Annotated in this window: 54 protein-coding genes and 1 pseudogene (2 of these 55 cut by a window edge); 14 read left to right on the plus strand and 41 right to left on the minus strand. The window is 59.0% G+C overall.

Annotation, left to right across the window (positions count from 1 at the left end):
- On the minus strand, window positions 1-549 hold the 5' portion of the coding sequence (locus GA0061101_RS21395) for an ABC transporter substrate-binding protein (protein WP_004129668.1). 540 nt of this gene lie to the left of the window's left edge; only the first 549 of its 1089 coding nucleotides appear in the window; the start codon lies at window positions 547-549; its stop codon lies beyond the left edge, outside the window.
- Window positions 550-1210: 661 nt separating this feature from the next.
- Between GA0061101_RS21395 and GA0061101_RS21400 the strand changes: the two genes are divergently transcribed.
- Complete coding sequence (locus tag GA0061101_RS21400) at window positions 1211-2317, plus strand: NAD(P)-dependent alcohol dehydrogenase (protein WP_004129670.1); 1107 nt, start codon at window positions 1211-1213, stop codon at window positions 2315-2317.
- Window positions 2318-3083: 766 nt separating this feature from the next.
- Here GA0061101_RS21400 and GA0061101_RS21410 read toward each other — a convergent pair.
- The 22 genes from GA0061101_RS21410 to GA0061101_RS21515 all read right to left on the minus strand — a co-directional run bounded on the left by GA0061101_RS21410 (window position 3084) and on the right by GA0061101_RS21515 (window position 25893).
- Entirely contained in the window at window positions 3084-4571 is a 1488-nt protein-coding gene (locus GA0061101_RS21410; protein WP_015341893.1) for an NAD-dependent succinate-semialdehyde dehydrogenase, read from the minus strand.
- Window positions 4572-4594: 23 nt separating this feature from the next.
- Window positions 4595-5614, minus strand: coding sequence for an ABC transporter permease (locus tag GA0061101_RS21415; RefSeq protein ID WP_004129685.1), 1020 nt, complete (start codon window positions 5612-5614; stop codon window positions 4595-4597).
- A gap of 12 nt (window positions 5615-5626) precedes the next feature.
- Window positions 5627-6601, minus strand: coding sequence for an ABC transporter permease (locus GA0061101_RS21420; protein WP_015341892.1), 975 nt, complete (start codon window positions 6599-6601; stop codon window positions 5627-5629).
- The gene (locus GA0061101_RS21425) at window positions 6598-8151 is read right to left on the minus strand and encodes a sugar ABC transporter ATP-binding protein (RefSeq protein ID WP_028753490.1); all 1554 of its coding nucleotides are present in this window, start codon (window positions 8149-8151) and stop codon (window positions 6598-6600) included. Before GA0061101_RS21425 ends, GA0061101_RS21420 begins: the two co-directional genes overlap by 4 nt.
- Window positions 8152-8241: 90 nt before the next feature.
- Window positions 8242-9408 (minus strand): ABC transporter substrate-binding protein, encoded by a 1167-nt coding sequence (locus GA0061101_RS21430; RefSeq protein ID WP_028753491.1) that lies wholly within the window; start codon window positions 9406-9408, stop codon window positions 8242-8244.
- A 25-nt stretch (window positions 9409-9433) separates the two neighbouring features.
- Window positions 9434-10330 (minus strand): alpha/beta fold hydrolase, encoded by an 897-nt coding sequence (locus GA0061101_RS21435; protein ID WP_004129697.1) that lies wholly within the window; start codon window positions 10328-10330, stop codon window positions 9434-9436.
- Window positions 10327-10710, minus strand: coding sequence for a hypothetical protein (locus GA0061101_RS21440; RefSeq protein WP_028753492.1), 384 nt, complete (start codon window positions 10708-10710; stop codon window positions 10327-10329). The genes GA0061101_RS21435 and GA0061101_RS21440 overlap by 4 nt, the downstream gene beginning before the upstream one ends.
- Before the next feature lie 79 nt (window positions 10711-10789).
- Window positions 10790-11218, minus strand: coding sequence for a carboxymuconolactone decarboxylase family protein (locus tag GA0061101_RS21445; protein ID WP_004129705.1), 429 nt, complete (start codon window positions 11216-11218; stop codon window positions 10790-10792).
- 91 nt (window positions 11219-11309) lie between these two features.
- Window positions 11310-12197, minus strand: coding sequence for an NAD(P)-dependent oxidoreductase (locus GA0061101_RS21450; protein WP_028753493.1), 888 nt, complete (start codon window positions 12195-12197; stop codon window positions 11310-11312).
- A gap of 88 nt (window positions 12198-12285) precedes the next feature.
- The gene (locus tag GA0061101_RS21455; RefSeq protein ID WP_015341888.1) at window positions 12286-12969 is read right to left on the minus strand and encodes a GntR family transcriptional regulator; all 684 of its coding nucleotides are present in this window, start codon (window positions 12967-12969) and stop codon (window positions 12286-12288) included.
- A gap of 423 nt (window positions 12970-13392) precedes the next feature.
- A complete protein-coding gene (locus GA0061101_RS21460) occupies window positions 13393-14310 on the minus strand; it encodes a LysR substrate-binding domain-containing protein (RefSeq protein WP_013984691.1) in 918 nt (305 codons plus the stop codon).
- 43 nt (window positions 14311-14353) lie between these two features.
- Window positions 14354-15970, minus strand: a complete 1617-nt coding sequence (locus GA0061101_RS21465; RefSeq protein ID WP_028753494.1) for a ribulokinase — start codon at window positions 15968-15970, stop codon at window positions 14354-14356.
- 7 nt (window positions 15971-15977) lie between these two features.
- Window positions 15978-16682 carry an L-ribulose-5-phosphate 4-epimerase AraD gene (gene araD / locus GA0061101_RS21470; protein ID WP_028753495.1) on the minus strand — a complete coding sequence of 235 codons (705 nt, stop codon included), beginning with the start codon at window positions 16680-16682 and terminating at the stop codon, window positions 15978-15980.
- Between the two features lie 10 nt (window positions 16683-16692).
- The gene (locus GA0061101_RS21475) at window positions 16693-17667 is read right to left on the minus strand and encodes an ABC transporter permease (RefSeq protein WP_028753496.1); all 975 of its coding nucleotides are present in this window, start codon (window positions 17665-17667) and stop codon (window positions 16693-16695) included.
- Window positions 17660-19195, minus strand: coding sequence for a sugar ABC transporter ATP-binding protein (locus GA0061101_RS21480; protein WP_092574852.1), 1536 nt, complete (start codon window positions 19193-19195; stop codon window positions 17660-17662). Before GA0061101_RS21480 ends, GA0061101_RS21475 begins: the two co-directional genes overlap by 8 nt.
- A gap of 59 nt (window positions 19196-19254) precedes the next feature.
- Window positions 19255-20325, minus strand: a complete 1071-nt coding sequence (locus tag GA0061101_RS21485) for a sugar ABC transporter substrate-binding protein (RefSeq protein ID WP_028753498.1) — start codon at window positions 20323-20325, stop codon at window positions 19255-19257.
- Between the two features lie 92 nt (window positions 20326-20417).
- Window positions 20418-20822, minus strand: coding sequence for a cupin domain-containing protein (locus GA0061101_RS21490; protein WP_028753499.1), 405 nt, complete (start codon window positions 20820-20822; stop codon window positions 20418-20420).
- Window positions 20822-21289, minus strand: a complete 468-nt coding sequence (locus GA0061101_RS21495) for a cupin domain-containing protein (RefSeq protein ID WP_028753500.1) — start codon at window positions 21287-21289, stop codon at window positions 20822-20824. Before GA0061101_RS21495 ends, GA0061101_RS21490 begins: the two co-directional genes overlap by 1 nt.
- Window positions 21290-21298: 9 nt before the next feature.
- On the minus strand, window positions 21299-22855 hold the full coding sequence (locus tag GA0061101_RS21500; protein WP_245276591.1) for an aminoacyl-histidine dipeptidase: 1557 nt from the start codon (window positions 22853-22855) through the stop codon (window positions 21299-21301).
- 245 nt (window positions 22856-23100) lie between these two features.
- Window positions 23101-24006: a LysR family transcriptional regulator gene (locus GA0061101_RS21505; RefSeq protein ID WP_028753502.1), complete on the minus strand. Its 906-nt coding sequence runs from the start codon at window positions 24004-24006 to the stop codon at window positions 23101-23103.
- Between the two features lie 349 nt (window positions 24007-24355).
- Window positions 24356-25099, minus strand: a complete 744-nt coding sequence (locus GA0061101_RS21510; RefSeq protein WP_028753503.1) for an SDR family oxidoreductase — start codon at window positions 25097-25099, stop codon at window positions 24356-24358.
- A gap of 11 nt (window positions 25100-25110) precedes the next feature.
- On the minus strand, window positions 25111-25893 hold the full coding sequence (locus tag GA0061101_RS21515) for an SDR family NAD(P)-dependent oxidoreductase (RefSeq protein ID WP_028753504.1): 783 nt from the start codon (window positions 25891-25893) through the stop codon (window positions 25111-25113).
- Window positions 25894-26342: 449 nt separating this feature from the next.
- Between GA0061101_RS21515 and GA0061101_RS21520 the strand changes: the two genes are divergently transcribed.
- Both GA0061101_RS21520 and GA0061101_RS21525 read left to right on the plus strand, forming a co-directional pair.
- Window positions 26343-27194 (plus strand): SDR family NAD(P)-dependent oxidoreductase, encoded by an 852-nt coding sequence (locus GA0061101_RS21520; protein ID WP_028003123.1) that lies wholly within the window; start codon window positions 26343-26345, stop codon window positions 27192-27194.
- A gap of 31 nt (window positions 27195-27225) precedes the next feature.
- On the plus strand, window positions 27226-27927 hold the full coding sequence (locus GA0061101_RS21525; protein WP_028003124.1) for a RibD family protein: 702 nt from the start codon (window positions 27226-27228) through the stop codon (window positions 27925-27927).
- Window positions 27928-28039: 112 nt separating this feature from the next.
- On the opposite strand, the gene GA0061101_RS21530 is transcribed toward GA0061101_RS21525, so the two are convergent.
- Complete coding sequence (locus GA0061101_RS21530) at window positions 28040-28813, minus strand: DeoR/GlpR family DNA-binding transcription regulator (protein WP_013984680.1); 774 nt, start codon at window positions 28811-28813, stop codon at window positions 28040-28042.
- 223 nt (window positions 28814-29036) lie between these two features.
- On the opposite strand from GA0061101_RS21530, the pseudogene GA0061101_RS38790 reads away from it, so the two are divergent.
- Window positions 29037-29201, plus strand: a pseudogene (locus GA0061101_RS38790) (Re/Si-specific NAD(P)(+) transhydrogenase subunit alpha); the annotation flags it as partial.
- A 105-nt stretch (window positions 29202-29306) separates the two neighbouring features.
- On the opposite strand, the gene GA0061101_RS21540 reads toward GA0061101_RS38790, so the two are convergent.
- The 12 genes from GA0061101_RS21540 to GA0061101_RS21595 all read right to left on the minus strand — a co-directional run bounded on the left by GA0061101_RS21540 (window position 29307) and on the right by GA0061101_RS21595 (window position 42346).
- Window positions 29307-30173, minus strand: a complete 867-nt coding sequence (locus GA0061101_RS21540) for an N-acyl homoserine lactonase family protein (RefSeq protein WP_028003125.1) — start codon at window positions 30171-30173, stop codon at window positions 29307-29309.
- Complete coding sequence (locus tag GA0061101_RS21545; RefSeq protein ID WP_234705240.1) at window positions 30145-30651, minus strand: hypothetical protein; 507 nt, start codon at window positions 30649-30651, stop codon at window positions 30145-30147. The genes GA0061101_RS21540 and GA0061101_RS21545 overlap by 29 nt, the downstream gene beginning before the upstream one ends.
- A complete protein-coding gene (locus GA0061101_RS21550; protein ID WP_013984678.1) occupies window positions 30648-31691 on the minus strand; it encodes an aldo/keto reductase in 1044 nt (347 codons plus the stop codon). The genes GA0061101_RS21545 and GA0061101_RS21550 overlap by 4 nt, the downstream gene beginning before the upstream one ends.
- A gap of 257 nt (window positions 31692-31948) precedes the next feature.
- The gene (locus GA0061101_RS21555) at window positions 31949-32905 is read right to left on the minus strand and encodes an L-threonylcarbamoyladenylate synthase (protein WP_013984677.1); all 957 of its coding nucleotides are present in this window, start codon (window positions 32903-32905) and stop codon (window positions 31949-31951) included.
- Window positions 32906-33026: 121 nt separating this feature from the next.
- A complete protein-coding gene (locus tag GA0061101_RS21560; RefSeq protein ID WP_013984676.1) occupies window positions 33027-34007 on the minus strand; it encodes an aldo/keto reductase in 981 nt (326 codons plus the stop codon).
- Window positions 34008-34010: 3 nt separating this feature from the next.
- Window positions 34011-35294 carry a 3-oxo-isoapionate-4-phosphate decarboxylase OiaX gene (oiaX, locus tag GA0061101_RS21565; protein ID WP_028753506.1) on the minus strand — a complete coding sequence of 428 codons (1284 nt, stop codon included), beginning with the start codon at window positions 35292-35294 and terminating at the stop codon, window positions 34011-34013.
- Between the two features lie 5 nt (window positions 35295-35299).
- Complete coding sequence (locus GA0061101_RS21570; RefSeq protein WP_013984674.1) at window positions 35300-36334, minus strand: aldo/keto reductase; 1035 nt, start codon at window positions 36332-36334, stop codon at window positions 35300-35302.
- A gap of 64 nt (window positions 36335-36398) precedes the next feature.
- Complete coding sequence (locus tag GA0061101_RS21575; RefSeq protein ID WP_051264136.1) at window positions 36399-37397, minus strand: substrate-binding domain-containing protein; 999 nt, start codon at window positions 37395-37397, stop codon at window positions 36399-36401.
- Window positions 37398-37492: 95 nt separating this feature from the next.
- A complete protein-coding gene (locus GA0061101_RS21580) occupies window positions 37493-38455 on the minus strand; it encodes an ABC transporter permease (protein ID WP_004129777.1) in 963 nt (320 codons plus the stop codon).
- Window positions 38456-38493: 38 nt separating this feature from the next.
- Complete coding sequence (locus tag GA0061101_RS21585; protein WP_037135825.1) at window positions 38494-40026, minus strand: sugar ABC transporter ATP-binding protein; 1533 nt, start codon at window positions 40024-40026, stop codon at window positions 38494-38496.
- Between the two features lie 69 nt (window positions 40027-40095).
- On the minus strand, window positions 40096-40983 hold the full coding sequence (locus GA0061101_RS21590) for a beta-keto acid cleavage family enzyme (protein ID WP_028753509.1): 888 nt from the start codon (window positions 40981-40983) through the stop codon (window positions 40096-40098).
- Window positions 40984-40993: 10 nt separating this feature from the next.
- Window positions 40994-42346: a four-carbon acid sugar kinase family protein gene (locus GA0061101_RS21595; protein ID WP_028753510.1), complete on the minus strand. Its 1353-nt coding sequence runs from the start codon at window positions 42344-42346 to the stop codon at window positions 40994-40996.
- Window positions 42347-42497: 151 nt separating this feature from the next.
- On the opposite strand from GA0061101_RS21595, the gene GA0061101_RS21600 reads away from it, so the two are divergent.
- Both GA0061101_RS21600 and GA0061101_RS21605 read left to right on the plus strand, forming a co-directional pair.
- Window positions 42498-43292 (plus strand): SDR family NAD(P)-dependent oxidoreductase, encoded by a 795-nt coding sequence (locus GA0061101_RS21600; RefSeq protein ID WP_004129782.1) that lies wholly within the window; start codon window positions 42498-42500, stop codon window positions 43290-43292.
- 100 nt (window positions 43293-43392) lie between these two features.
- Window positions 43393-44094 (plus strand): FadR/GntR family transcriptional regulator, encoded by a 702-nt coding sequence (locus GA0061101_RS21605; RefSeq protein WP_004129783.1) that lies wholly within the window; start codon window positions 43393-43395, stop codon window positions 44092-44094.
- A gap of 216 nt (window positions 44095-44310) precedes the next feature.
- On the opposite strand, the gene derI is transcribed toward GA0061101_RS21605, so the two are convergent.
- The 5 genes from derI to tkt are packed head-to-tail and all read right to left on the minus strand — an operon-like array spanning window position 44311 to window position 49676.
- A complete protein-coding gene (gene derI / locus GA0061101_RS21610; RefSeq protein ID WP_013984669.1) occupies window positions 44311-44766 on the minus strand; it encodes a D-erythrulose-4-phosphate isomerase in 456 nt (151 codons plus the stop codon).
- Between the two features lie 12 nt (window positions 44767-44778).
- Window positions 44779-45549 (minus strand): triose-phosphate isomerase, encoded by a 771-nt coding sequence (locus GA0061101_RS21615; protein ID WP_028753511.1) that lies wholly within the window; start codon window positions 45547-45549, stop codon window positions 44779-44781.
- Between the two features lie 42 nt (window positions 45550-45591).
- Window positions 45592-46641: a class II fructose-bisphosphate aldolase gene (gene fba, locus GA0061101_RS21620; protein WP_004129785.1), complete on the minus strand. Its 1050-nt coding sequence runs from the start codon at window positions 46639-46641 to the stop codon at window positions 45592-45594.
- Between the two features lie 6 nt (window positions 46642-46647).
- A complete protein-coding gene (locus tag GA0061101_RS21625) occupies window positions 46648-47670 on the minus strand; it encodes a class 1 fructose-bisphosphatase (RefSeq protein ID WP_028753512.1) in 1023 nt (340 codons plus the stop codon).
- Window positions 47667-49676, minus strand: a complete 2010-nt coding sequence (gene tkt, locus GA0061101_RS21630) for a transketolase (protein ID WP_051264138.1) — start codon at window positions 49674-49676, stop codon at window positions 47667-47669. Before tkt ends, GA0061101_RS21625 begins: the two co-directional genes overlap by 4 nt.
- 444 nt (window positions 49677-50120) lie before the next feature.
- On the opposite strand from tkt, the gene GA0061101_RS21635 reads away from it, so the two are divergent.
- The 8 genes from GA0061101_RS21635 to GA0061101_RS21670 all read left to right on the plus strand — a co-directional run.
- Entirely contained in the window at window positions 50121-51251 is a 1131-nt protein-coding gene (locus GA0061101_RS21635) for a substrate-binding domain-containing protein (protein WP_028753514.1), read from the plus strand.
- A 54-nt stretch (window positions 51252-51305) separates the two neighbouring features.
- Window positions 51306-52889 carry a sugar ABC transporter ATP-binding protein gene (locus GA0061101_RS21640; RefSeq protein ID WP_013984663.1) on the plus strand — a complete coding sequence of 528 codons (1584 nt, stop codon included), beginning with the start codon at window positions 51306-51308 and terminating at the stop codon, window positions 52887-52889.
- The gene (locus GA0061101_RS21645) at window positions 52879-53856 is read left to right on the plus strand and encodes an ABC transporter permease (protein ID WP_004129795.1); all 978 of its coding nucleotides are present in this window, start codon (window positions 52879-52881) and stop codon (window positions 53854-53856) included. Before GA0061101_RS21640 ends, GA0061101_RS21645 begins: the two co-directional genes overlap by 11 nt.
- Window positions 53857-53885: 29 nt before the next feature.
- Window positions 53886-54746 (plus strand): NAD-dependent epimerase/dehydratase family protein, encoded by an 861-nt coding sequence (locus GA0061101_RS21650; protein WP_004129798.1) that lies wholly within the window; start codon window positions 53886-53888, stop codon window positions 54744-54746.
- A 115-nt stretch (window positions 54747-54861) separates the two neighbouring features.
- Window positions 54862-55485, plus strand: coding sequence for a GntR family transcriptional regulator (locus GA0061101_RS21655; protein ID WP_245297534.1), 624 nt, complete (start codon window positions 54862-54864; stop codon window positions 55483-55485).
- A 12-nt stretch (window positions 55486-55497) separates the two neighbouring features.
- Window positions 55498-56613 carry an isocitrate/isopropylmalate dehydrogenase family protein gene (locus GA0061101_RS21660; protein ID WP_028753515.1) on the plus strand — a complete coding sequence of 372 codons (1116 nt, stop codon included), beginning with the start codon at window positions 55498-55500 and terminating at the stop codon, window positions 56611-56613.
- The gene (locus GA0061101_RS21665) at window positions 56610-56939 is read left to right on the plus strand and encodes a putative quinol monooxygenase (RefSeq protein WP_028753516.1); all 330 of its coding nucleotides are present in this window, start codon (window positions 56610-56612) and stop codon (window positions 56937-56939) included. The genes GA0061101_RS21660 and GA0061101_RS21665 overlap by 4 nt, the downstream gene beginning before the upstream one ends.
- Window positions 56936-57362: the 5' portion of a haloacid dehalogenase type II gene (locus GA0061101_RS21670; protein ID WP_004129810.1), read on the plus strand. 284 nt of this gene lie beyond the right edge of the window; the window shows 427 of its 711 coding nt (coding positions 1-427); its start codon is at window positions 56936-56938; its stop codon lies beyond the right edge, outside the window. The genes GA0061101_RS21665 and GA0061101_RS21670 overlap by 4 nt, the downstream gene beginning before the upstream one ends.

Below are 57362 nucleotides of genomic sequence, written 5' to 3' on the forward strand. Positions count from 1 at the left end.
CTTGTTGCCTAGTTTGTCGACCAGGAACTGAGCCATCACCCGACCGAAGTAGAAGTCGTCGCCCTGGACCTGCACCGTGAAATCCTCGGTGTCGACGCGACCGAGATAGACGACCGTCGGAATGCCGGCGGCCTTTGCCTTCCTGATGCCTTCCACGGCCGAGCCTGTTGTAAGCGGCGCAATGATGATTGCATCGACTTTTTGTGCGATCAGATCTTCGATGTCGGCGACCTGTTTTGAGGCGTTGAGGTCGGCGCTTCGGAATTGATAGTCTGCGACACGGGCCTTGTTCCTGCTAATCTCGTATTCGGCTTCGAACGCGGTCTGATAGGTGTGCGTTGAACCGGCCAGGCCATAGTGGCTGTGACCGATCTTCCAGGGACCTGCCTTGGCGAACTTACCAGCTTCGACGACGGGGTTTTCCCCTTCGGACGGCCAAGTGTCGGGCAGCAGGGCGATAGTATCGTCTGCCCGCAGGATGCCCGGTATTCCGAACGCGCCCGCTGCAATCAAGGCACTGCCCGTCTGCAGGAATGTACGTCTTTTCATCAGAATTCTCCTCCTCTTGCCACCCAACGCGGCCATTTTGTCTGCGACCTGGAGCGCCGTTATCTTCCAGCCATCGCCGAATTCTCCCCAAACGGCAGATCGCATCATTATGAATAAGCAGACAATCTGTCAATAAAGTATCTTGAATTTCGGATTTTCGACGTGTCGTCTGTGTTATCACGCTGATTTAGTTGTTCTTTTATTGCGGCTCGGTTCGATATAGCAATAAGACAAAGCAACCGTCCGTCACCTCACCCCACGAGCGCGCAACAGGGAACACAGCAGACCGCGCCTCGCCGGCGAGGTTCATGAAAAGGAAGTTTGGCGCCATTATCGCTACCATTGCCCGGAAAATGAGGCTGCGAGGCGCAGGAAATACGGGCGCTACCGTCAGCCGGAGCGTTCGATGAACGTCACGTCAGACTCAGTCAATCTGTCAAGCAAATTCCAGTTCAGCCAACAATTCGGGCCAAGATCTAGATCGGCCGCATACCCTGAGGAAGCAATTGATATTACATCGCTTTGTTTCTTTACATGTCCGTGTAGCGCGTTGGCATTGGCCTCAGCGAGCATTTTCGTTCACTGAAGATAATTGACTGATTGTCTGCTAACGCCTACAAGTGTCACCCACCGGCCGAGCGCGCACTTAAGGAGTCATTTTATGAAAGAAGCATACGCTGCAATTTCGCGCGAAAAGGCAAAGCCTCTTGTTCTGGAGTGCATCGGGATCGATCAACCTCGCCCCGACGAAATCCTCGTCCGGATCGTGGCGAGCGGTGTCTGCCACACCGACATGGTTGTTCGCGACCAAGGATATGACGTACCGCAGCCCGTGGTTCTCGGCCATGAAGGCTCCGGCGTCGTGGAAGTGGTCGGGGCCGATGTAAAAGGGCTTTCGCCCGGTGACCACGTGGCTCTAAGCTACGCATATTGCGGGAAATGCGAAAAGTGCCGGGGAGGCACGCCTTATTATTGTGAAGACTTTTTCGGCAGAAATTTCCGTGGCACCCGGCCGGATGGCAGTTGCCCGCTACATGATTCACACGGTACCCAGATCAGCGGGTGCTTCTTCGAGCAGTCTTCTTTCGCCACCTACGCCATCGCCAGCGAGCGCAATGCGGTCAAGGTTTCCAAAGATGTTCCGCTCGAACTCATGGGACCGCTGGGCTGCGGGCTGCAAACGGGCGCCGGAGCGGTTCTCAACTGCCTCAAGCCCCAACCGGGATCTTCCATTGCAGTGTTCGGCGCGGGTGCGGTCGGCATGGCAGCCGTAATGGCGGCGAAGATCGCCGGATGCTCGACCATCATCGTGATCGACCTTAACGATGAACGTCTCGAACTGGCGATTGAACTGGGTGCAACCCACATCATAAACGCCCGCAATGGGGATAGCGTCAAGGCAATCAGGGAAATCATTCCCGAAGGCGCAGACTTCAGTCTCGAATGCACGAGCTCGCCGAAGGTGTTTCGCCAAGCGGTCGATTGCCTCGGCACCCCAGGAACCTGTGGACTGGTCGGATCGTCCGCGCTCGGAACGGAAGGGATCGTCGATATCGGCAACTTTCTGTTCGGCCGTACGCTCGTCGGTGTGGTCGAAGGCCAGAGCATTCCCTCCAAATTCATACCCGAGCTCATCGAATACTGGCAGCAGGGACGGTTCCCGTTCGACAAGCTCGTCCAGTTCTACGATCTCAACCAGATCAACGAGGCAATGGCCGATTCCGAGAGCGGCAAGGTCATCAAGCCGATCCTGCGCATGAAGCACTAAGCTCCCGTCACGAACATTGTCCAGAAGTCAGCCTCCCAAGGCAACGTCCGGCGGGGCCGTGGTCGTCACGGTCTCGCCCGGACACTCTGGAACGCAGGTGTGAGGCGCAACACCGTTTCATCATTGCAACGCGACCAAGTCGCGGTAACGATAGTGAGCTCTTCCAGGTCAAAATATTAGTCTGCGACGGCGCAGTTTCTCGGCGATCTGTGACCGCCGCATCAGGGCCTTGCGGCAGTTGACGGCCGCAAGCCATTGCAGAATCTGCAAATGTGAAGTGAGGTTCAACTGATGCTGCCCTTGAGTCATAAGAGCACTGGGGCGGGCAGGCACGAGCGTCCCGACACGTGCGCCTTGCGTCAACGTGCCACCAGGAAAATGCCAGACAACCGGTGATGATCTTGCCAGCGAGTGGCCGGTGGCGCGCTGTCCTCGTCCCGTCGAAAAATACCTACGAAACTATCGAGATGGGTCATCAGACGTTGCGTCAACGCGAGCCTTAAGCAGACAGACCCAGCACAAAGGTGAGTCTAGCGCCTGCCTCTCTCCGCACGTTCCGACGTTCCATTGCCGTTCTGCCCTCGACGTTCGCCTGGGCAGCGTGATCGGCCGGGTCCTGCTCGCGGTCGACCGCCTCTTTTTGAAGGCTGTCGGCGCGGTCTTGACCAAGAGTTTCCCCGCCTACTGCAGAATGTGTCATCGGGCCTCCGTGACCAGCTAAAACATTGCGGGTGGCGAGCCTTAAGACGCGCCACCAACCGTTGGACTACGACTGTATGCCGCCCATGCAGACGTATTTCATCGAAAGGAAGTCATCCATGCCGTATTTCGAGCCCTCGCGGCCGAACCCCGACTGCTTGACGCCGCCGAACGGTGCGACCTCCGTCGAGATCAGGCCGGTGTTGACGCCGACCATCCCGTACTCCAGGGCCTCCGTAACCTTCCAGACATTTCGAAGGTCGTTGGCGTAGAAGTAGGCAGCGAGACCGAACTCGGTGTCGTTGGCCAGTTCAATGACCTCGTCTGTCGTTTCGAACCTGAAGACCGGGGCGAGCGGCGCAAAGGTCTCCTCTCGTGCGACCTTCATTTCCTTTGTGGCTTCCGAGAGAAGCGTCGGCTGGACGAAGGTGCCACCACGCTCGTCCCTTGCGCCGCCGACAACGACCTTCGCACCCTTACCGACAGCGTCATCGATGTGGCTGTAGAGCTTCGCTACTGCATCCTCGTTGATCAGCGGACCGATGGTGGCTCCATCCTCGAACCCGTCAAGGACCTTGAGCGCGGAAACCCGCGCCGCCAGTTTTTCTATGAAGCGGTCGTAAACCCCGCTCTGGACGTAGAGACGGTTGGCGCAAACGCAGGTCTGGCCGGCATTGCGGAACTTGGACAGCATCGCTCCTTCCACGGCCTCGTCGAGGTCGGCATCGTCGAAGACGATGAAGGGAGCGTTGCCGCCGAGTTCGAGGCTGAGCTTCATGATCTTTTGTGCGCCCTGCGCCATCAGGATGCGCCCGACCTCGGTAGACCCTGTGAAGGTCAGCTTCTTGACGACGGGGTTCGAGCAGACTTCTTCACCGAACATCCGGGCGTTGTCTGTCGGCAGGACGCTGAACAGGCCGCCGGGTATTCCCGCACGCTCAGCGAGGATGGCAAGAGCAAGGGCCGACAATGGGGTTTCGGCGGCCGGCTTGAAGATGATGGCGCAGCCGGATGCCAGCGCCGGGGCGATCTTGCGGCAGACCATGGCGGAAGGAAAGTTCCAGGGCGCGATGGCCGCCACCACGCCGACGGGCTGTTTGATGACTATTAGGCGCTTGTCGGCCTGATGCCCCGGAATGGTGTCCCCGTAAACACGCTTGGCTTCTTCCCCGAACCATTCAATGTAGGAAGCGCCGTAGGCGATCTCGCCGCGTGCCTCGGCCAGAGGCTTGCCCATCTCGGACGTCAGGATGATCGCGAGGTCCTCGGTGTTGGCCGTGACGAGGTCGAAGAACTTCCGCATGACGCCGGCACGTTCCTTGCCCGATCGTGCGGCCCACTTTTTCTGGGCGAGTTTGGCGACGTCGATGGCTTCGCGGACGTCCTGGAGTCCTGCGCTCGGGAGACTCGCAATCACGTCCCCAGTCGAGGGATTGTGGACCTGGATCGTCTTGCCGCTCGCGCCCTCTTTTCGCCAGTCGCCTCCTACCAGCATTTCCTCGCGTACCAGGGAGGGGTCTTTCAGGCGATCCAGTAGAGCGGTGGAGATAGCCATTGATATTCCTTTCGATGCAACGTTCAAATCTGATTACGGATGTGTGGTGAGCGGGCGTAGATCGCGACCATGGGGACGATCAGCAGCCCTACGACGGCCTGTTGTGCCGGGAAACTGAGCCCCAGGCCGACGAGAAGCGAGGTCAGGACAGTAAGCACGAGGACGCCGAGGACGGTCGCTCCATACCCGCCGGCACCACCTAGAAGAGATGTTCCGCCGATAACGACCGCCGCCACGGTGGTGAACAGATAGGGATCACCGACCCCGACGAAACCGCCGCCGGAGAAACCGAGGAGCAGCATTCCGGTGAGTGCCGACATCGCCCCGCTGACGCTGTGGATCACTGTCCAGATCTTGAATTCCGAGATTCCGAGGCGGGCGGCGGCCGTGCGGCTCCCGCCAACAGCATAGAGGCTCCGGCCAAACCAGGTGTTGTGCATTATCCAGCCCAGGGCGACGGCGATGAAAGCCCATATGACGATAACCGGTGGAAACGGCAGACCGAAGAACTTGCCGTTGAACGCCGAAAGGTTGCGAAGCCATCCGGGGACGGGCGCAAAGACGGTACCGCCGAACTGCGATCCGAGCGAGGTGTAGATCTGGACCGCCCCGACGGCCGCGAAACCCAGGCCGAGCGACATGATCAGCGCCTGACCCTGCAGCCGGAAGCTGAGGGCGCCGTTGCAAGCCCCGACCAAAGTGCCAAGGACGAGCACGACGATCATGGCGACGGGCGCCGGAAGACCCGCCACCATGAGGCTTGGAAGCAGGATATTGGCGCCACCGATGATGTATGGGATGGAAAGATCCAGCGCTCCAACGAGCGCGCAGAGCGTCTGCCCGACAGACGCCAGCCCCAGGAAGGCGGCGAGCAGGAGGATCGATCGCGCGTTCTGCGGCGACACGAAGCCCGGCACGAGCAGCGCTCCAAGAATGAGCAGACATGCAAGGAGACAAAAGCCGATCGAAATACTCTTGTGCTTGCGCAAAGGGCTGGCGCCACGGGCCGCGCCGATTTCTGTGTTCAAGACAGTGGAGATCATTTCCTTACTCCCTCACGCGACAGTGCGGCGGCTGATGACGAAGACGTTCACGAGAAGTGATCCAACGAGGATCAGGCCAAAGGCCATTTGCGTAACGAAGCCCGAAACCGTACCGAAGTTGAAAGTGGACAGAAGATACGAGATGAGGAACATGTTGATCGCGCCGAGCGTCGAGCCGAGCGCACCGCCGCGCCCCCCGGAGAGACTGGCGCCGCCAAGGACCAGCGCCGTGACCGCTTGCAGCGTGTAGGTGCTGCCCTGGGTCGGGTCGCCGGATGAGATCAGCGCGGTGTAGCTCAATGCGGCGAGCCCGGCAAAAACGCCGCCGACCATATGGGCGATGATGCGCACGACGTCGACCTGCACACCACTGGTATAGGCCATCCGCTCGTCAGCGCCTGTCATCCGCAGGTTGCGGTAAAACATCGTGCCCCTCAGGACGCCCCAGATTGCGAAAGCGCCGAGCAGAAGCAACAGGACAGGCGAAAATACGCTCGTTCCCGCGCCCCAGCTTAGCATCCAGTCTGGAGCGACACCGCCGGGACGCGACATGACCATCAGGTTGACGCCCGACAGAACGAGGAAACCGGAGAGCGTGACGATGATGGGCGCGACGCGCACGTAGATGATCACGAGCGCTTGCACCAACTGGAACGCCGCTCCCAATCCCACCGCCCAGGCAATGATGGCCACAGGGTGCGTGATGCCGTTGCCGACCAGCCACGTAATGAGCGTGACGTTGACGAAGCCCATCAGCGGTCCGACGGAAAGGTCCACGGCTCCGCGGCCCGCCATGACGATCGGTGTTATCGCGAGCGCGGTGAGGATCAGCGGCGTTGCAACCAGAATGGCTCCGGCCAGACCATTGTTCGTGAACAGACCTTGGCCACGGAAGGCGACGGCGCAAAGGAGGACAAGGAAAAGCCCGGCCGGAACGTACAGCGAGCGGTCCTGCGTGACTTGACGGAAAGCGGTTGCAGACATCATGCGGTCCTTTCCAGATCGAAATCAACGGAAGCGTCCCGGGCTTTCCCGAACATAGCGGCGAGGATTGGTGCCTCGGCGATTTCCTCGCCGGTCAGGGATCGAAACAACGTTCCCCCGAAGAACACGTCGACGCGATCGGCAAACCCGATGAACTCCTCGATCTCAGTCGACAGGTAGATGACACTGCCGCCTTTTTCAGCAAACAGGCGGAGTTCGCGGTAGAGGTCGCGCTTGGTGCCGAGATCGACGCCGCGGGCGGGGTCATTCAGGAGGATGACTTGGGGATCGTTTGCGAAGGCGCGCCCGATGAGCACCTTCTGTTGGTTGCCACCCGACAGTGAGGTGATCCTGTTCGACGGGCTGCCGATCTTGATGCGCAGACGATCCACTTCGCGCTTGAACATCGGTTTCAGCGTGGGCTTGCGGATCACACCCAGGGGGCCGAGCTTCTTCCTGTAGACACCGATGGCGAGATTTTCGAAGATGCTTTGTTGCGGGAAAATACCCTCGCGCTTGCGGTCCCCGGAGACGTAGGAAACACCGAGGTTTGCAGCATCGTCGAGCGATCGCAGCGGGACCATCTTGTCCGTATCCACCGAGCGGACCTTCACCTCGCCACCGAACGGCTGGATGATGCCCGCCAAGGCGCGGATAAAAGCGTCCTGCCCCTGCCCATCAAGCCCGGCCACGCCGACGATGCTCCCCTTGGGAAGGTCGAAATCGAACAGGCGCGCCGACCGGTGCGCGGCGAGACCAGTCGCAGTTAGTATTAGAGGGGCCGAGAGCGGCTTCTTTCGGGAGGCGTATTCTGTCGCATCGCTGGCGCGCCGATCTGCCGGCGTCATCATGGACAGCAGGTTTTCCTCGGTGATCTCGTCCTTTCCGAGCGTACCGACAGTTATCCCATCACGCAGGATCGTCGCACGGTCGGCGATACGCACGAGTTCGGCGATCCGGTGGGTGACGATGAGGATCGTCGCGCCCTCGGCACGAAGGCGGTCGATTTCCGCATGGAGCCGGAGGGTCGAGTCGAGGTCGAGCGCGGCCGAAGATTCGTCGAGAATCAGCACCTGCGGCTTGCGAAGGATAGCCCGGGCGATGACGATCCACTGTTTGATGCTGAGTGGGAGGCTGCCTGCCAGCTGATCGAGGTCTACGGATTTTCCGACGAGCCGCGCCACGATTTCAGCCGCTTCTGTCCGCCGATCGCCGGTCGACTGCGAACGAAAGACACCGTCACGACCGACATAGAGGTTCTCGAACACGCTGGCCTCGTCGGCAACCAGTACTTCCTGGAAGATGGTGGTCAGGCCGACCCGCTTGGCGTCGACGGGCGAGGCAACCTTTTCACCCAGGATCGTGACCTTGCCTGCGTCCGGGTGCAAAACGCCCGACATGATCTTGGCCATCGTGCTCTTGCCGCTGCCGTTCTCGCCGACGATGGCGTGCACCTCTCCGGCGCGGGCCTCGAAGTCGCACTTCTTGAGTGCCCTCGTCTCCCCGAACGCCTTGGCGACATCTATCATTCTGACTGTTATCTCGCTGTCCATCGCAGACCTCCCACCCGCAACGTCCGCCAAGGCGGCTTTTACGATCATCCAAGGTCCCGCCCGGCGGTTAAGCCACCGGGCGGATCCGGCTTACTGGGCTACCGGCTTCCAGGGATCGGCAGGACGCTCGAAGTACTGGTCGGCAATCGCACTTGGGAACCATCCGTCCGCCTTCGGTTCGACGAAATCAGTCGAGTTCAAATCGCAATCCTCGGGGATCGCGGCGCGAACGTCATCGATTGTGAACGGCAGGACTGGGCGCAGGAAGGACTGCACCTTTGGCCCCTGCCCTTCGAGCGTGCGAAGCATGATCTCCCACATCTGCTGCATCTCGCGGCGCGGCGGCCAGATATGGAAGCCGGCATCGATCCATTCCGGATTCTGGCGCCAGTAACATGCCGCCGAAGCCTCGCCGCCCAGCGTAATCGGCACCATGTCGCGGCCCGACTGGAGCATGGCGTTCAACACGCCGTTCTCCTGCGCGCCCTGTGTCAGAATACCGTCAATCTGGATGGGGTTCGTCGCCAAAAATTTCTGCACCTCGACCTGTGCTACCTGGTCGGTCCACTTGCCAGCCACTTCGCCGACAATCTTGATGTCGGGATACTTTGCCAGCGCGTCTTTGGCGGCCTTGTCGAAGCTGTCGGATGAGGCGAAGCCAGGGATGCCCGACACGAGAAGCACGTTGCCTTTCTTGCCGATCTTGTCTGCGAGCCAGATCGCCATCTCGCCGCCGCCCTGCGCGTGATTGGCAGCGCCGTTGATCGCGTAAGGCGACGTCACGTATCCCGAAAACGAGAAGACAGGAACGCCTGCCTTATAGGCGTACTCGATCGTCTGATTGAGAGCGGTGACGTTCGAGCAGCAGATGATGATGGCATCAACACCATCATCAACCATCTGGCGCATCTGCTGAATCTGGACGGCGTCCTTGAGGTCGGACTGAGTGACCACGACTTCAGATACGAGCCCCGCTTTTTTGGAGCGCGGCAAGAGGTCATTCATGACGGCATCGAGGGCCGCTGCGCGCCACGTATTGCCGGCATAGCTACTGGCGTAGCCGATCTTCCAGGGCGGTCCCTTCTTCGGTTTGAAGTCCTTGTAGGCACTCGCTCCGAGCGGAACCTGCGGGTCGACGACCTCGTAGATTTTCTTCTCGTTGGCGGGGAGCTGGTCGACGCCGTCAGCCCAGGCCGTGGTCGTCAGGGCGCTGACCGCGATCAGCGCCCCCATGGTTCCGGTTAAACTCCGTCTCATTGGATGCTCCTCCCAAGAGATTGTTTCAGGCGACTTTCGCCCTGGTTGCGGATGCCTGCCGGATTTCCTCGAGGATCGGCAGCAGGTATTTTCTGAACTCGGTGTAGTCTTCGGTGACCGGGAAATGACCGAGCTTCTCCATCGTCCAGAACTTGCTGCCCTTGACGAGATCGGCGGCGATCTTGGTGTCGGCCGGGGAGGTATTCGGATCGTATTCGCCCGTCAGGAAGTACAGCATGCACTTCGACGTATCGATCTTGCTCGCCTCTTCGGGTGAGACATTGTGGTCGTAGTAGTAGTAATAGAGGTCACCTGCGAAGACGCCCGGACCGCCGCAGCTATATTCCCACTGGATTTCGCGGACATTGGCTTCTGGTGAGTAGGGCGAGATATTGAGCATCATGGCCGCGCCGATGGAGGTGCGGTTCACGTTTGGGTTGTCGAATTCTTTCCTAATGCCTGCCATGCCGACATCGACATATTCGGCAGCCGAGCGCAGTGCCCCTTCGACGGAGATAGTAGCGCGGAAGTTGTCGGGGTAATTCGACGCCAGATCGATAGCAAGATGTCCGCCCATCGAGCTACCCATATAAACGGGGCGGTCCAGACCAAGGGCCTTAGAGAGTTCCAGTTGGAAATCCATCATGAACTTCTTGGTCATGTTGTACTCTTTCTCCCACCAGCGAACGCCGTGTGGAGGAAGAGACTTCCCGTGATAGGGCAAGTCGAACGCGATAACGCGGAAGTTCTTGGTCACGTCTTCGTCGCAGAGCGTGTGGCGGTACTGGCGGCCGTCGGAGCCCGCCGTGTGACCGACAAGCAAGGGAATGCCCTCTCCGGCTTCCTCGTAATAGACGCGATATTCGATGCCTTCGATCGTCAGGTAGACGTAACGGCCCGTGATTGGATCATGTCTGGTCATGCTGCTACTCCTTCCGGGCGGGCTTCGCGCATCAGGCTCGTCATGCGATTGAGCGCAGGGAGATACGCGAAGGTTTCGTTATTGTTGCTAAGGAACAGACCGTGTTTGATGTTTGACGACTGCAGGCACTGATAAAACGGCCGCGGCTTCTTCTGGAGAAGCGCGTCCCACTGTTCACCCGTGCCCCGGATGACGATCTTGCACTTCTCGTCGTCGTAGGCGGCTTCTTCGACCTTCACCATCTTGCCGTCTTCGAAGTGGAGTGCGACGCTGCGGCTCGGAAAATCGCATTTGATAATGCCGTTGAGATAACGGGTTTCGCGCTTGAACTCGAAGTCCTCCAGCGCCAGTTTTTTGAACTTCTCGAGATCGATGGCCAAGTTCGGCTCCTCCCTGGTTAAAACGGCGCGGCCGATCCACGCCTTTCAAAATTTTCCGCCACGCCCAGCGGCGGCGGCTTCAGATGCCCATTTCGTTGAAGACCTCCTGGGCGTTTCGGAAGCTGTCGATGCCCGCCGGTACGCCGGCGTAGATCGCGACCTGCAGGAAAATCTCCTGGATTTCCTCCTTGGTGAGGCCGTTGTTGATCGCGCCGCGCACGTGGCCCTTGAGCTCATGCGGACGATTGAGGACAGAGATCATGCCAAGGTTCAGAATGGACCGCGCGCGCCTGTCGAGGCCTGGTCGATTCCAGATCTCGTTCCAGCAATACTCAGTGACGAGCTGCTGCATAGGCCAGGTGAAGTCGGTCGCCTTACCGAGTGCTGCGTCGACATAGGCATCGCCCATGACTTCACGACGCGTCGCCAGCCCTTGAGCGAACTGTTTCGAAGGGACAGGCCGCTCCTTGCCGTGTGTTTTCACTTTCGTTTCTTTCGTGGCGGTCATTCGACAACGCTCCTAGCTTTACTGTCTACGACAAGATCAACTGATTATCAGACAATCTGTCTGTTTCGCCCGAGTTCGCGAGTTTCCGAGGCTAATTGTGATCTTCGACGTATCGGATAATACGGGTGTGGTCCTCGGATGGGCCTAGCGCCTTCTGTGCAGCATCCCAGGCGTCTGCCGTGCTGGCGAGAGCATCGAGGCGAAGACCAAGCGTCTTGGCGAGATCGGCGGCGATGCGGATATCCTTGGCCATCAGGCCAATGGCAAATCCCGACCCGAACGTCTCAGAGAGGATGAACTGCTTCATCTTCACTTCGGTGGCGTTGTTCTTTCCAGACGACGAGTTGAGAATATCGACGATCGTCGCCGGCTCCAGGCCGAAGGCGCGTCCAAGAAGGACACCCTCGATCGCCGCCAGCACACCTGCACCGGATACGAAGTTGTTAATCGCTTTCATCGCGTGACCCGAGCCAACTGGCCCCGTCCGGAACACCTGTTGTCCCACTGCCTTCAGCAGCGGCTCGGCCTCCTCGATATCAGCATCCTCCCCACCGGCCATGATTGTCAAGGTGCCAGAAACGGCGCGCTTGACGCCTCCGGAGACCGGGGCGTCAACCAGCCGAAGGCCACGAGAAGCAAGTTCGAGACCGAGTTCCCTTGTGTCGTTTGGAGCAGACGAACTCATGTCTATGACGACGGCATTCTGCTTCAGGCCGCCACAGGCGTTTTCGCCCAGCAGCGCCTCGCGCACGATCTTGCCGTTCGGAAGCATGGTGATCACGAAACTGGCCCCGACCATGGCGTCAGAAATCGTTTCGGCGGCTCGCCCGCCCGCATCAGCGAGCTTTATCCTGGCATCTTTCGAGAGGTCGAAACCGACGACATCGAAGCCCGCCGAAATGAGATGTTGAGCCATAGGTTGGCCCATCGCGCCCAGCCCTATAAAGGCCACGCGCGTTGCGTTGAGTGTCGATGACATTTTTTCCTCCGGACGCGTGCGAGCAATGAAACCCGCCTTCCTTCAGAGAGGATTAAAAAGATTATCAGACAATCTGTCAATCGAAATTTTAAGTTTCTGGCGCTGCGTTCTTCCGGAGGTATTCAAGTGCGACCTTGGCAGCCTGGTCGATATGGAATTTGCAGGCCGCCGCCGCCAACGGCCCGTTGCGATTCTGGATTGCGTTCGCAATATCCCTAATTTCGGCAATGCTGTGCGCAAGCCGTCCCGGTTGCGTCATGGTTGTCATTCGAAGGAGATTTATCCGATTATGCAGAGCTGTCAGCATTTGCCTTACGAACACGTTTTTGCTGCCGTCCATCAAACAGTTGTAAAACGCGTTTTTCGCATCTATGAGGCGCGCACCGACGCCACTTTCGGCAGCGGCTTCGAATTCGACCACCGCGGCTAGAAGTGTCGCTATGTCGGCGGCAGTGCCATGCTCAGCGAACTGCTGGCCCGCGAATCCTTCAAGAAGAGCCCGAACGGTATAGAGTTGCTGCGCTTCCTCGTAGGTGATCGTACTGACGACCGGTCCCTTATGGGGATAGCTTGTGATAATGCCTTCAGCTTCGAGCTGTCGCATTGCCTCGCGAACCGAGGTCCTGCCGACGCCCAGCATTTCGCAAAGTTCTCGCTCTACCAGTCGCTGGCCGGGCTTAAATCGCCCACTGGCTATCGCCTGACGGAGAGTCTCCTCAACTTTTACGCGCAACGTCGCACTTTGTCTGGATATCTGTAGGTCCGTCTGCATCGCCCGCCAACACCTGAAATCGGCTCACGCCGCGCTAAATCATTCTCTACATATGGAGGCATTCGCTCTTAATATCAATCCAGATTGTCTGAGAGCTGCGAGCCTCAATTGATCTCTTCGCGACAGCTTTGCCTGCTCGTCGTGTCTGACAGCCATAGACTTGCGGGCTCTTAAGTCGCGGATAGCGCCGCCCGGAGCGCGATCTGACACGGTCCTACAGCTATGGCCTTGAAGTCGTCAGCGCATAGACTGGTGAGAAGGACAGAAGACGGCGCATATCGTGCTCGGTGGCCGCTCGCCTCGCAATCGCAAAAACTTCAAAAAATCTCGAGGCATGGCTAAGAGAAGGTTGGGCATCACGCATATTGCTGTCTCGGCGTTTTAAAGAACGCCGGACGATCTTGCTGCCCGTCAGAGGTTCGATCAGCCTCGCGCCCGCATTTCAGCCGAGGCAGTGTCTTCCAGCCATACGTTTTCCAGCCATTGCTTGAACGCGTTGACCTTTTCTGATCTGAGCCGCGAGCGGACATATGTGAGCGTGTGGCAACGAAGGTTGGGGCCTGTCATCCCGAACGGAAGGACGAGGTTACCTCTTTCCACATCCCGTTCAAGAAGCCGGTAGCTCTCCAGGCACACGCCGCGTCCTTCGACAGCGGTCGCGATCGCCATAAACGCATCGCGAAATCGAGCGCCGCGATTGACGTCAATCGCCAAGCCGTGGTCCTTCGCCCATTGTTGCCAGCTGTAAAGCGTCTGCTCCGACTTGATCAAGGTGTGGCCCACCAGATCCGATGGCTTGCGTATGGGCCGCTCGCCATTCGCCACCTCGGGAGAGCAGGCTACGACGATTGTCTCAAGGGGGAACTCCTCCGCCGCGATAGAGCCCAGTCGAGGAGCGCTGCCGTAGCAGATATCGACATCGACCGAGCCATCGGACAATTTTGCAGGATCCGATGTAGACAGAAGCCTGATTTCGATCGAGGGATACAATTCTTCGAACCGAGGCAATCTTGGCATAAGCCATAGCGAAGCCAGACTTGAAGCACAGCCGACGCTCAGGACGTCGACGCTGTTGCGCCGGCACACCTCATCGGTCGCCTGCTCAATCATCGAAAGCGCTTCTGAAAGATCACGGTGGTATCGCTCGCCAATCTCGGTGAGCGACACGTTCCTTCCAATGCGGTGAAAGAGTTTTTCCCCAAGGTCGTCTTCCATCAGCCTGATTTGGTGGCTGATCGCCGAGGGAGTAAGCTGCAGCTGGGCAGCAGCCTCGAGAAATGAACCCTTTCTGCCGGCTGCGACGAACGACTGTATTGCACGAATGGATGGAAGTGACGTCATCACGTTCTCGATCCATAGACATCTGATCTAAGAGCACAGCGGGTCATAGCAATGCTACCTTGCGCGCGGCACGGTGGCCAAACTCGGACCGAATACTCTCACCTGCAGCAATCCGCTTGATGTCTCCGAGAACTTGCGAGAAGTCTGCGAGGCTCGAGGTGCCAAAGCCCATATAGACCTGCTTGAACAGCTGATAGAGGGTCTCATAACGTCCGCGCGTGCTCGGATCAGGCTCAAACTTTCTGTAGCCCACGCACATGGCTGCCTGAGCGCTCTCGATTGATCCATGATCTTTGGATGCAAGAGCGGCGAATATTCCCGAACCGAGACCGGTCGGAATACCGTCGGGGACCAATATGGGCTTGCCTATAACATTGGCGTAGATCTGGTTGAGGATGTCGTTCCTTTGCGGGATACCTCCCCCATTAATGACGCGGTTGACTGGAACGCCGTGCTGCTCCATCCGCTCCAGGACAACCCGTGTGTGGAAAGCCGTACCTTCAATCGCGGCATACAGTTCGTCCTGCGCTGTATGGCCGAGATGCCAGCCAAGCGTCATTCCACCAAGGTCGGAGCGGACGAGAACCGTCCGGTCCCCGTTGTCCCAGGGGAGACGCATCAGACCGGTCTTTCCGCCTTCGATGCTTTCCAGGCCTTCAGCGAGCCTGGACACCGTCGTGCCGGCACGTCGTGCTATTGCGTCGAACAGGTCGCCTGTCGCAGACAGGCCTGCCTCAACTCCCACAAGGTCTGGATGTGCACTCCCTGGGACGACGCCGCAAACACCGGGGATTAGCTTCACACGTTCACTAACGGCAATGATACAGGTCGACGTACCGATCACATTGACGACGTCCCCCAGACGGCAGCCAGCGCCAATTGCATCCCAATGGGCATCAAACGCACCCGTGGGAACTGGTATCCCCGCGGTCAGGCCGAGTCGTTCGCCCCAGTATGTGCTGAGCCCACCTGCGATCGAAGCAGAGGTCTGATATGTTCCGCCAATCTTCTCGCGCACGCCGTCGAAAAGCGGATCGACGCGGGACAAGAAAGCCTGCGAGGGCAAGCCACCCCATTTCGGGTTCCACATCCACTTGTGTCCCATGGCGCAGACGCTGCGCACCATGCGAGCCGTGTCGGTCACTCCGGTGAGGACCGCGGCTGCCATGTCGCAATGTTCCACGGCGGTCCCAAAGCGCTCGCGCTGGTCGGGGTTGTGGCGCATCCAGTGGAGAAGCTTGGCAAAGCCCCACTCGTGGGAATAGGTTCCGCCGCACCATTCAATTGCTTCAATGTGCATGTCGTGCGCCATCGCCGTTATCTCTTCGGCTTCCGCTTTGGCGCGGTGGTCACACCAGAGGTAGTAGTCCCCCAAAGGCTGCATATTTTTGTCGACAGGCAACACCGAGGACCCCGTCGTGTCGACCGCAATCGCACGGATCTCCTTGGAATCTACGCCGCATTCGTCCATCACTCGATGCATCGCCAGCACAAGCGCTTCCATATGATCTACGTGGGACTGCGTTGCCAGGTCGGGATCGGAACGACGCCGCTCGAGAGGATATTCCGCGACGCAGGTTCCAAGGGAACCCTTCTCGGAATCAGCTAGCGTTACCCGCACGCTCAAGGTTCCGAAATCAACTCCTGCTACAATCGACATGATAATCCTACTTGGAACTGTCTGGCTGGCCGTAGGTCGCCGACTGGCCGTGCTTGCGTTGATAGTGGAGGTCCAGCAAAGCGTCGGAAATTTCTGGATCGTCCTGGTTCAGTTGCCGGGCGTGGAAGGCAATCTTGGCGACAGCCTCGAGCATCTCCGCGTTATGAACGGCGTCGGCTGCGTCCTTGCCCCAGGAGAAGGGGCCGTGATCGTTAACCAGGGCTGCGGGGACGGAGAGCGGCGCATTGTTTCCGAGTGCCTCGACGATGACCTTGCCCGTGTTGCGGACGTAACCGTCTATGATTTCGTCGTCGCGCAGCTTGCGAGTAACGGGGATCGTTCCGTTGAAATAGTCGGCATGGGTCGTTCCCATGGCAGGGATACCCCGGCCGGATTGGGCCCACACCGTCGCGAAGAACGAGTGCGTGTGGACCACGGCACCGATAGACTTGAAGCTTTTGTAGAGTTCCAGGTGCGTATCGAGATCAGACGATGGTCGCAGCGTGCCCTCTAAGATATTGCCATCGAGGTCGGTTACAACGATATCTGCGACCTGCATTGCCTTATAGGAAACGCCACTCGGTTTGATGGCGACAACACCCTTTGCGCGGTCGATAGCGCTGACGTTACCGAACGTCGAGATGACGAGACCGCGGTCGTAGAGCGCGGCATTTGCGTCAAGAACGGACTTGCGGAGCTCGATATATTTCATTATCGCCTCCTCAGGCCTTTTGACGGCGACTGAAACGATCGGCTGCCACGGCGATCAGTATGATCGTGCCGATGACGACTTGGTGCCAGAAGGTGTTCACGTTGAGCAGGTTGAGCGCGTTGCGGACGACCGCCATCAAAACGGCACCCACGGCAGTTCCAAACAGAGTGGCGCGTCCGCCAGACAAACCCGTTCCGCCGATTACGACGGCAGCTATGACATCCAGCTCGTACCCCTGGCCGGCTTCAGGCATGGCGGCTTCAAGGCGCGAGGTGAGCAGAATGCCCGCGAAGGCCGAGAGGACCCCGACCAGCACGTAAACGGCGATCTTGACCTTGTCCGTGGGGATGCCGACCAGCCGGGCAGCGTCCGGATTGCTGCCGATCGAGAGAACGAAACGGCCGAAACGCGTGTAATAGAGAAGGTAGAAGGCGATCGCGAAGACGATGGCGGTCAGAATGACCGGAACAGGAACACCGCCGGCATAGCTCTGGCCGATCATTCGGAAGGCGGGGTCGGAGGCTCCGACGATCGGAATACCCTGAGTGTAGACCATCACGATACCGCGGCTGATGACCATGATGGCCATTGTGGCGATAAAGTCCGTGATCCCGACCTTGGTGATCAGGATTCCGTTCACCAGTCCGATCACCGCACCGACCGCAATCCCGCCTGCGCATGCCAGAGGAACGGGATAGCCAAGCACAATCAGGTTTGCGGTCACAAGACCGCTCAGCGCGAGTGTCGAACCGACGGAGAGGTCGATGCCCCGCATCCCGATCACAAAGGTCGCTCCAAACGCGATCACGGCAATGGGGACCGCCTGACGAAGAACGTCAGTCAAGTTGCCAAAGGTGAAAAACCGCGGAGCGGCAAAGCCGAGCGCCACCAGAAGAACGACGAAGGCCAGATAAACGCCGGCATTGCCGCCGTTGAGTGCGAGCGTAAGGGGCGAGCGCGGGCGTGTAGCTGCAATATCAGCCATGGGTACCTCCCTGAAGATGATGGCCTTGCGGCGGCCTTACCGAATGAAGAGCGAGTGTTTCTTCCTTGGAGGTCGCAGCATCGACGACCGCCGAGATTCGTCCTTCGAACATGACCGCGACCCGGTGACACAATCCAAGCAGTTCCGCGTTGTCGGCGGACACCACGATGACAGCACAGCCGTCTTTCGCGGCAGCCTGGATGAGGGTGTAGACCTCGGCCTTGGCACGCACGTCGACGCCACGCGTTGGCTCCTCAAGCATGAGCACCTTTGGCTGGGTGAGCAGCCAGCGAGCAAGCATGACTTTTTGCTGGTTACCGCCGCTCAGCGATGTGATGTCGGCACCGGGGCCGTCGCATTTCACGCCGAGCTTGGCGATGTAGCCGGAGGCAATCTCGCGCTCCTTTTTCGGCATCAACGTGATTTTGCCGAGCGTTCGAAGGTTGGCGATAGAGAGGTTCCAGCCGACATTGTGTTGTGGAAAAATCCCCTCGGTTTTACGTTCGGCGGGCAAGAAGGCGACGTGTTGACGAATAGCGTCCGTCGGGTCCGAAATCGCCGCTTGCTTTCCGTCGATCAGAATCGAGCCGGTCTCATGCGGGATCTGCCCGAAGATCGCCCGCAGGAGCGCGCTCTTGCCTGATCCTTCGAGACCCGTGACGCCGAGGATTTCACCCTGGGCTACCGAGAAGGTGATGTCTTCGAAGACACCCCTTTTCGTCAAACCGCGAACGTCCAACGAGGGTTCGGACCTTGCCGGGACGCGGGGAGGAAACTGTTTTGCGAGAGAGCCGCCGATCATCGCACTGACGACCTTGTCTACGTCGAGCTCCGATACGGGCAGGTCTGCGACCGCGCTGCCATCGCGCAAGACCAACGCGCGGCTGACGATGCCGAGGAGTTCCTGGATCCGGTGAGATACATATATGAGAGCTTTACCGGCCTGCTGAAGCTTCTTGATGATGGCGAACAGCTGTTTGCGTTCGACCTCCTCGAGCGCTTCGGTCGGCTCGTCCATGATGATGATGTCGGCGTTGCTGCTAATGGCTTTGGCGATCTCGATCATCTGCCGATGCGAGAGGCTAAGCTCTCGAACTGGCCTGTCGAGAGGTACGTCCACGCCTAACTCGCCCTTCAGGATACGCGAGGCGGCTGCCCGCATGGCCGAATGGTCAAGCGGTGATGCACTTGCACGCCCGTGGCGCAGCTCCCTGCCCGCGAATATGTTTTCGGCGGCGTCAAAGTCCGGAAACAGGCTCAGCTCCTGGTAGATGATCGCGATGCCGGCCCTGGACCCGTCTTTGGGATTGTTCAGATCGACCACCTTACCTCTGACAGAAATGGTGCCTTCGTCGCGTGCATATGCACCAGAGAGGATTTTCATGAGCGTCGACTTGCCTGCGCCGTTCTCGCCGACCAGGCCGAGAACCGCGCCGGGATTGAGTACGAGCTCGATGCCATTAAGCGCCTTCGTGTTGCCGAAGCGTTTGGCAATGCCTTTCATCTCGAGCAGCGGAGCGTTTGTCATTCAGGTCGCCCTTTTTGAGTGGGCGGCCCCGCGCGAGGCGGGGCCGCGTACTGTCACATCTACTTCTGCTGGACGTAGACGTAGTCGTTCTGATCGAAGGTCTTGATGTTCTTCGCATCGTAGGTTTTGGGCGCCACGAAGATCTTCTTCGGCAGGGCGGTGCCCTTCATCACGAACTCATCCACCGCTCGAATGATGTTGCGACCTTCTTCCTTGGCCCCGGTGTCGACCGTTGCTGCAAAGTCGCCGGTGAGGATCGCGTCGTTGGCTTCCTTCATATTTTCGTAGCCGACGATTGCCACCTTGCCGTTCAGCCCCTTAGCCTTGAGAGCCTGCAGACCGCCAAGGGCCATCTCGTCGTAGAGCGCGACGAGGACTTCGATATCGGGGTTGGCGGTGAACATGTTTTCAGTCACCGACAGGCCTTGGGCACGCACCCAGCCAGCCGGCTGCTGAGCGACGATTTTGAAGTTGGGGTGCTTCGAGATGACCTCGTTGAAACCCTTCATGCGCTGGCTCGTATGCGGACCGGGCAGGCCCTCCAGGATCCCGAGCTTGACTTCCTTGTCGCCATAGGTGTCAACCAGCCATTGCGCCTGCGCACGACCACCGTCACTCTGGTCGTAGCCGATATCGCTGACATAATATGGGTTATCCGCGACGGGTGAATTGAAGAGGAAGATCGGAATGCCCGCCTCGGTGGCGCGCCGGATGGAGGGCAGCAACGCGCCTTCGTTGTATAAGGCAACGGCGATCGCATCCACACCGTCGTTAATCCAGGCTTCCATGGTCCTGATCTGGTCGTCCGTGGCAGACTGGCTGCTCGGAGCTTGCACGAAAAGCTGGATAGTGCCGTCGCCACCGCGCTTGTCGATTTCTTCTTTCACGCCAGCCAGAACACGCTGATAGTAGGTGTCCATCGCCGTCGGCAGGAAGCCGACCTTGAGCGGGCGGTTATCCTTCTTAGCGGGTTTGACTTCCTGGCCTGTGGGCTTGATGTCCTTGTCCATCAAGATGCCAGGAAACACCTTCGAATAATCCAACTGCTGTGCAAGCGCTGGGCTGAAGGAAAGCGAAGCGGTGAGCCCGAGAGCAGCGCCGAAGATTAACGTCCGTCTGAAAATTGTCACATGATCCTCCCTGGTGGTGACAAGACAAAGTTTTCCCAACCGCGGAACGGGTCCGCGGCGAAGCTTGGCAATCTGAGATTCAAATCTTCGGCTTACAGTCCCGGTGCGATCGTGAAGACCATCCGGATTGGGTTGGAGCCGTAGTTTAGGCACTGGTAGCTGATGCCGCCGGGCAGGAAGAAAGACTCGCCGTCACGGATGTGAAAGGTTTCGTCGGTATCCGCCAAATAGAAGGTCGCGGGGCCTTGCAGGACGTAGAAGACTGCGTCCCCTTCATGGCTGTCGGGCTCGCTCGCGCGCGGTCCAACGCCACCCACAGGGATAGTCAGTTCTCCGACGTGCATGTAATCGTTGCTGACGCAGAACTGGATAAGAACGGGATGATCGCGGCCGGAGACCATGTTCAGACGATCGCTTTTAGCGACCTTCACCAGGTCGCCCCTCTTGCGCGCCTGTGCGCCGTCTACCGGATAGGTTCCGAGTTTCTCAAGGCTCATCACGCTCTCCCTTCGTGCTTATAGAGGCGCGTCGGCCCGTCATAACCGGTCGGAGGGCCATTCTCGTCCCAGATACGCGGTGCGATGCAAAACAGGATAACTGCAGCCTTGTCGCTAAAGTTATAGCCGCGATGCGGAGCGCCCTTGGGGATAAGCACCGCGTCACCGGGTCCGAGCTCTTCGGTCTGCCCGGTTCCGGGGTTTAGGAGATGTACAACACCTTCGAGGACATAGTACACCTCGTCACCCGCGTGAATGTCGGCCGGGTCGAAGTTGCTTCCCGGCGCGAGCTGATAGATGCCAGTGGTCTGCTGGTCCGTGCTGGCGAGCAGGTAGTTGAGGTCGCTCGAATACGGCTTCGTCCCCGTATAGATGAACATCTTGTAGCTATCGCGCGTCAGATGGACCGGCTTCTTTTCGCTAGGCGGATGTGGGAAATTGCCGAAGTAGCTTGGCAGTTTTGGCATTTTAGTACCTTAGGTCCGGAGTTCGCGGAGCAGCGACTTGAGAAGCCGCCAGGTCGAATTGACTGTCGTGTGGTTGAGGCGCTCGCGCGTGGTGTGGACGTCGAACGCTTCCGGCCCGATCGACAGCATGTCAATGTCAGGAACCTTCTTTCGGAAAAGGCCGAGCTCGAGACTGGAGTGAGAGACTTCCACATGTGGCTGCTCACCGAACTCGCGCTCGTAAGCGGCTTTGGCGGCGTTGAGCATTCGCGAATGAGGATTGTATGGCCATTCCGGGCAATCCGCGAATGTCTCCACGCCCGCGCCGTTGCCGATGAGTTCTGATAGCTGCCGGATTTTGTCGACGATGTTGTAGCGACGGGAGCTGACGGCGCTTGGGACCGTATTGACGATTTCGATGGCCTCTTCATCGCTTGAAAGCAACGCCACGGTGTTGGAGCTCTCGACGAGGCCCTCGACCTGAAGGCTCTTGCTCTGGACGCCGTTGGGAAGCAGGTTCAGGGCATCGACCAGCGCCCGGGCGGACTGAGCCGAGAAGACGTCTGTAATTTGTCTCCTGGACTCGCTGACTGTGACCTTGAGGTTAGGATCGCTTGCTTTGTACTCAAGCGCAATCGAAGCCGCTTCCGCTTCAATTCTCTGTCTGAGATCGGCGATCCGCGAGGCATCGATCGAAATGATCGCCTCCGCCTCACCCGGGATAACGTAACGGTTCACGCCACCCTTGACTTCGGCTACGTTGGCCCCAGCATCCCGGATGGCAATCCGGAGCAGCCGTCCGAGCTGGACGATCGCGTTAGCGCGTTCAAGATGGATGTCGAATTCGGAATGACCGCTGCTCAGGCCGGAGATCCGCAACGAAAGGGCGGTCTGCCCCGAAACGCGTGGCTCCCACTGAACCGGAATCTTGAAGCGCACTGAAATATCGCCGGCGCAGCCTGCGAAAAGCGACTTGGGATCGTGCCAGTTCATGTCGAGAAGGCGCTTACCGCTAAGCTTTGTGCCGTCGAAGTGTTGCGCCCCGCCCTTGCCGACTTCTTCTTGAACCGTCAGGACGACTTCGAGCGGCGGATGCGGGATATCGTCGGATGCCAGCAACGACATTGCGAAGGCCACACCAACGGTGTTGTCCGCCCCAAGGGTTGTCCCCGTACCATGGATGAAATCGCCGATAACCTGAAGTTTGATGCCTTCGTTTTTAAAGTCGTGGTCAACACCCTCATCGCTCTCGCAGACGATGTCGGTATGCCCGTGAAGAATGACCGTCGGAGAGTTTTCGTAGCCGGGCGTTCCCGGCTTCTTAATGAGGAGATTGTAAATCTCGTCCTGGTAAACCTCGAAGCCGCGCGCCCGGGCAAAATCGGCGATGTGATCGCTAACCTGCTTCTCGTTGTAAGAACCGCGCGGGATCGCACTTAGCTCTTCGAAAAAACCAAAGAAGGTCGCCGGCTCGAGACCAGCAAGAATAGAATTATCGCGTTTATCTACAGTTTTTCCAGCGGGGAAACTCATTCGGCCCTCCTCCCAATACAGCATCTGAGCAATACTTCTTTGCTCGCCGAACATAGTCCGGCGACCTCGTAAACCGTATCGCGATCATCTTACGCGCTAAGGCGATCCAGGTTCAGATGCCCTCCACGCATCGAACCATCTCCGCTTTCAGCTCCTAATTCAAACGCAATATTTCATAAAATAGATGAGCTTTTTTCATCTGAATCTGTTATGGTATAAGCTAACGTATCCATTGACGCGGGCCCGGCAAGAATGGACTCTCACCTGCAGCGATTTGGGGCTGGCTTTGAGCCGTCACTTCAATCGTCCGAAAGCGGCGCCTTAAGGTGGTCGAGAAACGTCCGGAGCGCTGACGGCACCTGTCGGTGCGAAACATAGTATGCATGAAAACCCGGCCCAGTAGACGACCAGTCCGGCAGCACCACTTCGAGCAGACCAGCCGCGAGTTTGTCCTCGACGCGTGCGCGCAGGCAGTAAAAGAGACCGCCCCCCTCCTGCGCCATGCGGATGGATAGTTCTGAATCCCCGAGCGTGAGCAGTCCGGGAACGTCAAGCGCAACCATGCGATCGCCGTCGCCAAGTTCCCATTTGCAGACGTGGTCCGTACCGGTTCGGATCCGGATGCACTCGTGCGTCAAGAGATCTTCCGGCCGCTCGGGCCGCCCTCGTTCGTTGAGATAGGTTGGAGAACCGACCACGACCCATTCAAGTTCGGACGTCAGACGCGACGCGATCATCCCCTCGGGAACTGTTCCCCCATAACGGATGCCCGCGTCAAAACCTTCGGCGACCATATCGATAAAGCGATCCTCGACGCTGACTTCGATCTCGACATCGGGGTAGTTGCGGCGAAAACTGTGCAGTCGAGGTGCGATCAACAGCTCGGCGGCGTCACGCAGCGTGGTCACTCTCACCCTGCCCGTAGGCCCGCTCCTGAAACTATCCAGGAGATCCATCGCAGCTTGGATGCCGAGGAAATGCGGCTCCAGTTCGGCAAGCAGTACTTCGCCGGCGGCGGTGAGACTGATGCTCCTGCTTGTCCGATGAAACAGACGGACGCCGAGACGGGCCTCCAAACCCCTAATCGAGTGGCTGAGAGCGGAGCCGGAAACGCCGCGAAGCGCGGCGGCCTTTCGGAACCCCCCCGCCCGCGCGATCGCGACGAAAGTTTCAAGGTCGGCCAGATCGGCCCGCGTCGATACCATGAGTGATGGATACTCGCACTTGTACTGAATAAGATCGTCCTTGCCGACGCCGACCTTGCTTCAGGCGGCTGGCGTCTTCAATCTTAATTCAACTAACCCTGTCTTTGGTATGTGATGAGCACGGAAGCAGTCAAAAATTTGATCTTAGTTGATTCATGTTGGATCCTGGGAGCGACGACGGGAGATGGGCCGGGTCGCTGAATAATGCGAACCCCCGGGATTAGATGGTCATGCAATGATCCTCTTGTCCACAGCCACGAGAAACGGCACCGGTCGGAACGAATACCACCTCCGCGCGGGCGGCCTGGCAGTCCCGGAGGTTCAAGTTCTGAGCTTTCGAAAACGCCGGCTACCAGTCCTGCCGGGTTGGATGGACGACAATGTCGTTGATCGTGATCTCCGGGGGCTGATCTAGGGCATAGACCACGGCTTCACCCACCGACGACGGCGGAATACCCTGCTTGTTGAGCTCTCCGGCGATCTTTCTGCCCGTCTCGTCATGAACCTTATCGGCCCAGCCGGTATCGATCACGCCAGGGCTGATCATCGACACCTGGATCCCACTTCCCACGCCCACCTCCTTTCTGAGGCTTTCGGTGATACCGCGTATGAAGAACTTCGTGGCTCCGTAAACGCCTGCCGCCTCGCCGACATGAACGCCGGCGATAGAGCTCATATTCAGGATGCGGCCGGACCGGCGCTCCAACATCGACGGCAGAACGGCGGCAATCGCATGCAGATAGCCACGTAGGTTGGTATCGATCATCTTGTTCCAATCGCCGACCGCGGCATCCTTCCAATAGGAAAAGAGCATGAGGCCCGCATTGTTGACTAATATATCGACCGGGCCGTACGTCGTCGTGGCGAATGCGACGAGGGCCTTGGTACTCTCAAAATCCGTGACATCGGCAACCTTGTAGCTGGCAATACCTCCCGAACCGGCGATGTCTTCGACAATCTGACTGAGGCGTTCCTCATTGCGGCCGGCAAGGACAACGCGCGCACCTTTTTCCGCCAATCCTCTGGCGGTCGCTGCTCCAATGCCCGAGGAAGCTCCCGTGACGATTGCGACCTTGTCTTTCAGATGTGCCATGATGTGCTCCTTCACTGCGGTTGGGTCAGTTCGGCTTGCCGGGCGGCTTTAACAGGCTCTGGGGTTGTCCGGTTTTCCAACACCTGCCGCTTGGTTTTCTGGTCTCCGCCGACGACATGGTCGATGTCGTTCATGAGGGCCTCGAAGCCCTGCTTGGCGACGAGCGTCTTGTCGTTTTTCTGCTGGCCACCGAGCTTCGTATCGCCCATCCCAGCGTTCGCGTGGAAGTCGCTGTTGGTGGCGCCCGGAAGGAGTGCCGTCACCGTGACCCCGGTCGAGCGCAACTCCTCGCGCAGAGATTCCGCGAACATGTAACCGAATGCCTTCGACGGGCCGTAGACGGTTTCGTACGGCGTGGGCAGGGTCGCCGAAACCGAGGATGTGATGAGGATCCTGCCGCGGCCGTTCTTGACCATATGTTGGACGACGCGTTTGGCCATATGGACGGTCCCAGTGACATTGATTGCAAGCAGGCGAAACTCATCCTCGAGATCGTTATCGACGAAGGCGCCGCCGATACCGATACCAACGTTCAGAGCCGCGGCTTCCAGTGGGCGCCCCAGCCCCTGCGTGAAAGTCCAGAACCCCTCAACGCCATCGTATGTCGAGGCATCCGCTTTGAACGGATACGCTTCGGCGTCAAGGCTTCGTAGTGCATCGGCGGCCTCGTTTACTTTGTCGCTTGAGCCTGAAATAGCAACGTCAAATCCATTCTTGGCGAATTGTTTGGCAAGCTCGAAGCCTATTCCAGATGAGCCGCCCGTGACCATTGCGAGTGGTTTATTACCAGTCATGATTTCACTCCTTTGGTTTTATCAGCACCACGATCGCCTCGAGGCGCTGGTGACCTAATGCCCGTGGAGCCGGTTGGTTACATGAGCAAAATCGATCGGGGCGGTGAGCAAAAATCAACCACCGATCTGGCAGATACCAGGAGTGAGGAACCTTTTGGTCGCGTCCGCAGCCAAATTGACGAGGCATTCCCGACGTCACGAAGGCACCCAAGAGTGAACACCCCTCATCGGTGCGTGCGATCCAGCTCACTTCAAGTGGTCGGCGGAGTGGCCTATGTTGTTAGGAGGATGAGCTGTCGTTCGCAGCCAGCAGATATGGTCCGACCACACAAGCGCCCGCGTAGCGCTGGTGCGCTTCTTGCGCTGGTGCCTTCGGCCGAGAAAATCCACCGCGACGGCGTGTCCGGCACACCTTCCAGCGGTGACGTCCAATGACGGGAAAGACAAAGATGAGCGAGAGAATGAACAGTATCGTTGCTCCTGGCCGCGTTGCGGTCATCACGGGAGCTGCGAAGGGCATCGGCTTGGCAATCGCGAGGGCTCTCGCGGCCCGCGGCATGAAGCTCGCATTGTTGGATCTCGACACCCACGCACTTGATGATGTTACCTCGACACTCGATACGGACACTCTGGTTGTGAGCGGCGACGTCTCGGATCTATCGACACTGACGAGGTTGCAGGACGAAACGCTCTCTCGGTTTGGCGACGTGGCCATCCTTGTAAACAACGCGGGCATTACGCAAGGAGCCGGCCCCTGGGATGATCCTGTAAAGTGGCGACGCCAGATCGATGTAAACTTCGGAGGTGTTTTAGCCGCACAACACGTCTTCGTGCCCTACCTGATCAAGGCAGCCCGACCATCGGCGGTCGTCAACCTCGGCTCCAAGGAAGGAATTACAACTCCTCCAGGCAATGCCGCCTATTCGGTGGCAAAGGCAGCTGTCAAGGTGCTGACCGAACAGCTGTCGCACGAGCTTTTGAAGGAGACGGGAGGTCGTGTATCGGCTCATCTCCTCGTCCCTGGCTACACGTGGACACCCATGAACATCGCACTCAAGCCGAAGGGCGCTGCCAGGCCCGATGAGGCATGGACCGCAGAGCAGCTGGTGGAATACTTCCTGGCCCGTCTGCTCGACGAGGACTTTTACATCATTTGTCCTGATAACGCGGTCACGTCTGCGATCGATGCCAGACGGATCCGCTGGGCGGCCGACGACATGATCCTGAACCGGCCGGCCCTTTCACGCTGGCACCCCGACTGGATGGATAAATTTGCAGCCTGGTTGAAGGTAGGCCACTGACGGTGGAATGTTTGTAGAGGAGCGTAGTCCAATGCCTAGACCCTATGTAATCTGTCACATGATGTCGCCGCTGGATGGCCGATTGATCGTCAATGATTGGGCCGAGGCAACCGGCCATTCGGTCGATGAGCTCGTGAAGATCTATGACGACCTGCATGAGAAGATCGGCGCCGACGCCTGGCTTTCGGGAAGAGCGACGGGAGAAGAGTTCGCGGACGCCGTCGACCATCCCTATCAAACAACCGGCACGGCCGCGCGACCGATCCATATCGCCAACCCGGATGCCGACGAGTTCGCTGTTATCGTTGATAAGGACGGTCGGCTACGCTGGGACAAGAACGACATTGAGGGGGCTCACCTTGTCGTCCTGACAGGATCTGACGTGGATGATGCTTACCTGGCGGGCCTCACCCAGGCTGGCGTTTCCTATATCGTATCGGAGAAAGATGGCGTCGATCTGAAAAACGCGCTCGACGTTCTCGGAACCGAGTTCGGTGTGAAGCGCTTGATGCTGGAAGGCGGGGCGCAAACTAATGGCAATTTCTTGGATGCGGGTCTTGTTGACGAGGTCAGCCTAGTCATCTTCCCTGCGATCGGAGGCAAGTCGAATACACCGGCCATATTCGAGGGCGGTGAGGATGGGCTTGCCGGCGGGGCGAGGCTCACGTTTATCAGCGCCGAAGCCGCTGGCCTCGGCTCCGTCCATCTGAGATATCGCGTGGGACGTCCGTAGGAGACGTCCATAGGAGAAGACTGTAGAAGGGATCCCCCCAATCGGAGGGCCCAGCTTGAGATGGACAGGTGCCGCCTTGCGCGGCATCTATCCGAAGGATTGTTGGCGATATTCACTTGCTCTCCTGCGATGCCACTCGAAGTGGCACATTGGCTCCTTCCAAAGCCGCGCGGACGTCGACTGACGGTTCCTGGTCGGTGATGATAACTTCGAACTCGTCAATGGTGGCCAGGACATGAAGAGCGGTATGATTGAAGCGCTTATGGTTTAAGAGCAGGCAGCGACGCGCGGCGCTTGCAATCATCGCTCGCTTCGAGCGGACAACGTCATCATCCATATGGTAGACGCGCAATCCAGAAACTGCCGGCGTTGAGATAAAGGCGATGTCGGCGCTGAGACGCGACAGTGCCTGTTCGGCGACGACGCCGAAAAAACCATTGAACTTCATCGAATAGCGTCCACCGACCGCAATCAGGTTGATCCCTGATTCCGTCTTGAGCCGATCGATGACCGCCGCATTGTTGGTGATCACCGTCAGCGGCCTCCTCTGTGGCAGCAATTCCCCGAGCACCGACGCCATAGATCCGTCGTTGACCATCACCGTCATGCCGGGCTCGACGAGTTCAAGGGCGGCCTCGGCCATCCGGCGCTTGGCCTCGCCCTCCTGCTGCTGGCGAAACCGGAAATCGCTTTCGAAATGGCCTCCTGCCTCGATCGTTGCCCCGCCACGGACCTTGCGAAGCATCCCTGCCCGCTCAAGATCATCTAGATCCCGGTGGATGGTCATCTTGGATACAGCGAACCGATCGGATAGGTCGTCGAGATCCACCACCCTCTGCGCGACCAACAGGTCCATAATGGCCTGCCTCCGATCATCTCTCTTCATATTTTAGTCCTCCGGCGCACTAATCCGATCCTTTAACATCAAGATCCGCCGCTACAAATCACATGCAAACATCATTTTTCGTTAGTTTGTCTTGCTCTATTCGACAACGCCACTGACGCTGCTGGCATACTGGGACACGTGAAGACGCATGATGGCGCGATTGCACCGCTCCATGCATGGCCGAAGGCGCTCATTTTGTAACGAAACAGGATGGTTTGGGGGTTCAAGCGCAAATGTCATCGCCATGGAGATGGTCCCGCGCGTCAGCCGCGCACGGAAGATGGAGGCCTTGTCCTCCATGGTCAACATCGCGGGCTACCGGGCCGTCATCAAAGCGGGCGCGAATATAGGGCTTCTTCACCGGCAGATCACCGCAGCGGGCAAGGTGTTTGGTAAAGGCCTGTGTCACTGACACCCGGCCTTTTCTCTGCTTATCGCCTTGGGAGGACGATTGTGAACGATGCGGCTTGGTGTTCGCGCTGCTTCAAATCGATCAAACTCTTGATACGTCTCCGTCGGCCACACAAATCTCGACGAGCATGAGCTGGCGATCCGTCAGGCGCGACGGATAGATTTTTGACAGCTGCTCCTCGTGCATGGGAACGATTCGTCGTTCGTCCATACCAACGATTTTGAGCATCTCCTCGGCGGACTCGATCAGACGTGTCTGGCTGCCATTGGCAAGGCCCGGCGGCACAAAGCAGGGATCGGTGGCGTCCTCACCCGTGAGGTTGCTGTAGGTGTAGATGACGTCGCCGGACAGGACAAACTTGCCGTCTCCACCGCCCGTCTCCACCACCACATATTGCGATCCTGCGGTATGGGTGTCGAATGCCGGATAGACATGAACGCCTGGCACTAGGTTTTCCCGCTCTCCCTCCACCAGTTCCAGGCGGCCTTCGATATTTGCCTGGGTCAGATAGAGGATATCCGCCGGATTCAGTCCGGCCTGCAATGAACGGAAGCGCCGACCCTTTGCCAGAATCCACATCCAGGATTCCAATTCTTTCTTCTGAATGAAAATCTTAGCATTTGGGAAGAACTTTAGGCCGCCAATGTGATCGAAGTGCGCGTGCGTGAGGATGACATGCGTGACGTCTTGGGGCCTGATCCCGCATTCCCCGAGAACGATTTCCGGAGGCGTCCAACCGGTAACGCCGATTGAGTTGGCGATCTGGCCTCCGAAATCGGCGGCGTCGTGACCGGCATCGACCAGAACGACTGCATCTCCTGACTTGATGAGTATGTATGCGAACGGCAGGTTCATCGTGCCCTGATTATGGGCGCCGTAAAAAACCCCGCTGACCGGGTGCACCGGGCTTCGAGAGTATTCAAGCACCCAGATCGAATGCGTTCCCATGGTCTTCCTCCCCATGTCCAAGTAGGGACCCTCCACAGCATGCTGTCGTGTCGAAGGTCGACGTGCCTAAGATGGCGGCCGATCGTTTCAGCTCGATCGCCGCATTTGAAAGCAGCCCCAGCAGGGGTGCATCTGAAACCAGGACACCGCGCTGCAGGTGCTCCTCCGCCTCGACAAGCAGGCCATCTGCCCGTCCAAGATGGGAGAGTGCGTGGCCCTGCCCCGCGAGACCGCGCAAGCCCGCAAGCGAGGAACGGACGGATCGCTTTATCTCTGTGGCGCGATTGGCGAGTTCTCCAATCAAGAGGCGCATGCTCTTCTCCCTCAATGCCATATGCATGAAGGAGTAGATCGCGAGGAGCTCGCCATATGTCCTGACGAGCGCCTCGAGGCATGCGCGCGCCTCCGGCGATGGAACCGAACCCACGAGCGCTTCACAGCGGAAGCCGCCGAAAACGGTGCCTCCGCTGGCCATCATCGTACAGCCGTCGGCAGCGGAGCGTTTGACGGAAGAAGGCTCGCCTCAGTCAAAGCGTCCCAAAATGCAGCGGGTATTGTCTCGTTGATCGCCTTGACGTTCTGCTCGACTTCCAATGCGCTCTTTGCACCCATGACCAGCGTGGCCACTGCCGGATGCGCATAGACGAATTGCATCGCCGCTGCAGGCAAGCTCACCGCATATCTTAAGCAAATGCTCTCGATGGCCTTGACCTTTTCGACGACGGCCGCCGGAACCTTGCCGTAATCGTAAGTGGCCGCGGGACCGCTTACGCCGGTCGCGAGGATCCCGGAATTGAAGATCCCGCCGGCGATCACGGAGACGTTCCGCTGGAGCAACTCGTCGAACGCGGCCTCAAGCGGGGCATGATTCAAAAGGGTGTAGCGGCCGGCGATCAACGAGCAGTCGATCGGAAATTCACGGGCGACACCCACGACAGACTCGGTCTCGTTGACACCCAGACCAATGGCCGATACGGCTCCGCTGGAGCGAAGTTCGTCCAGTGCCTTGTAACCGGAGGCCCGCAACTGGTTCCAATAGAATTCGCTCTGGTCGCCGTGCCATGCCCGACCAACGTCATGCACGAGAAGAACGTCAATATAGTCTAGGCCGAGGCGCTGTTGGCTGTCTTCGAATGCACGCATCACGCCGTCATAGGTGTAATCGTAGGTATCGAGAAACGGAAGCGGGTCGATCCACTCGATGCCGTAGACGGTCTCTAACTTCTTCGTCCTGCTTGCGGGCTTCAATACGCGTCCGACTTTGGTGCTTACCACCACGTTTTCGCGCAGCTTGTTCGCCCTGAGGGCATGGCCAAGATAATGCTCCGACTTGCCGAATCCATACATCGGCGCGCAATCGAAATAGCGGATGCCGGCCGCATACCCGGCGAGGATCGTCGCTTCGAATTCGTCGTAGGAGACATCGGCGTTGAAGCCAGAGAGCGGCACTGTGCCTAGCCCAAGCGAAGTTACCTGCACTTTGCTTTTTCCGAGCGGCCTAGTTTCAAGTTCGGTCATGTGATCATCCCTAGATGTCGATAGGAGGCGTCGAAGCGATGTAGCTTCCGCCATGCCGTCATTGTTCGGGTAAAGCCCGTGTCCCAAATGCGTGTCATGTCGCCGGCGTCTGCCGCCAACCACACCAGAAATGCTTGATGGACCTCCGTGGCCTGACTCCTCAATCGGCAAGGTGTAAGGTATAAGGTCATACCTATAGAGGCAAGCGTTTTTTGCATGCCGCCATCCGCATTTTGCGAATTGCTTAAAAATGCCGCCTACGCGCAACGGGGCGCGGCAGCTCGTCTCAGCCGATCGTTGATTGCCCTGCCAAGGCCAATCAGAGGCACAGGGGCGAATGCAATAACGTCACTCGCGCCGGCCAAGGCGTCGGCTTCACTCATGGCGGTGTAGAGGTTGCGGGCAGCTTCCTGAAGGTCACCGGAAGAAGACAGCGTCAATTGACAGCCCTCGCACTCCGGTCCGAAACCGACCCAGACCATATTGGCGGCAGGACGGTCGACATTCATCTGAACGGCGGCTTCCGGAGCATAATGGCTCTTTAGCTGGCCTGGTGCCGAGACTTTTTGGGGCCCAGTGTCCTCGTCAATCGGGCCGAGTAAAGCTTCCAGTGCCTCCCGCGGAACTGACCCGTGGCGTAGAATGATCGGAGATCCGACCAAAGACAGAATAGTCGATTCCAGGCCGTGATCGCATATGTCTTCTTCCACGATTCCCGAAATCCGTCCGTCCAACTGGCGGACAACTTCCACGAAGCGGGTCGAGGTGACCTTCCCGGAACGATTGGCTGAAGGCGCTGCCACCGGAAATCCGACGGCCCGGATCAGCCGTTGGGCGACACTCGACGAGGGAAATCGGATTGCGACATTTTTCATGCCCGCGGTAACTGCGGTTGCGAGCCCCGCGTCTTCCCGCTTTGGCAGGAGCAATGTCAGAGGTCCCGGCCAAAAGCTGGCAGCAGCCAACTCTGCCTCCGGATTGAAATGTGCCATCCTGCGCGCCATTTCCACGTCCGAAACGTGGATAATCAGGGGATTATGCCGCGGGCGTCCTTTGGCTTCATAGATGCGCTCGATCCCGGCGGGGCTGCTGGCGTCCGCGCCGAGCCCGTAAACCGTCTCCGTCGGAAACGCGACAACTTCGCCATTTCGCATGAGCCGGGCGGCAGCTTCAATCGCGCTGTCGCTGACGTCAAAATGACGGGTGGTGGCCATCTTTTTTCCTCGCGCTGGTTCTGGAAGGGAGCAGAGATCGATACGACCAAAGCCATTGGCTCAGGAGGCCCGGTTCGGCGTGCCTCCTGACAGCCTCAACGTCGTCCCCGCTGAGCCAAACTCAGTTCAAGCCGACTACGCTATGCGGCACGTATGGCTCCTCGAGTTCGCGGACCTCGTCGTCGCTTAGCTTGACGGCCAAGGAAGCGACGGCATCCTTCAGATGCTGTAGCTTCGTTGCGCCGATTATAGGAGCCGTCACGCCCGCCTTTGTGTTAAGCCACGCCATCGCAACGAGGGATCGCGGGACGTTCTTGTCCTCTGCAATCTTTGCGACGACGTCTACGACGCGGCGATCCGCCTCGTCCGCGTGACCGTAGAACCGAGCGGTGACATTGTCGGTCTCGGACCTCAAACTGCTTTCCTCCCAAGGCCGGCTGAGGCGCCCGCGAGCCAGCGGACTGAACGCGATGATCCCCACCCCTTCAGCTTTACAGAGCGGCAACATCTCCCGCTCTTCCTCGCGATAAAGGAGGTTCATCTGAGCTTGCATCGAAACGAAACGCGACCATCCGGCAGCGTCCGACTTGTAGAGCGCGCGCGCAAATTGCCATGCGTAACAATTGCTGGCTCCGATGTAGCGAACCTTGCCGCTTCGAACGAGATCGGTCAGCGCTTCCAGCGTCTCTTCGATCGGGGTCGAATTGTCCCAGAAATGAATTTGGTAGAGGTCGATGTAGTCGGTCGCCAGCCGCTTGAGGCTGGCCTCAGCCTCCGCGATGATTGCTTTGCGGGAAAGTCCGACCGCATTCGCTCCGTTGCGCATCTTGCCGTAGACCTTGGTGGCAATGACAACCTCATCACGCTGCACCATCTCCCTGAGCAGCTTGCCGATGATCTCCTCGCTGGTGCCGTCCGAGTAGGCATTGGCCGTGTCGAAGCAGTTTATGCCCTGTTCGAGTGCCTCTTTGATAAATGGCCTACTGTCGTCTTCGGACAAGGTCCAAGCATGGTTGCCGCGATCGGCGACGCCGAAACTCATGCAACCAAGAACCAGTTGCGAAATTTTGAGACCTGACCGGCCAAGCTGACGATATTCCATCTGTCATCTTCCTTCTGATACGGTTTTAGAGCCGAACTTGGCGAGCGACTGCGCCAGCTCTGGATGAGATTTGGCATATGCATGGAGATCGATTCCGGCGACCGCGGCATCCCAGGCCGCACGAACCGCTCTGACACCTGCCGACGGCCCGCCGGGATGGCTGACGACGCCACCACCACAAAGGTAAAGGTGGTCAAGCGTCTGCTCCGTCCTTCGATAGGTCTCAGGCGCCTGTCCACCCCATTGACCCGAACAAACGACCGGTAACGGGCGGTCGGCATCACTGAAGATCGGTTTCTGGAGATCATGGAACGACTGAACGAAAGACGCGTCCGGCTCCCAGTATTTGGCGGCAATGCCGTTGATCTGGAATTGGTCGACGCCGAGAAGTCGCCAAAGCTGTTGGTAGACCGAGAAATCGAACCCAAGACCAGGATGTCGGGTGAGAAGATCCCAGCCGTTGCGATGGGCGTGCAAGACAAGGGACGACCGCCGACGCAGGAACAGAAAAGCGCCCATGCCGATCGAATTGATGTTGATGACAGCGGCGTTTCCACCCTCGCGCACGACCAAGTCGTGCTTGCGAACCATCTCGTCGGGATCGACGTCGGAAATGCCGAAGGCATACATCACCTTCTTGCCGGTGCGCTGCTCCTGATCCCGGATGATCGGCATGATCGCTTTCACCCGCGCCTCCAACGAGGAGTACGGTGGCGACATCAGTTTCTCGTCGTCCTTGATGAAGTCGACACCGGACGCGACGAGTTCAGCAACCACCTGCGCCGTTTCGTCCGGGGTGAGGCCGAGCGCGGGCTTGATGATCGTGCCGATGATTGGCCTATTGTAGACGCCGGTCAGACGCCGGGAGCCTTCGATCCCAAATTGAGGCCCCGGGTAGACGCCTTCAAACTCTGGAGGCAGCTGCAGGCCGATGACCCTCAGCCCGGTGAATTCCTTGATCGACCAGACCCCGCCCAATGCAACCGTGGTGACTGCCGCGAGGTCAGTTCCGACGGCCTCCAGGGGATAGGCGATTGTTGTCTCCGCTCGGTTGAAGACTTCGCCCGCTGCAGGGAGCGAGGGAACCTCGACAGAGTCCAGTTTCTCGAAAGCGACCACGCGCGCGGCCGCGCGCGCCTTCAGTTGCGGCGTCTCTCCGGGCAGGTCAACAAATGTACCCGTCGACTGGTCGCTTCCGATCTTGACCGCCAAGGCCTCAGCGCTCCCGGCGGTCTCAATCCGATAGGTGACCAGAATGTCCGAGGGCCTGCGCTGAGCCAGATCCATCGCTATCATGCCTCCGGAACTGGCGCGGCTTCAGGGATGAGGCCGGACGACTTCAGGTCGGCCCAGAACGCAGCCGGAACCGGCGTCGAGATCGCGGCGACGTTTGCGGCGACGTGTTCGGGCGCCAGCGCTCCCTGTACCACCGCGGTCACTGCAGGATGTGCGTAGACAAATTGTGTCGCTGCAGTCGCAAGCGAGACGCCATGGCGCTCGCAGACGGCTTCGAGCGCCTCGACCTTGCGGACGATCGCTTCAGGCGCGGGCTGGCAATCGTAGGTGCGGGTGGTTGTCATCGACTTGCTACCCTCGGCGAGGATGCCGGAGTTGTAGATGCCAGCCGCAATGATACCGATGCCGCGACGCTGCATTTCTGGATAGAAATGGTCGAGAGCGCCGTGGTTGAGCAGGGTGTAGCGCCCGGCGACCATGGAGCAGTCGAGATCAAATTCCTCTGCCACCTGCAGGACCGACGCGGTTTCATTGACGCCGAGGCCGATGGCCTTCACGGAGCCTGTGCTGCGCAGCTCGTCACACGCCTTGTAACCGCTCGATCTCAGCGCCGAAAGGTGGGTGCTATACGCCTCGCGGTGCCATTCGCCGCTCACGTCGTGGAGATAGAGGATGTCAATGTGGTCCATACCCAGGCGCTGCTGGCTATCTTCGAAAGCGCGCATGATGCCGTCATAGGAATAGTCGTAGTCATCGACAAATGGCAGCGCCTTCACCCAGTCGATGCCGTAAAGGCTCTCGGCGCGCTTTGCGCGGCTTTCCGGCTTGAGTATCCGCCCCGCCTTGGTGCTGACCACGACCTTGCCGATGAGATCGTTGTTGCGAAGGACATGGCCGAGGGAATGCTCGGACTTTCCAAGGCCGTAAAGGGGCGCGGTGTCGAAATAGCGGACACCCAAGTCGTATGCCTTGAGGACGACCGCCTCGAAAGTCTGGAAGCTCACATCGACATTGCACCCACCGAGCGGCGAGGTACCCAGCCCTAGCGAGGTCAGCGTCACATCGGTCTTTCCAACTTTTCTCTTCAACATGATGGTCGATCCTATTTCCCTGGTGTAAGGCGGACGGCCGTATGGGCCGTCCGCCGTTGTCCGATTACATGTACTTCTCGACATTGGTGGAATCGAGCACGAGCCACGGCACGACGTAGTCCTTCTCGGTGCCGCCCTTCCATTCCATCAGCGAGCCCCAGATTTCGGACTGCGGCTTGTAGCTCTCGCCCTTGATCGCCCGCAGTGCGAGGTCGACCGCGCCCTGGCCTTCGGCGCGGGCGTACTTGTAGAGGCTGACCGCCATCTCGCCCTTCTTCACGGCGCGCTTTGCGTCCGGAATGCCGTCGATCGCAAGAACGGGAACGGTCTTGAGATCGATGCCGGCGCTCTTCATGGCTTCGATCGCGCCAAGCGCCATCTCGTCGTTTTCCGCAAGGACGCCGTTGATCTCACCCGGGTGTGCGAGCAACCAGTTCTCCATGAGCGCCTGACCCTCGGCGCGGCTCCAGTTGCCTGTCTTGTCTTCGATGAGCTTGAGGTTCGGGAACTTGGCGAGACCAGCGTCGATGCCTGCGCGGCGCTCGATCTGGGCCGACTGGCCGATCGGACCCTCCATGAGGACGACGTTGCCGCCGTTCGGAAGGCGCTTGGCGAGTTCCTCAGCGATGATCTGGCCGCCTTCGGTATCGTTAACGATGATGGACGCGGTGTATTTCGTCGACTTGGTCTTGAGCGCCGACACGATAAGCGGGATTTTCGCTTCGGCGGCCTTTTCGATCGGCGGCGCCGAGGCCTCGAGGTCGAACGGTGACATGATGATCGCGTTGAATTGTTGGGTGATCGCTGTGTCGATCTGGTTCGCCTGTGTCAGTGGATCATACTTGCCGTCGAAAACGGTGATCTCGACCTCGCCCGATTTGACGGCGGGATGGTTCTGGATTTCCGTCGACCAAGCCTTCATGTACTCGCCGGACTCACCGAACGAGAGAGCCGCGATCCGAATTTTGTCCTGCGCGAAGGCGAAGTTCCCGCCAGCCAACGTCGCTACGGCGATTGCCATACCCACACCCGCATTGAGCAGGTTCCTCCTAGACATCTGCATTTCATATTCTCCTCTGGTTTAAGATACGTCCGGACGCGACACGCTGGGCCGGACATTGTCGCCGGCCTTCCCCGGCGGCAATTTCGGGATTGGTCTTATTTGCGGATTTGGTCGGCGATGACCGCGACCACGATGATCGTGCCCTTGAGGACTTGCTGGTAGTATGAAGACACGCCCATGAGGTCCATGCCGTTGTTGATCGTGCCGATGATGAGCGCGCCGATCAGTGTGCCGAGCAGCGATCCGCGGCCGCCCGCAAGGCTCGTCCCGCCGATCACGACGGCGGCGATCGCGTCAAGCTCATAACCGATGCCCGCTTGCGGCAGCGCAGCGGTGGTGCGAGCCGTCAGGACAAGCCCCGCAAGACCAGCCAGGAGGCCCGAGATCACATAGGTCGCACCGACGATCACCTTGGTGGAAATGCCGCTCGTGCGAGCCGCCTTCTCGTTGCCGCCAACTGCGTACACATAACGGCCGAAAGTCGTATAGTTTAAAACGGTCCATCCAATCAGGAACACGACGAACAGGATGACGATCGGTACCGGGATATACATGATCTGCCCGGAGCCGATCCACTTGAAGGGATCCGACAGATTCGGGATGGGGCGTCCTTCCGAAAAGATCAAGGTGAGACCGCGGGCCACGCTCAACATGCCAAGCGTCACTACGAACGGCGGGACCTTGACCGCGGCAACAAGCACGCCATTCACCAAGCCGAGGCCGGCTCCCGCCGCGAGACCCGCAAAGATACCGAAAAGCACGAACTGCTCGTTGGTCTCCGTTACGAGGCTGGCGGCGATCATGCCCGCGAGCGCCATTACGGAGCCGACCGATAGGTCGATGCCCTTAGTAAGGATGACGAAGGTCACTCCGATCGCCAGAATGCCGTTGATCGACGACTGGCGAACGAGATTCAGCCAATTCAACCATGTCATGAAGTACTGGTTCGCGAACGCGAAGAACGCGACGATCAGGAAAAACACGAGAACGATGCTGAACTGCCTGATCATTTCCCCGGCGCGGAAGTTTCCGGGCTTCGCCGCAGCGATGGTATTCATTACTCAAGTCCTCCCGTGAATGGGGCTATGACCGCTCATCAGCTCGCCATGTCCATAAGCGTCTGTTGCGTTGCTTCGGCACCGTCGATGATGCTGAGGAGCTGCCCCTGTTTGAAAATCGCGATCCTGTCGCTGAGCTGCATGATCTCCGGTGCCTCCGAGGAGACCACGAGGACGCCGTTGCCCTTTGCCGCGAAGTCTCGCAGGAACGCGTAGATCTCCTGCTTGGAACCTTCGTCGATGCCACGCGTCGGTTCGTCGCAAATGAGAAGCTTTGGATTTGTCAGAAGGCACCGGGCCAGCACGACTTTTTGTTGGTTGCCCCCTGACAGAGTTTCGACGGCAACATCTGGCGACGCCGACTTGATCCTCTGTGAGACGATCATGTCTTGAACTGCGCTGCGCTCTTTGTCCCCGCGGATGAAACCGCTGATGGCCATCAAGGCCAGCGATGAAAGCGTGATGTTGTGGGCGATCGATGCCGAGAGCACGAGACCACTGTCCTTGCGATCCTCGGTCACCATCGCCATTCCACGTTGAATTGCGTCCTTAGGACTGCCTGGCTTGACCTTACCGCCGTTGAAGACAACTTCGCCTCCCGTTGGTGAGTGCAGCCCGAATATTGTCTCGAGGAACTCGGTTCGTCCGGACCCAAGCAGCCCGTAGATTCCGACCACTTCGCCGGACGCCACGTCTAGCGAGATGTCTCGGAAATGAGGCCCGCGCGCCAAGTTCGAGACCGAAAGCAGGATTGGCGCGTCTTCGAGAGGCTTGCCCTTCTCGACCAGCTTGACTTCACGGCCGACGATCTGTGTCACAAGATGACGGCGGTCGATGTCTTTGATGTTTCCAGTCTCGATGAAACGGCCGTCGCGGAAGACTGTGTACTCATCCGCGATCTCGAAGATTTCGGTGAGTTTGTGAGACACGTAGATAATTGCGGAACCGCGCGCGGTGATCTTGCGGAGCGCGTTGAACAAGACATGGACTTCGTGTTCGCCGATAGCAGATGTCGGCTCGTCCATGATGACGATATGTGCCCGATAGCTGAGAGCCTTCGCAATTTCGACGAGCTGAATCTGGGCGAGGCTCAGCTCCCCCATCTTCTTGGCAGCGTCGACTTCAAAGCCGAGTTCATCGAGGAATGCCTGGGCGTCCCTGCGCATCTGGCTAAAATCGACGAGCACGCCAAGTCGCTTCGGCTCGCGGCCAAGGTAAAGGTTCTCGGCGACGGTCATCTCGGGGACGGGGGAAAGCTCCTGCGTGATGATCGCGATGCCGTGACGCAAGGCGTCAGCGGCGCTTTTGAAGTCGACCTGCTCGCCATCGATCTCCACTATCCCTCCATCGCGGCGGAGCAGTCCCATCGTGATGTTGAGGAATGTCGACTTGCCGGCGCCATTACCGCCGCACAAGGCATGGACGGTCCCGGCCTTTAGAGTTAGTCGGCCATCAACGAGCGCTGGGACGCCGTTGAACGACTTTTCCACGCCCTCGGCCCGCAGAACCACGCGCGCCGAAGACGACTGCGCGGTTCTCTGAACTGTTATCTTCTCAGTTGCGTTGACCATGATATGACGTCATACCTCGTAAAATCGAAATCTATGCCGCGTGTGTGCGGATCGCATGCCGTATTGGTTCTACGCGGCGTCCAGTTCGAGGATCGCGCGTGCCTCCTGAGGTGTAGCCGGCTCACGTCCGACCTTTTGGGCAATCTCAACAGCGCGCGATATGACTTCCGCGTTCGTGGGTGTGCCGAACTCACGATAGGGATAGTCGCCTATTCCAATAGCCATGTGGCCGCCCAGACGGCAGATCGCAGGAGCAATGTTCAAAAGATTGCCCCCAAGGCAATTGACCGTCCATTCGATCGGCCGGTCGTCGGGCAGAAATGCAAGATGCGCCATGAGACCCGCCTCGGTCGGCGGATGCCCGGTAATGTATCGCCCTCCCGTCAGGTGGAGGAGAAAGTAGGCCGGCCCCCTCACAAGGCCCGCGTCCATCAGAGCGATCGCGCGGCGCGTGAACCCAACAGACCAGGAAACCAGCTTCGGCTTTACGCCCTTTTCGGCCAAGGTACGCGCGTAGTGCGCGAGACTTTCGGTCGTGTTGAGATACAAACGTTCTGGATTTTCGAACCTGCGCGTCTCGGCATCCCAAAGCTCGAGATTGGCCGAGCCGGTATCGATGGGCGCAATATCGGGCTTCGTAGCAGGGTCCAATGCCAGGGTTGCGACCGTGTCGATGCGCTTCATGGCGTCGGCATCATTCGAGATAAAGCCGAGCGTGGGAAGGATGAGTAGATCGGTCGCCTGCCTGACTTCGCGGATGATTTCGGCGTTTGCCTCAACGGTGTTTGTCGCACCGCCGTCGGCTGTCCTGGCATGATAGTGGAGAATCGCCGCTCCCGCCTTGCGGGCTGCAACGGCGGCCTCAACGATCTCGTCGGCGGTGTATGGGATATTAGGGTTGGATGTGCGCGGCGCGTACTCGTTGACCCTGGCTTCGAGGATGATTTTCTTTTGCATCTTTTGCTCCTTACGCCGCCAGATAACCCGAGGTGCCCGCCTTTGCCCGCAGGAAGAAGTCATCGGCACCAATCTGCCCGCCCTTCAGCATGACTTCGAGGCCATCGACTTCGGCGTCGCCCGGCGCATCCAGGCGGCAGACATGGCAATTTTGAACTTCGTCAAAAACGGCGATCTCGAGCGCTTCGGCGCCGATTGTCCGCACCGCATAGCTCGAACTGTCACCGCCCGAAAACACGATCCGCGGCAAGGAAACCGCGCGGCGCACGGCACGCGCAACGTCACAGTAGATGGCGCCCAAGCGTTCCGCGGGAACATCGCTGCCGGCCAGGCGGCCGGTTTCCCCGCGAGCCGTGTAGATGATTGTAGATCGACCGCGCACAAGGCTCTCGATCGCCTTCAAAGCAGCCTCCCGCGCAACTGCGTCAGCATCATCATCGGACCGGACTGTCGAGACATCCAAGTGGACAAGGTTCCACCCGGAAGCTTCGGCCACCGCAATCTGGCGCCCGGTTTGCAGGGCGCAACTACCTGATAAGACGAGTAGATTTTCGACGCCGGCAATCTCCGTCTTGACGGGCTCCGCCGACGATAGCAGGCCCAAGCGGGCCCAAAGAGCGCCGAGTTGTTGCGCCAAGCCTTGAGCTGCAAGCGCGAACATCGGACGTGTCGGATACCGCGCCCAGAGCAGATCGGCGACAGCCGCAAGATCCGCATTTTCGAGCCCATCGAAAATGACCCCTGCCCCCTCTTGGAAGGCCTTGAAGACACGCTCCTCCATTGCCGAGCGGTTCCGGATTGCGGGAAGCGTGACGTTGACGAATTCCTTATCTGTCTGCCCAGCCAGATGCATGCGCAGATCCGCCTCGTGCATCGGCGTCCTGGGGTGGCGCGACATGCTCGGGTGCCGGTCGAGCCGCTCAATCCTGTCGGCAAAGCGCGCGAAATGATTTCCGAAACAGGTGTAGCGCCCGAAGTCCGGGGTCGCGGCGAGGACTGGAACGTCCCTCTTGCCGAAGTGAGCCGCAGCGCGCGCCAGAACAGCACCATAGCTTCCAACGGTGGGCGACGAGTCGAACGTCGAACAGATCTTGTATTGGATAAGCGGACTGTTGAGGGTGCGCATGATCGAAAACGCGCTGTCAAGCTCCTCGTCGAGCTCGACGCCGGACAACGCCCTTGCGGTACCGGCGAAGCCAAGCACATCATAAGACAGAGCATCTGTTGACGCCGTCTGTGCTGAAGGGCGTGCGAGATAGAGTTTTCCCTTCACACCACTGCGATGGAACTGCGCCAGGTTTTCGGAAGAACCCGTGAAGTCGTCGCCGTAAAACACGGCCTTGAGCTTGCCAGCTGATGTCATCGGATCCTCCCAATATCCCGGCCGAGGATATCTTCCTCCATACATCAGCCGGGCTTCACTCTTGACAATACTCATAGAAGCAGCTCATAACTCTGTCAAGGTCATACCTTATACCTTATACCTCATATCGAGAAAATTGGAGGACGACGAGATGAGACTTTCTGGACGCACTGCCGTGGTGACGGGCGCTGGCCGGGGCATCGGACTGGCAATCGCTGAAGCCTATGTTCGCGAAGGCGCGAATGTCGTTATCGTCGACCGCGATCTGGAAGTGGCGAACGAAGCCGCCGAGCGGCTTGGGGAGCGGGCTTTGGCCGTCCGCGCCGATATTTCGGTCAACGAAGACGTTGAGACGATCGTTAAGGAAACGATTGGCCGGTTCGGCACGGTCGACATACTCGTGAACAACGCGGGCGTGGGCGCAACCACTCTGTTTCTCGAAAGCTCAAGGGAGGAATTCGAACGCGTCGTCCGGATCAATCTGACCGGAACATTCCTCGTGGCGCAAGCCTTTGCTCGGATCATGGCCGCCAAAGGCTATGGGCGGATCATCAATATCGCTTCGCTGTCCGGTCAGAAGGGCGGTGTCGGACGTTCGGCCTATGGAGCCTCAAAGGCCGGCGTCGAACTCCTCACGAAGGTTATGGCGGTGGAACTCGCGGAATCGGGAATCAACGTGAATAACATCGCACCGGGCCCGATATTGACCGAGGTCTCGAAAGTCATGCACACGGTCGAAACGCGTGACGCCTATCATCGGCTAGTTCCGCAACGCCGTTATGGCGAACCATCGGAAATCGCTGATGCCGCGGTGTTCCTGGCGAGCGACGATGCTGCCTATATTACGGGGCACACCCTGAACGTCGACGGCGGCTTCCTGGCCGCTGGCCTCATGTTCCCATTCGATCCAAAAGCCTCGAAGCGGCTGGGACAAATCAGCGAATAACCTGGAGAAGTGGCCAGTTCGACGTTCGGCATTTGTCGCAAGCGGTAAAACGCGGTATGACCTCGTACCTTTTCGATTTCTGATTGGAGCGTGACCAGGAATGCTGTCTGTTGACCCAAAGAAAATCCCAAGCCGGCTGGACATAGCGCTCGACTACATTACGGGCGAAATTGCCAAAGGCAACCTCGGGCCTGGTGACAAACTTCCCAATGAAAAAGAGCTGGCCCAGCTTCTCGGGATCAGTCGCACTCCAATCAGAGAGGCGATCAAAACGCTCGCGGTCTCGGGTCTTGTCGAGACGCGTCATGGCTTTGGAAATTACATCCGTAAGGACGAAGGCCTTCCGGCGATGCCGCTCGCGATGTTTCAGCTCTATCTTCAGAGCTCGACGCCTGAGATGCTGATGGAACTGCGATACATTTTCGACCGCAACTGTTCAGAACTCGCGTCGCTGCGGCGTACGGACGAAGACCTCGCCACGATGAGAGAGTGCATCGACCGACTAAAAAGGCTGTCGGAGGATGCGAACTCCGCGATCGAAGATCTCCTCAAGGCCGATCTCGATTTCCACCGAGCAATATACAAAGCTGCCGGAAACCCGTTGATCGTCGTGATCGCCGACTTCGTGCTGACGATGGTCGCGCCTTGGGTGCAAAAATCGCTAGAGGTCAGTGGCAAATGGCGCGCAGTCGATCTCCACGAACACATGTTTCAGATGATCCGGGACAGAAAGACCGGTGACCTCAGCCGCGAAAGCGTCGAGGAAAACATGGAACACTTCCGCACATCCCTGCTGAAATGACAGCCAGGGCATCACGTCAAGGCGTGGCGCATCTTGCATTTCCCGCAGGTCGCACTGCGATCATCACCGGCGGCATCTGAAGGCGGACGCGAAGCCCGGATACCGTATGCCGCCCGGCCTATTCGCCGGGTTCTGAAAATTGCCAGAAAACGATAATGCGCCAGGCTGATTGCGCCTGGCGCGTCGACCGCGAGCAATGCTTGCCCAGCCTTCCAACTAGCGGGTGTGGTATTTCGTATCGACCTCGTCGATGGCGGCAACATTGCTGGCCGAGCGACCGTTCTCGTCGAACCTCTGGGCGAGGAAGGAGTCGACGATCGTCTTCGCAAGTTCCGATCCAATGACGCGGGCGCCCATGGTAATGATCTGGGCGTTGTTCGACAACGCCGCCCGCTCGGCGGAATAAGTATCGTGTGTGAGGGCTGCCCTAATACCCGGCACCTTGTTTGCCGAAATGCAGACGCCGATCCCGGTGCCGCACACCAGGATGGCCTTGTCATAGGTGCCGTCGAGCACGCCGTTGGCGACCCTGTCGGAGAGGTTCGCATAGAAATCGTCGAGACCGGCGTCCGTCCGGGAGACCTCGAACACCTCGAAACGGTCCTTGAGATAATCGGCGAGGACCTTGGCGAGGCCTTCGCCCGCGCTGTCGCCTGCTACTGCAATTTTCATCTTCATCACTCCTCAGATTTTGGCCGCGCACTTTTCGAGGATGTCGAGGTAGCCCTCGATCTTCCAGGCCGAGCGGCCGATGAACAGCCCATCGACATGGGGGCAGGATATGAGCTCTTCGCAGTTGTCCGCGTTGACCGAACCGCCGTAGAGGCAGGGAATGCGCCGGCCGAGCACGGCTTCCGCGAACGCGATGATCTCGGCCTGGCGGGCGTCGGCGTAGTCCGCTGTCGCGGGGATCCCATCGACGCCAATGGCCCAAACAGGCTCGTAGGCAAGCAGTATCGGTTTGTGCTTCTGGTCTGTAGAAAGGCATCCCAACGCGCCGCGAACCTGGCGCTCGAGGACGTCGCGGGCTCGCCCGGCCTCGCGTTCGGAAAGTGTCTCCCCTATGCAGATGAGCGGGATCAAGCCGTGGCGAACCGCCGCCCCGACTTTCAGTCCTACCGTCACGTCCGTCTCACCGAAATGTTCACGCCTCTCGGAGTGACCAAGCTCGACGATGTCGAGGTTGCAGTCCTTGAGCATCAAGGGTGAAATCTCGCCCGTCCAGGCGCCCTCCTCGTCCCAATGCATGTTCTGCGCGCCGACCTTCACCGACGTGCCCGCCAACGTGGTCTTCACTTCCCGGACAACAGTGAAAGGAGGGATGACAAAGCGCTGGATGCGCGGATGGGACGTGATGTCTGCGGCCCTGAGACCGTGCGCAAACTGCGCGGCATCGGCAAGCGTCTTGTTCATCTTCCAGCTGGTGCCAATCCAGAGGGTTTTCTTCTCGGTCATCGCCGCTTCACCACGTTTGCGTTCAAATGGATGTTGGCCGACCTAGAGCGAGCCGGCTCGATACCGCTTCGCCATTTCCGCGAGCGGCACAACATGAATGGAGCTTGCGCGTCCTGCCGTTCCGAAAGCTTCGAATCTCTCGCGGCACAGCTTTGAAAGCGCCGTCATTGCAGGCTTCAAATATTTGCGAGGGTCGAATTCTGTCGGATCTTCGGACAGCACTCGGCGCACCTGCCCGGTCATTGCCATGCGGCAATCAGTGTCGATGTTGACCTTTCGCACACCATGCCGAATGCCGCGCAGGATTTCCTCGAGCGGCACGCCCCAGGTGGGCTTCATCCGCCCGCCGAAGCGATTGAAAATTTCTTGCAACTCCTCCGGCACGCTTGACGAACCGTGCATGACGAGATGGGTATTCGGAAGTTTCCGGTGGATCGCCTCGATAACATCCATTGCCAGCACGTCACCGTCCGGCCGGCGTGAGAACTTGTAGGCGCCATGGCTGGTGCCCATTGCGACGGCAAGCGCATCCACCTTGGTCTCCGCGACAAATTTCGCCGCCTCCTCCGGATCGGTCAAAAGCTGATGCGGATCGAGCTTGCCTTCGACGCCGTGACCGTCTTCCGCCTCGCCCGTACCGGTCTCAAGCGAGCCCAGAACGCCAAGCTCCCCTTCCACCGAAACCCCTGCCCAATGGGCCGTGTCGCTGACGCTTCTCGTGACCTTGACGTTGTAGTCCCAATCCGCCGCGGTTTTCCCGTCAGCAAGGATCGATCCGTCCATCATGACGGACGTAAAACCATGCTGGATCGCGGTGACGCAGGTGCTCGGTTCGTTTCCGTGGTCAAGATGGACGCAAACGGGGATATGCGGATAGATTTCCGTCACAGCCTCCATCATGTGCTTGAGCATGATGTCGTTGACATAGGCTCGGGCCCCACGGCTCGCCTGGAGAATCACAGGCGAATCCGTTCCGTCGGCCGCTTCCATGATGGCAAGCGCCTGTTCCATGTTGTTAATGTTGAACGCCGGTACGCCGTAGCCGTGTTCGGCGGCATCATCCAGCAGCTGGCGGAGAGTAATCCTGGCCATGACGTGTTACTCGCTGGTTGGATTGGAATTGAGATAGCTTGCGATCACGTCGACCTCCGTCGCCGAACCGAAAACCAGCGGCGTGCGGCAATGGTGAGAGGTCGGGATCTTGTCCAGGATGGCGGTCGTGCCGTCGGTGGCCCGCCCCCCGGCCTGCTCCATCAGGAACGCGATCGGATTCGCTTCATACACCAGGCGAAGGCGCCCATTTTCAAAGCCGGGTCGCTTGTCGCCGGCGTAGAAGAACACACCGCCCCTGATCAGGATCCGGTGGAGCTCTCCGACTGCCGATCCGAGCCAACGCATGTTGAAATCGCGGCCGCGCGTTCCCTCCTTGCCGGTCAGACAATCCTGAAGATACAGGCTCATGGCAGGGTGAAGGTGACGGTGGTTGGAAGCGTTATATGCAAGCTCGGACGTGTCGCGAGGTATCTGAACCTGCCTTTTGACGATCAGGAACTCGCCGGTTTGGGGATGCATCGTCGCCAGCAGCACACCCTCACCGACCGAAAAGCCCAAATCGACCGTGTTGCCGAATGAGACATAACCGGCCGCGGCCTGGCGCTTTCCAGGGGTTAAAAAGGGATCTTCAGCTTCGCAGAAAGGCATGATCGAGAAGATCGTGCCGACGGGCGTGCCCAGCCCGACATTGCCTGAACCGTCGATCGGATCGATTGCGACCGCAAAATGCTGGCCATTGAGCATAACTGGCGCGTCGGCCTCCTCGGACAGGACCCTGGCAGCGCCTGCGCGTGCGAGTATTTCGACGAACAACTCGTGCGACGCGATGTCGATTGCCTTTTGCGCATCACCGTCGGTATTTGATCCGACAAGGTGGGCCAGATCGCCCTCCAGGGAACCGGCTGCGATGCGTGCGGATAAAAGACAGGCGGCATCCAACACACCGTTGATTAGAGCCGCCACCCCCTGACGGGACAAATCCTCAGCAGCCCAGGTCGAGAGGTACTCATCGACAGAACCATACTGGACGCCCGCTTCGTCATTTCCGGGTGTCGCCGGCGCGCTCATTGCTTGCCCCTTATCCTTGCTAGGGCGCGCGTGACGATTGCGTCACGCGTGATCCCAAATTGCTCGTACAGCGTCTCGGCCGGCGCAGACGCTCCGAAGCCGGACATCCCAATCACGTCGTCTTCGCTGTCGACATACCTAGTCCAGCCGAACTTCGAGAGCGCTTCCACGGCAATGCGCGGCGCGTTGCCGAGGACCGAGCTGCGGTAATCCTTGGGCTGCTGTTCGAAGAGATCCCAGCTCGGCATCGAGACGACAGCGGCGGGAACGTTTCTCGCCTCAAGCTCGTCGGCAGCCTGGATCGCAAGCGCGACTTCCGTTCCAGTGGCGATGATTGTGACGGCACGTTCGCTGCTCGCTTCCCGCAGCACATAGGCTCCCCGTGCGCAGCGATTGATGCCGTCACGCTGGGCGCGCAGTTGCGGGACATTCTGCCGCGAGAGCGCCAAAACCGACGGCGTGTTCTTGCTGGTTATTGCAAGATCCCAGCATTCCAGCGTCTCGATGGTGTCGGCCGGCCGGAATACATGCAAGTTCGGCATTGCCCTGAGGCTGGCAAGATGCTCGACCGGCTGGTGCGTCGGACCGTCTTCGCCAAGACCGATCGAGTCATGCGTCATCACGAAGATAGAGCGGACGCCCATCAGAGCCGCCACACGAATGGCATTGCGGCAATAATCCGAGAAGACGAGGAACGTGCCACCATAGGGTATGACGCCGCCGTGAGCCGCCATACCGTTCATCGCGGCGGCCATGGCAAACTCTCTAACGCCATAGCTGACATACCGCCCGCTTGCAGCGGCGGTGAAATCGCTGTCGACGGCCGGAACCCGGGTCAAGTTTGAGTGGGTGAGGTCAGCGGACCCGCCGATCATTTCCGGAAGCAGCTCCGTCAGCGCTTCCAGTGCGATCTGGCTTGCCTTACGCGTTGCCACTGATTGCGGCTTGTCGAGCAGCTTTGCCTTGGCGGCGTTGACCGCTTCCTCATATCGCGCTGGCAATGAGCCGGCGGTGCGGCGTTCAAACTCACTTCTGACATCTGCGCCCGCTGCTTCGAGCCGCGCTTGCCAGTCCTTGCGCGCCTTGGCGCCCTTCGCGCCGACTTCGCGCCAAGTTTTGAGGATTGGAGCAGGAATCTCGAAAGTGTCCGCCGTCCAGCCATAGACTGCCTTCGTCGCGGCGGCTTCGCTGGCGCCGAGCGGTGCACCATGTACGGAGCTTGTTCCTGCCCTTGACGGAGAGCCGTATCCAATGATGGTTTTCAGGGCTATGAGGGATGGTCTGGATCCTTCCGCCTTCGCCTGCGAGATCGCCGCGTCGATCGCATCCGGATCATGACCGTCAACGCGCTGCGTGTGCCATCCGTAGGCGTCGAACCTCGCGAGCACATCTTCCGAAAACGCGATTGCGGTCGAGCCGTCGATGGTGATGGAGTTGTCGTCGTAAAGGACGATCAACTTGCCGAGCTGCAGGTGGCCGGCCAGCGAAGCAGCTTCCTGACCAACACCTTCCATGAGACACCCATCTCCACAGAAAACGTAGGTCCGGTGATCGACAAGCGCTGCGCCAAATTCGGTTGATAGGCGCCGCTCCGCGATAGCCATTCCGACAGCCGACGCGATCCCCTGTCCGAGCGGCCCGGTGGTCGTCTCGACGCCAGCGGTGTGCCCGTATTCGGGATGACCTGGCGTTTTGGAGCCCCATTGGCGGAAGTTGCGAACCTGCTCAATCGTCATGTCTTCGTACCCGGTGAGGTGCAGAAGGCTGTAGAGCAGCATCGAGCCATGGCCGTTCGACAGGACGAAACGATCGCGGTCCGGCCAGCCAGGTTCGCTTGAATCGAACTTGAGGTGCCGGCCGAACAGCACCGCCGCCGCATCAGCCATGCCCATGGGCATTCCGGGGTGCCCGGACTTTGCGGCCTCAACCGCGTCGATCGACAGGACACGGATAGCGTTCGCGAGATCGCGGATCGAAACTGCTGCTGTCAATTCTTCCTCCCTCATAAACCGCGACTAATGTGGCGCACTTTTCTGGATATCACAATATCGAAACACAAAATAACGTATTATATACGACAAACATAACAATATCACATTCCGCTGCAAAAAGTCTGCCCATCGACATCATACCTCATACCTTATACCTCTCTATTTGCGCAATAGCTTTTATTTGACTACCGCGTCGATCGGGAGCCGTAAGGATCGTTCCGGGTCGATTTCATGGGGGCGGTCTGCCTCGATCCGTTTGGTGGCAAACGGACAAGACGACCACCGTGATGAATACCGCGTTGGGCACTCACGGTGGTTGAAACCATCCCAAATGCGGGATGCTCAATTCGGCTCGCCGATGTTTCCCGACATTTCTTCAGTTGACAGCTTTTACAAATGCATTAACGTATACGTTATTGAATTCGAGGAACTCAATAGGCCTTAAAGGGAGGAACCGAAATGCCTATGACGATGCGCAAGTCCCTACAGATGATCGCCCTTGCCACTGCCCTCGGCGGCAGCGCTGCCTATGCGCCGAGCGCCTTCGCGATCGATGTCGATAAACAGATCAAGGATATTGAAAGTCACCCGGCAAGCGGGCCCAACGGCGAAAAAGCGACCCTCGCGAGCGACCTGAAGCTATCCGCCGAAGAGATCGAAAAGATCAAGGCGAAGCATGCCAAAGCGGCCATTGTGATGCACTACACGGCGTCTGACTGGGCCAAGGCCCAGATGGCCGGGCAAAAGAAGGCCCTGGAAGAGCTCGGCGTCGAAATCGTTGCGACGACTGATGCTGGATATCGCGCGGAGCAGCAAGTTTCAGACATCGAAAGCGTCATGGCGCTCAAACCTGACGTCATGATCACCGTTCCCGCCGAGCAGTCAGCCACGGCCGCAGCATACAAGAAAGCTGCTGCCGCTGGCATTAAGATCATCTTCCTTGACCAGACCGGCGCCGGGATGAAGGCTGGCAAAGACTATGTGAGCCTCGTCTCTTCCGACAACCGCGGGATGGGAAAGGTCGCCGCACTGCTCATGGCCAAGGCGCTCGACGGCAAGGGCGAAATCGGTCTCATCCCGCATGCGTCCGACCTTTTTGCCACCAAAGAACGCGTGGTCGGCTTCAAGGAAGCGATCAAGGATTATCCGGATATCAAGATCGTCCAGGAGACCGGTGTCGGAGGCCCTGATTTCTCAAGCGAATCCGAGCGCGTCGCCTCCGCAATGCTGACGGCCCACCCCAACCTCAATGGCATCTGGGCCGTGTGGGACGTTCCAACAGAAGGCGTCCTGTCAGCGGCGCGCGCAGCGGGCGCGTCCAAGAGCCTCGTCATCACCACTTGCGACCTTGGCGTCAACATCTCGATCGACATGGCTAAGAAGGGTTACGTCAAGGCAACCGGATCCCAGCGTCCGTACGGCGCCGGTTATGCCGAGGGCATCCTTGCCGGATACGCCCTACTCGGAAAGGACGCACCTCCCTACGTCGTGCTCCCGGCCCTTGCGGTGACCCGCGATAACCTGATCGAGGCGTGGCCGCAGTCGAACGGCGACCAGGCACCGAAGATTCTCACCGACGCAATGAACTAACGGTGCGCGGGAGCGGCTCCGGCCGCTCCCCGTCCCCAGCGGCGGACAACGACCATGAACACTCAAGCAGTCACCGAAACCCTCGCCGCCGTCAGGATGCGCGACGTGAGGAAATCGTTTGGCGGCGTGCACGCATTGCGCGGTGTCAGCCTGACGATCCAACCCGGGACAATCCATGCGCTGGTCGGCGAAAATGGCGCCGGCAAGTCTACGCTGTTGAAGATCCTGCAGGGCGTGGTCACACCCACGGAGGGATCCATCGAGGTTTTTGGCGAACACATGTCGTCAAGCTCTCCGGAGAATTCCCGCAGGCTCGGCATTGAGATGATCTTCCAGGACCTCAGCCTGATCCCCACCCTCACGGTCGCCCAGAACATTTTCCTCAACCGGGAGCCCCGCCGCCTGTCGATCTTGGTCGACGAGCGCAGGGAAATCGCACAGGCAGCCGAGATCATCGGCCAACTCAACCTCAGGGTTGATCCGAGGACGCCTGTTTTTGAACTCAGCCCCGGCCAGGCCCAGCTGACCGAGATCGCCAAGGCCATCCACCAGGACGCCAGGATCCTTATCCTTGACGAACCAACCTCGTCGCTGAGCGCACAGGAAGCCGACACTCTGTTCGGCATGTTGAAGAAGCTCACTGCGGCGGGAACAGCCGTGATCTACGTTTCCCATCGCATGACCGAGATCATGACGATCGCCGACGAGATTACAATTCTGCGTGACGGTCAGAACGTGACCTCCGGGAAGACATCCGAATTCACGCTCGACTCGATCGTGCAGCACATGGTCGGCAAGCGTGTCACCGGTTTCCAATACCAGGCGCGCGCCATTGATCGCAGCGGCAAACCCGCGCTGAGCGTACGTGGCCTTTCGGGCCCTTCGGGAAAACCCAGCGATGTCAGCTTCGACGTTCACAGGGGCGAGATTGTGGGAATAGCAGGCCTCATGGGCGCTGGCCGGAGCGAGCTTGCCCGCCTTCTTTTCGGCGTCGATAAGAAAACTGCGGGAACCGTAGAACTCGGCGACACTGCCGTTGAGTTCAAGTCACCTTCGGATGCGATCAAGGCTGGCATTGTGCTTGTTCCGGAGAGCCGCCACGAGGAAGGTCTGGTTGTCGAGCACAGCGTCGGCGACAATCTTGGACTGCCGCAGATCGGTCAGCTCGTCCGCGGTCCCTTCATCGACCGTCGACGCGAGGGAACACTGACCTCCGATCTCATCAAGCAACTGAGGATCAAGACGCCGTCCGCTGACAACAAGGTCAGGAACCTTTCCGGCGGCAACCAGCAGAAGATCGTTATTGCCAAATGGCTAGCGATTGATCCTTCGGTTGTCATTCTCGACGAACCAACAGCAGGCGTAGACATCGGTTCAAAGGCCGAGATCGTTGAACTCATTCGGAGCGTCGCCTCCTCCGGAAAGTCCGTCATCGTCATCTCGTCGGAACCAGCCGAGCTTCTGGCAACAAGCGACCGCATCCTGGTCATGAACAACGGACGTCTCGCGCGCGAAATCGAGCGCGACGAAATCGAAAGCTGGGCCACGATTGCCGGCGACGAAACTCAATCTCCGCTGATCCGCACCGAACTCGGTCTGCAGGTCGCGATTCAGAAGGCAACCCAAAATGTCCACTGAAGCCAAGACATTGAACACAGAGACGGATGCAACCCACATGCGGCCGTGGCACAGCAACTGGCGCGACTACGTCGTCTACATCGGCTTCGTCGTCATCTTCATCGTCTTCGCGATCCTGCTGCAGGATCGCGGATTCCTATCTTCAAACAACCTGCTCAACATCCTGCGGCAGACTGCGATCGTCGCCATCGTTTCCATGGCAATGTCGTTCGTACTCTCGGCGGGCGAGATCGACCTCTCGGTCGGAGCCATAGCCGGACTGTCGTCGGTGGTCGCTGGCCTGGTGCTGAGCAAGTACGGTCTATTCCCCGGCATTCTCGCGGGCTTGACCCTCGGGCTGCTGGTAGGCGCCGTAAACGGCGGCCTGACTGCCTATCTCAACATCCCGTCGTTCTTGGTGACACTCGGCATGATGGGGATCGCGCGAGGGGTCGGAATGTGGGTAAGCGGCACTTCGCCTGTTCCAATTATCAACGATACGTTCATTTTCGTCTTTGGTTCCGGTAACATCGGCCCTGTTCCTGTCCTCGTTGTCTGGGTCGCCGTTCTGGGCACGATCGCCCATATCGCGCTCCGAAAGACACCGTTCGGCCGCAAGGTCATGTCGGCAGGCGGAAACTCGGTCGCAGCTCGCTACAGCGGCGTCGATGTCCGGAAAATCAAGTTCCAGGTGCTGCTACTGACGGGGATGGCCGCTGCGATCGCTGGCATGCTCTATGCTGGACGCCTGCAGTCTGGACGCTTCCAGCTTGGCGAAGGCGATGAGCTGTCTGTCATTGCAGCCGTGGTTCTCGGCGGTACCAGCCTATTCGGCGGACGCGGCACCGTGATCGGTTCCATCGTCGGTGCCCTGCTCATCGGTGTCATCAACAACGGTCTTATTCTTGGCGGCCTCGACTACAGCCAGCAGCTCATCGCGCGCGGAATGCTCATCATCCTGGCTGTGGCGGTCGGCCGAAGCCGCTAACCTGGAAGGTTCTACGGAGGTATTACGATATGAGAGTTTTAGTCACAGGCGGCAGCGGCAAACTGGGTAGAGCCACGATCAAGCATCTGGTTGAGAGCGGCCACGACGTCATCAACGCGGATACGATCGCTCCGCCAGAAAACCTCTGCCCCTTCGTCAGGGTCGATTTCGAGGATATGCGCGCCACGATCGAGGCGATCAGTGGCTTTGATTGGGACCACAATCGCAACACTGAAGCCGTCGTCCATCTGGCCGCTGTGCCGATGCCGGGGCGCGTTGCTCCTGCGGATGTTTTCCGGGTCAACACCATTTCGACGTTCAATGTTTTCGAGTCATGCCGCTTGCTCGGCATCAAGAACATCGTGTGGGCGTCGAGCGAGACCCTGCTCGGCATTCCTTACGAGATCAAGCCTGACTATCTGCCGGCGGACGAGAATTATCAGTCGCGCCCGGAAACCTCCTATTCCCTCTCGAAGCATCTCGGCGAGGAGATGGCAAAGCAGTATTGCCGCTGGGACAGCGAGCTCAAGATCGTTTGCCTACGCTTCTCCAACGTTATGGACGAGAGCGAGTATGCGGACTTCCCGGCCTTCGAGCAGAACCCGGGCAGCAGACGCTTCAACCTTTGGACCTATATCGACGCCCGCGACGGGGCACAGGCGATCCGTCGCTCGCTCGAGTGGAGCGGCAAAGGTGCCGAGGTGTTCATCATCGCAAACGACGATGGGGTCATGACCACCTCCAACGAGGAACTCGTCAGGAGGTGGTATCCGGGGGTCCCGTTCAAGAAGCAGATCGGGAACAACGAAACCTTGCTGTCGATCGACAAAGCAAAGAGCGTTCTCGGATACCAGCCTGAACATAGCTGGCGAAAATATGTAGGCTCCTGAGAAATCAGCCAGCTTGAAGGGAAAGAAAATGCCGACCAGGAAACAGACAGCACCGGTCTCAGAGATCAAAGAGGACGCCTTCGCGAAAACAATGACCGCGACAGCGCACCTTCGGTTGCGCCAGCTCATCCTGGATAACAAGTGGGCGCCCGGTTACCAGGCGACCGAACAGGAAGTCGCGTCCCAGTTGGGGATGAGCCGGACGCCCGTAAGGGAGGCGCTCATGCGCCTCCAGCAGGACGGACTTGTCTCGGTGATCCCGAGGCACGGAATGCGGGTTCTGCCGATTTCTATTTCTGACATGAAGGAAATTTACGAAATCCTGACGTCGCTCGAGAGTACGGCTGCAGAGCTTGCCGCCAGCCGCCAGCTTTCCGAGGATCAACTCCGGGGTCTCGAAAAGGCGACGGCCGACATGGACCATGCGCTTTCACAAGATAATTTGGAGCGCTGGGCGCAGGCGGACGCAAGATTTCATGAGCAACTGCTCGACCTTGGCGGCAACCAGATGCTCAAGTCGGTCGTCCTCAATTTCATCGACCGCGCACATCGCGTCAGGATGGTGACGCTGAAGATGCGTCCCAAGCCGGTTAACTCAACCCGCGAACATGCAGAACTCGTGCAAGCAATCCGCGAAGGCGACCGCGAAAAAGCAAGAAACATTCACAAGGCGCACCGCGAGCGGGCAGGCAAGGAACTGCTCGACCTTCTCGAGCGCCTCGGCCTCAACCACCTCTAGGACAGGTTTCAAATGTCATCGTTGTACAACACTCTCAAGATCGCAGTCCTTCCCGGCGACGGGATCGGCAGGGAAGTCATGCCTGCCTGCCTGGAATTGATCGACGCCGCCGTCAGCCAGGCGGGCGCGCCACCGCTCGTGTTCGAGACGCATCAGGCCGGTGCCCAGCACTACGCGGAGACCGGCGAGGCCCTGCCCGCCGCCGCGCTCGAGGCCTGCCGGACATCCGACGCAATCCTCTTCGGCGCGATGGGCTGGCCCGACATCCGCTTCCCGGACGGGACGGAAATCATTCCGCAGCTCGACCTGCGCATGGAGTTCGGCCTGTTTGCAGGTGTCCGTCCGATCCGGTGGTTTCCCGGCCTTCCGAAAGTGCTGTCCGATCCTCGCGCCGAAGGAATCGACTTCGTGTTGGTCCGCGAGCAGACAGAAGGACTGTTTTATGCGCGTGGCCGTGGCGAAGTGCTAAACGACCAAGAGGCCTACGACACGATGCAGATCACGCGGGCCGGCACCGAGCGCGTTACCGAATTCGCTTTCCAGCTGGCCGCCCAGCGCAAACGTCGCGGCAAGGCCGGCACGGTGACCTGCGTCGACAAGGCGAATGTCTTCAGTTCGATGGCTTTCTTCCGGAAGGTTTTCGATGAGATCGCCGCCAAGCACCCCGAGTTGCAGAAGGACTATGCCTATGTCGACGCGCTGGCGCTCAACATGGTGAAGAAGCCTTGGACGCTTGACGTGCTGGTGACCGAGAACATGTTTGGCGACATCCTTTCCGACCTTGCGGCCGGTCTGATCGGCGGCATGGGTATGGCCCCTTCGGCGGACATCGGCGATACGCACGGCCTCTTCCAGCCGGCACACGGGACCGCTCCCGATATCGCGGGCAAGGGCGTCGCCAATCCGGGCGCAATGTTCCTGTCGGGAGCGATGATGCTCGACTGGCTGGCGGTGAAGCACGGGGATCAGCGGCTTGCTGACGCCGCCGGGCTGATCGAGGCCGCGGTCGAGCACACCTTGTCGACCAAGATCGCGGTTCCAATGGAGTATGGCGGAAGCGCCAATTGCGCGGAGATGACGCGCAGCGTGATCGGCGCTCTGGGTGCCGTCCGCAAGGAGGTCGCATGAGTTCGGCATCCACAGGCTTTGTCGTGGTCGTAGAGTTCGTCGTTCGAAACCAGTTCGCCGATAATTTCGATGCGGCGATAATCGAGAATGCGGCGACGTCGCTGCGCGACGAACCGAACTGCGAAGTGTTCGATGTCTGCCGCGATCCTGAGCGGCCCGAGCGAATCTACCTCTATGAAGTCTATGGCTCAAGAGCCGATTTCGACTTCCACCTGAAGACGCCGCACTTCACGAGCTTTGATGCGATGGTTCGAGATTGGGTGGCCGAAAAGCGAGTGGAAACGTTCGAGCGCATTTCGTCCCACAAGAAGGAGGGCGCGAGATGACCAGCAGCGTCAAGGCGATTGTCTTCGACACGTTCGGCACTGTCGTCGACTGGCGGGGTTCGATCATCCGCGATCTCACCGCCTGGGGCGCGGCGGAGGGCCTGCAGATCGACTGGACCGGTCTCGTCGACCGCTGGCGAGACCATTACAATCCCCAGAAAGCGCGGGTGCGCAGCGGCGAGTTGCCGTGGACGAACCTGGACGAACTTCACTTCGATGCCTTGAAGGCAGTGTTCGCAGAGATGGGGCTGGCCGAACTAGACCACGACCGGATGATGCACGTCAACAAGGTCTGGCATCGCCTGGACGGCTGGCCCGACACATCGCGCGGGCTACACCGGCTGAAGTCGAAGTTTATCATCGGCCCTCTGTCCAACGCCAATGTCGCGATTCTCGTCAATATGGCAAAGCATGCCGACTTGC

It is taken from the genome of Martinezella lusitana (assembly GCF_900094565.1).
Taxonomy (GTDB): Bacteria; Pseudomonadota; Alphaproteobacteria; order Rhizobiales; family Rhizobiaceae; genus Rhizobium; species Rhizobium lusitanum.

Coding starts and splice junctions, on each gene's coding strand:
- GA0061101_RS21515 (WP_028753504.1), bottom strand. CDS start 25,893: ATGACTGGTAATAAACCACTCGCAATGGTCACGGGCGGCTCATCTGGA.
- GA0061101_RS21625 (WP_028753512.1), bottom strand. CDS start 47,670: ATGAGCGCGCCGGCGACACCCGGAAATGACGAAGCGGGCGTCCAGTAT.
- GA0061101_RS21490 (WP_028753499.1), bottom strand. CDS start 20,822: ATGAGCCTTGAGAAACTCGGAACCTATCCGGTAGACGGCGCACAGGCG.
- derI (WP_013984669.1), bottom strand. CDS start 44,766: ATGAAAATTGCAGTAGCAGGCGACAGCGCGGGCGAAGGCCTCGCCAAG.
- GA0061101_RS21530 (WP_013984680.1), bottom strand. CDS start 28,813: ATGAAGAGAGATGATCGGAGGCAGGCCATTATGGACCTGTTGGTCGCG.
- GA0061101_RS21505 (WP_028753502.1), bottom strand. CDS start 24,006: ATGGTATCGACGCGGGCCGATCTGGCCGACCTTGAAACTTTCGTCGCG.
- fba (WP_004129785.1), bottom strand. CDS start 46,641: ATGGCCAGGATTACTCTCCGCCAGCTGCTGGATGATGCCGCCGAACAC.
- GA0061101_RS21510 (WP_028753503.1), bottom strand. CDS start 25,099: ATGGCACATCTGAAAGACAAGGTCGCAATCGTCACGGGAGCTTCCTCG.
- GA0061101_RS21575 (WP_051264136.1), bottom strand. CDS start 37,397: ATGCAGATGTCTAGGAGGAACCTGCTCAATGCGGGTGTGGGTATGGCA.
- GA0061101_RS21430 (WP_028753491.1), bottom strand. CDS start 9,408: ATGAGACGGAGTTTAACCGGAACCATGGGGGCGCTGATCGCGGTCAGC.
- GA0061101_RS21560 (WP_013984676.1), bottom strand. CDS start 34,007: ATGGAATATCGTCAGCTTGGCCGGTCAGGTCTCAAAATTTCGCAACTG.
- GA0061101_RS21460 (WP_013984691.1), bottom strand. CDS start 14,310: ATGACGTCACTTCCATCCATTCGTGCAATACAGTCGTTCGTCGCAGCC.
- GA0061101_RS21585 (WP_037135825.1), bottom strand. CDS start 40,026: ATGGTCAACGCAACTGAGAAGATAACAGTTCAGAGAACCGCGCAGTCG.
- GA0061101_RS21660 (WP_028753515.1), top strand. CDS start 55,498: ATGTCATCGTTGTACAACACTCTCAAGATCGCAGTCCTTCCCGGCGAC.
- GA0061101_RS21600 (WP_004129782.1), top strand. CDS start 42,498: ATGAGACTTTCTGGACGCACTGCCGTGGTGACGGGCGCTGGCCGGGGC.
- GA0061101_RS21665 (WP_028753516.1), top strand. CDS start 56,610: ATGAGTTCGGCATCCACAGGCTTTGTCGTGGTCGTAGAGTTCGTCGTT.
- GA0061101_RS21525 (WP_028003124.1), top strand. CDS start 27,226: ATGCCTAGACCCTATGTAATCTGTCACATGATGTCGCCGCTGGATGGC.
- GA0061101_RS21520 (WP_028003123.1), top strand. CDS start 26,343: ATGAGCGAGAGAATGAACAGTATCGTTGCTCCTGGCCGCGTTGCGGTC.
- GA0061101_RS21415 (WP_004129685.1), bottom strand. CDS start 5,614: ATGATCTCCACTGTCTTGAACACAGAAATCGGCGCGGCCCGTGGCGCC.
- GA0061101_RS21420 (WP_015341892.1), bottom strand. CDS start 6,601: ATGATGTCTGCAACCGCTTTCCGTCAAGTCACGCAGGACCGCTCGCTG.
- GA0061101_RS21550 (WP_013984678.1), bottom strand. CDS start 31,691: ATGACCGAACTTGAAACTAGGCCGCTCGGAAAAAGCAAAGTGCAGGTA.
- GA0061101_RS21475 (WP_028753496.1), bottom strand. CDS start 17,667: ATGGCTGATATTGCAGCTACACGCCCGCGCTCGCCCCTTACGCTCGCA.
- GA0061101_RS21400 (WP_004129670.1), top strand. CDS start 1,211: ATGAAAGAAGCATACGCTGCAATTTCGCGCGAAAAGGCAAAGCCTCTT.
- GA0061101_RS21450 (WP_028753493.1), bottom strand. CDS start 12,197: ATGTCATCGACACTCAACGCAACGCGCGTGGCCTTTATAGGGCTGGGC.
- GA0061101_RS21595 (WP_028753510.1), bottom strand. CDS start 42,346: ATGACATCAGCTGGCAAGCTCAAGGCCGTGTTTTACGGCGACGACTTC.
- tkt (WP_051264138.1), bottom strand. CDS start 49,676: ATGAGGGAGGAAGAATTGACAGCAGCAGTTTCGATCCGCGATCTCGCG.
- GA0061101_RS21580 (WP_004129777.1), bottom strand. CDS start 38,455: ATGAATACCATCGCTGCGGCGAAGCCCGGAAACTTCCGCGCCGGGGAA.
- GA0061101_RS21605 (WP_004129783.1), top strand. CDS start 43,393: ATGCTGTCTGTTGACCCAAAGAAAATCCCAAGCCGGCTGGACATAGCG.
- GA0061101_RS21445 (WP_004129705.1), bottom strand. CDS start 11,218: ATGACCGCCACGAAAGAAACGAAAGTGAAAACACACGGCAAGGAGCGG.
- GA0061101_RS21540 (WP_028003125.1), bottom strand. CDS start 30,173: ATGGGAACGCATTCGATCTGGGTGCTTGAATACTCTCGAAGCCCGGTG.
- GA0061101_RS21570 (WP_013984674.1), bottom strand. CDS start 36,334: ATGTTGAAGAGAAAAGTTGGAAAGACCGATGTGACGCTGACCTCGCTA.
- GA0061101_RS21410 (WP_015341893.1), bottom strand. CDS start 4,571: ATGGCTATCTCCACCGCTCTACTGGATCGCCTGAAAGACCCCTCCCTG.
- GA0061101_RS21500 (WP_245276591.1), bottom strand. CDS start 22,855: ATGTTCGGCGAGCAAAGAAGTATTGCTCAGATGCTGTATTGGGAGGAG.
- GA0061101_RS21635 (WP_028753514.1), top strand. CDS start 50,121: ATGCCTATGACGATGCGCAAGTCCCTACAGATGATCGCCCTTGCCACT.
- GA0061101_RS21495 (WP_028753500.1), bottom strand. CDS start 21,289: ATGCCAAAACTGCCAAGCTACTTCGGCAATTTCCCACATCCGCCTAGC.
- GA0061101_RS21465 (WP_028753494.1), bottom strand. CDS start 15,970: ATGTCGATTGTAGCAGGAGTTGATTTCGGAACCTTGAGCGTGCGGGTA.
- GA0061101_RS21590 (WP_028753509.1), bottom strand. CDS start 40,983: ATGCAAAAGAAAATCATCCTCGAAGCCAGGGTCAACGAGTACGCGCCG.
- GA0061101_RS21435 (WP_004129697.1), bottom strand. CDS start 10,330: ATGACCAGACATGATCCAATCACGGGCCGTTACGTCTACCTGACGATC.
- GA0061101_RS21645 (WP_004129795.1), top strand. CDS start 52,879: ATGTCCACTGAAGCCAAGACATTGAACACAGAGACGGATGCAACCCAC.
- GA0061101_RS21640 (WP_013984663.1), top strand. CDS start 51,306: ATGAACACTCAAGCAGTCACCGAAACCCTCGCCGCCGTCAGGATGCGC.
- GA0061101_RS21555 (WP_013984677.1), bottom strand. CDS start 32,905: ATGGCCACCACCCGTCATTTTGACGTCAGCGACAGCGCGATTGAAGCT.
- GA0061101_RS21480 (WP_092574852.1), bottom strand. CDS start 19,195: ATGACAAACGCTCCGCTGCTCGAGATGAAAGGCATTGCCAAACGCTTC.
- araD (WP_028753495.1), bottom strand. CDS start 16,682: ATGAAATATATCGAGCTCCGCAAGTCCGTTCTTGACGCAAATGCCGCG.
- GA0061101_RS21425 (WP_028753490.1), bottom strand. CDS start 8,151: ATGGACAGCGAGATAACAGTCAGAATGATAGATGTCGCCAAGGCGTTC.
- GA0061101_RS21650 (WP_004129798.1), top strand. CDS start 53,886: ATGAGAGTTTTAGTCACAGGCGGCAGCGGCAAACTGGGTAGAGCCACG.
- GA0061101_RS21545 (WP_234705240.1), bottom strand. CDS start 30,651: ATGATGGCCAGCGGAGGCACCGTTTTCGGCGGCTTCCGCTGTGAAGCG.
- GA0061101_RS21455 (WP_015341888.1), bottom strand. CDS start 12,969: ATGCAGACGGACCTACAGATATCCAGACAAAGTGCGACGTTGCGCGTA.
- oiaX (WP_028753506.1), bottom strand. CDS start 35,294: ATGGATCTGGCTCAGCGCAGGCCCTCGGACATTCTGGTCACCTATCGG.
- GA0061101_RS21615 (WP_028753511.1), bottom strand. CDS start 45,549: ATGACCGAGAAGAAAACCCTCTGGATTGGCACCAGCTGGAAGATGAAC.